This window comes from Streptomyces lycii (assembly GCF_009735685.1).
GTDB classification, from domain to species: Bacteria; Actinomycetota; Actinomycetes; order Streptomycetales; family Streptomycetaceae; genus Streptomyces; species Streptomyces lycii.
Genome location: NZ_WHPN01000420.1, coordinates 34,722 through 92,392 on the forward strand (window position 1 = coordinate 34,722; position 57,671 = coordinate 92,392).

The following is a 57,671-nucleotide window of genomic DNA, read 5'->3' on the forward strand; positions in this document are numbered from 1 at the left end:
GGCGGGACCGCGACCGAGAGGGGCCGCCGGGGCCGCTGCGTGTCCGGGGCGGTCAGGGGCCGGGCAGATCAGCCGCGGGACGGATTGCCCGCGGACCGTCGGCCCCCGGCCCGGCACCTGGGGCGCCCGGGCCCCATGCGTATCCGGCGGTCAAGGGCCGGGCGGGTCGCCCGCGGAACCGTCGGCCCCGGCCGGGTCGGGCTGCCGGCCGCCGGGGCCACCTCGCTGCCGGGCCGCCGGAGGCCTCCCGCTGCCCGGGGCGGCCCCGGTGATCAGGCCGTGGGACCCGTGCTCTGGTTTCCGCCCTCCTGCTGGGCGGCCTGCTGCTCCGCCACCGACTCGTGCACGTCCTTCATGTCGAGGCCGCGGGCCTGGCCGATGACGTCCTCCAGCGCGGCCTCCGGGAGCGCGCCGGGCTGGGCGAAGACCGCCACGTTCTCCCGAACGATCATGAGAGTGGGGATCGAACGGATGTCGAACGCCGCCGCCAGCTCGGGCTGTGCCTCCGTGTCGACCTTGGCGAACACCAGGTCGGAGTGGCGCTCGGCGGCCTGCTCGTACACCGGTGCGAACTGGCGGCAGGGGCCGCACCAGGAGGCCCAGAAATCGATCAGGACGAAGTCGTTGTCGGAGACGACCTCGTCGAAGTTCTCCTTGGTCAGCTCGACCGTGCTCATGTGTCCTACCTGCTTCCGAAGACGTCTGGGGCCGGTGTCCGCTTGCGGAAACCAGCAGGGAGCCTGTCCGTATTCCGATGTTTCATGTGGCCGACTTGGTGCCACGTTGGAAGGATTGCCGATGACGGTGGTACCCGACGCGGGAGAGGCCAAGCAGCGATGAGCGAGACGCCGTACGACGTGGTGGTGATCGGTGCCGGGCCGGTGGGTGAGAACGTCGCGGACCGGGCCCGGGCGGCCGGGCTGTCCGTGGCGGTGGTCGAGAGCGAGCTGGTCGGCGGCGAGTGCTCCTACTGGGCCTGCATGCCCAGCAAGGCCCTGCTGCGGCCGGTGTCCGCGCTCGCCGCCGCGCGGGCCGTCGCCGGGTCCCGGGAGGCGGTGACCGGCCCGCTCGACGCCGAGCACGTGCTGCACCGGCGGGACTCCTTCACCTCGCACTGGAAGGACGACGGGCAGGTCGAGTGGGTGGAGTCCATCGGCGCCGACCTGGTGCGCGGCCGGGGACGGCTCGACGGGCCGCGGCGGGTGGCCGTGGACACCCCGGGCGGGGAGACGCTCGTGCTCACCGCGCGGCACGCGGTGGTGGTCGCGACCGGCAGCCGGGCCAAGCTGCCCGGGCTGCCGGGTCTGGACCGGGCGCGGCCGTGGACCAGTCGGGAGGCCACCTCGGCGCAGGCGGTCCCGGAACGGCTCGCGGTGGTCGGCGGCGGTGTGGTCGCCGTCGAGATGGCCTGCGCCTGGCAGGCGCTCGGCTCGGCCGTGACGATGCTCGTACGCGGCGAGGGCCTCCTGGAGCGGATGGAGCCCTTCGTGGGCGAGCTGGTCGCCGAGGGGCTGGCGGACGCCGGGGTGGAGATCCGCACCGGGGTGTCGGTGACCGGCGTGCGGCGCCCGGCGCCCGACAGCACCGTCACGCTGGAGCTGGCCGGGGTCGGGGAGAGCGAGGCCGACGAGGTGCTGTTCGCCACCGGCCGGGCACCGCGCACCGACGATCTGGGGCTGGAGACGGTGGGCCTCACGCCCGGGTCCTGGCTGACCACCGACGACTCCTGCCGGGTGACGGACGTCGCGGACGGCTGGCTCTACGCGTGCGGGGACGCCAACGGGCGGGCGCTGCTGACCCACCAGGGCAAGTACCAGGCCAGGATCGCCGGAGCAGCGATCGCCGCCCGCGCGCAGGGCCGGCCGGTCCCGGAGGACGACCGCTGGGGCGCGTACGCGGCGACCGCGGACACCGCCGCCGTCACGCAGGTCGTGTTCAGCGAGCCGGAGGCCGCGTCGGCGGGGCTGACGCTGGCGGAGGCCGAGCACCGCGGGTACCGGGCGCGTGCCGTCGACACGGACCTCGGGTCGGTCGCCGGCGCGGCGCTGGTGGCGGACGGCTACCGGGGGCGCGCCCGGATGGTCGTCGACCTGGACCGGGAGGTGCTGCTCGGGGTGACCTTCGTCGGGCACGGGGTGGGGGAGCTGCTGCACGCGGCGACGATCGCGGTGGCCGGGGAGGTGCCGGTGGGACGGCTGTGGCACGCGGTCCCGGCGTACCCGACGATGAGCGAGGTCTGGCTGCGGCTGCTGGAGGCGTACCGGGACGGGGGCTGACCCCGGGACCCGGCCGGGGCCCGGGCCACGCGGCCGTGGACACCCGGGCCGCCGCCACGGGGCCGTGGACGCGCCGGTCGCGGCTACGAGGCCGTGGACACCCCGGACTGCTGGGCCGGCGGCGTGCCGGGCACCGGCTCCGTCGTGGACGCGGGCCCGGTCGCGGACCCGGAAGTCGCGGGCGCGGAAGTCGCGGGCGCGGAAGTCGCGGGCGCGGGGCTCGCGGGCGCGGCGGGCTCCGCCGCCCGCGTGAGCGGCTTCGCGTAGCAGCGGCTGTCCGCCTCGAAGCGGTAGAGGCCGAACTTCTCCGTCGGCTCGTAGCCCGAGGACGTGTAGAGCGCGATCGCCTCCGGCTGCCTGGTGCCGGTCTCCAGGACCACGCGCCTGCGGCCCGCGGCGCGGGCGCTGTCCTCCAGGGCGGCCAGGACCCGCCGGGCGAGGCCCCGGCCGCGCGCCTCCGGGACGACGTACATCCGCTTCAGCTCCGCGTCGCCGTCGCGGTTGCCCTCGCCGTTGCGCTCCTGCGCGCGCCAGCCGCCGGTGGCGACCGGCGTGCCGTCCTCGTCGTACACGAGCAGGTAGATCCCGTGCGGCGGGTCGAACTGGGCCGGGTCCATCTCGGTCATGTCCGGCTCGCCGTAGCGCTCGGCGTACTCCAGCTGGACGCGGTCGTTCAGCTTGCGGGCGTCGGGATGGTCGTAGCGCACGGTGCGGATCTGCATGGGCGTAATCGTACGGTTGTCCGCTCCTGGGCGCGGAGCCGTGTCCGGATGCCGGTATCGTGCCGGGATGCTCACCGTGACTTCCGTGAACGTGAACGGCCTGCGCGCCGCCGCCAAGAAGGGCTTCGTGGAGTGGCTGGCGGACACCGCCGCCGATGTGATCTGCCTCCAGGAGGTACGGGCCGAGCCCGGCCAGCTGCCGGAGGGGATCCGGGCGCCGGAGGGCTGGCACGCGGTGCACGCCCCGGCGGCGGCCAAGGGCCGGGCGGGCGTCTCGCTGTACTCCCGGCGGTCGCCCGACGCGGTACGGACCGGCTTCGGCTCGACCGCGTTCGACACCTCCGGCCGCTACATCGAGATCGACCTGCCGGGCGTCACGGTCGGCAGCCTCTATCTGCCGTCCGGCGAGGTGGGCACCGAGCGGCAGGAGGAGAAGGAACGCTTCATGGCGGAGTTCCTGCCGTATCTCGGGGAGCTGCGGGAGCGGGCCGCCGCGGACGGCCGCGAGGTGCTGGTCTGCGGTGACTGGAACATCGCCCACCAGGAGGCCGACCTGAAGAACTGGAAGGCCAACCGGAAGAACGCCGGGTTCCTGCCGGAGGAGCGCGAGTGGCTCTCCCGGGTGTTCGGGGAGGCGGGGTACGCGGACGTGGTGCGGCAACTGCACCCGGACGTGGCCGGGCCGTACTCGTGGTGGTCGTACCGCGGAAGGGCGTTCGACAACGACAGCGGGTGGCGGATCGACTACCACGTGGCGACGCGGGGGCTGGCGGCGCGTGCGGTCAAGGCGGTCGTCGAGCGCGCGCCCAGCCACGACCTGCGGTGGTCGGACCACGCCCCGGTGACGGTGGAGTACGCCACCGGCCCGTGAGCCGTCGCCGCGCGACCGTGCGCGCCTCCGCACGCCCGTAAATCCGTGAGCCGCCCGGCGTTTTCCCGGACGTAACCCTTCCGTTGTGCCTAGCCTGGGCGGATCCCCCTACGGTCGCGCGGAAGAGGTCGTCACGATGCCCCGGAAGAACCTCACTGCCAACAGGGCGGCGCTCGCCCACCGGGCCCGGTACGCCCTGCGTCATCCCGGCCGGGTGCCCCGGTTCCTGCTGCGGGCCGGCCGGGACGCCTGGCTGCGTTTCCGGTCTCCCGACCATGTCGCGTACTACCGCGCGGTGATGAAGTCCGACACCGCCGGGAGCCCGGAGGCGGCGGTCGGCAGCAGGAGCCATGACCGCTGGCTGGCGCTGGGCGCCATGCAGTTCGACTACCTGGCTTCGCACGGGCTGCGGCCCGAGCACCGGATGCTGGAGATCGGCTGCGGCAACCTGCGGGCGGGCTGGCGCTTCATCCAGCACCTCGACACCGGCCACTACTACGGCATCGACATCTCCCCGGACATCCTCTTCGCGGCACAGGACACCCTCGTCCGGCAGGGGTTGCAGGACAAGCGGCCGACGCTGACGCCGGTGCGCGACCTGACCTTCGCCTTCCTCCCGGACGGGTACTTCGACGTGGTGCACGCGCACAGCGTCTTCTCGCACTCCCCGCTGTCCGTGATCGACGAGTGCTTCGCCCATGTCGGCCGGGTGCTGTCGCCGGACGGCTGGTTCGACTTCACCTTCGGCCGTACGGAGGGCGAGGAACACCACGTGCTCCGCGAGGACTTCTACTACCGGACGGAGACCCTGGTCGCCCTCGCGGAGAAGCACGGGCTGTCGGCGCGCTTCATGGACGACTGGGAGAAGCTGCCGCACGGACAGTCGAAGATCCGGGTGACGCACGGGCCGGGACGGGCCGAGCGGCCGGGAACCGGCGCGCGGCCTGAGGCGGCGGGTACGGAGCCGGAGGCGGACGCGGGGCCGGAGGCGGGCGCGAAGCCGAAAGCCGTGAAAGCCGTGAAAGCCGCGAAAACTGCCAAGGCGACGAAGAGCGCGAAGGCTGCGAAGGCCGCGAAGGCCCCGGAGAGTTCGAAGACCGCGAAGGCCCGGGTGGCGGACTGAGGCCGGGAGGCGGCCCCGCTGCCGGAAGCTCCCGGCCGGTCCGGAGGGCTCCCGGCCGGTCCGGAGTCCTCCCGGTCAGTCCGGCGGCGGCCCCGGGTCCGGCAGCGAATCCGGGTCCTGCGGCGGCTCCGTGCCCGGCGGCCCTGAATCCGGCGGCGGCCCCGGGTCCGGGTTGCCGGCCGGGTGGCCCGGGTCCGGCCTGCGTTCCCTGCGCCAGTCCTCGATCTCGGCGCGGATGCGGCGTTCCATCGCCATCGACAGCTCCGCCTCCATGACGGTCTCGGCGACCGGTCGCAGCCGTTCGACGGTCCGGGTGATCCGGGCGAGTTCGCCGGGGCTCAGCGGTTCGGAGGGCTCGGAGGGCTCGGAGGGGTCGAGCACGCGGGACACGACGTGGGTGCGGAAGAGGCCGGTGAAGAGTTCGGCCAGGGCCTCCGCGTGGCCGCGGACCTCACGGGCGGCGGCGAGTACGGCGGCCAGCGGAACGCCCTCGTCGACCAGCGCGCCGGACGCCTCCAGCAGTCGCCGGCTGACGTGCACCACCTCGTCGCCGTCCAGCGCGACATAGCCGAGGTCGAGCGTGGCCTGGAGGTTCTCGGTGGTGACCTCGCCCTCGAAGTGGTCCGCCAGTTCCTCCGGGGTCAGCCGTACCGGGGTCTCCTCCGACCAGGGGACGATGGCGGACTCCAGGCCGAGCAGTTCCCCGACGTCCCGGCCGCTCTCGAAGGCGGTGAGGAGGTCGGCGATGCCGCCGAGGGTGTGCCCGCGTTCCAGCAGCGCGGCGATGGTGCGCAGCCGCGCCAGGTGGTGCTCGTCGTACCACGCGATGCGGCCCTCGCGGCGCGGTGGCGGCAGCAGCTTGCGCTCGCGGTAGAAGCGCAGGGTGCGCACGCTGATGCCGGCCTTGCCGGCCAGTTCCTCCACCCGGTATTCGCGCGCGCCGCCCTGGCCGGCGACGGCCCCGTCCCGGTCCGTCTCGTCGTTCCCCACACCGGAACCCTATGACCATCGCCCGCGGACGCCGTGGGTGCAACCGGCGGTAACTTCTTTTGGCCCACCCCCTACCCACCGGTACGCGACTGCTCTACTCTCCCAATCGTGCCAGTGATTGCTGGCATGGTCGCCGGTCCGGCAAGCCGGGCCGAAAAGTCGGCGGCCGAGGGCAACAGCAGTGCGGGAGGCGGGCATGGCGGAGCGGAAACGCGAGCACGTGCGGGTGGCGGTGATCGGATCCGGGTTCGGCGGACTGGGGGCCGCGGTCCGGCTGCGCCGCGCGGGGATCACCGACTTCACCGTGCTGGAACGGGCCGGCTCCGTCGGCGGCACCTGGCGCGACAACAGCTACCCCGGCTGCGCCTGTGACGTGCCGTCGCACCTCTACTCGTTCTCCTTCGCGCCCAACGCCGAATGGCCCCGGAACTTCTCCGGCCAGCCGCACATCCGCGCGTATCTGGAGCGGGTCACCGACACCTTCGGGCTGCGGCCGCACATCCGGTTCAACAGCGAGGTGCTCAGCGCCCGCTGGAACACCGAGGAGCTGCACTGGGAGATCGAGACCAGCGGCGGACCGCTCAGCGCCGACCTGGTCATCTCCGCGACCGGCCCGCTCTCGGACCCCAAGATCCCGGACATCCCCGGCCTCGGCACGTTCCCCGGCAAGGTCTTCCACTCGGCCCGCTGGGATCACGACTACGACCTCCGGGGCAAGCGCGTCGCCATGATCGGCACCGGCGCCTCCGCGATCCAGATCGTCCCCGCGATCCAGCCCGACGTGTCCCGGCTGACCCTGTTCCAGCGCACCCCGCCGTGGGTCATGCCCCGCATGGACCGGAAGATCAGCGGAGTCGAGCGCTGGCTGCACAGCAAGGTGCCGGCCACCCGCGCCCTGCGCCGCGGGCTGCTCTGGACGGTCCGCGAACTCCAGGTGCAGGCGTTCACCAAGCACCCGCAGGAACTCGGGCTGGTCGAGAAGCTGGCCAAGTCGCACATGCACCGCGCCGTCAAGGACAAGGCGCTGCGGGCCAAGCTCACCCCGGACTACCGGATCGGCTGCAAACGGATCCTGCTGTCCAACAGCTACTACCCCGCGCTGGCGCGGCCGAATGTCGACGTCGTCGCCTCCGGCCTGAAGGAGGTCCGCGGCTCCACCCTGGTCGCCTCGGACGGCACCGAGACCGAGGCCGACGCGATCGTCTTCGGCACCGGCTTCCACGTCACCGACATGCCGATCGCCGAGCGCGTCACAGGCGCGGCCGGCCACACCCTCGCCGAGGCGTGGAAGGACGGCATGGCCTCGCTGCGCGGCGCCAGCGCGGCCGGGTTCCCCAACTTCCTGACGATCATCGGGCCCAACACCGGCCTCGGCAACAGCTCGATGATCCTCATCATCGAGGCCCAGCTGAACTACGCGATCGACCATCTGCGGCAGATGGACACCCTGGGCGGCAAGGTCGCCCTGGACGCCCGGCCCGAGGCCGTCGACGCCTGGACCGGCAAGGTGCAGGAGCGGATGAAGCGCACCGTGTGGAACACCGGCGGCTGCGACAGCTGGTACCTCGACGACAGCGGCCGCAACACCACGGTCTGGCCCGGCACCACCGCCGAGTTCCGCAGGGCCACCCGGCGGGTCGACCTCGCCGAGTACGACGTGCTGCGCGCCCCCGCCCGCAGCGAACCGGAGCCCGCGGCCGCGGCCGTCTCCGGAACGGACAACCCCGGCAGCTCCGAGGAGGCAGTGGCATGACCCGTCCCGCCCGGCCGACCGATTCGCCCTACGCGCCCGCCGTCGCGGACCGCGAACTCACCGCGGTATCCGCCGACGGTTCCCGGCTGCACGTCGAACTGCACGGCCCCGAGGGGGCCCCCGCCGTCGTCCTCGTGCACGGCTGGACCTGCTCGACGCTCTTCTGGGCGCCGGTGATCCGTGAACTCCTGCCGGACCACCGGGTGGTCGTGTACGACCAGCGGGGCCACGGCCGCAGTCCGGCCCCGGGCCCCTCCGGCTACAGCACCACCGCGCTCGCCGACGACCTGGAGGCGGTGCTCGCGGCCACGCTTTCGCCGGGCGAGCGCGCGGTCGTCGCCGGACACTCGATGGGCGGCATGACCCTGATGGCGGCCGCCGGACGCCCGTTCCTGGCCGAGCGCGCCGCGGCCGTCCTGCTCGCCAACACCGGCAGCGCCCGGCTGGTGCCGGAGGCCGCCGTGGTGCCGCTGCGCCCCGGCCGGCTGCGGACCGCGCTGCAGGGCGCGCTGCTCGGCTCCACCCTGCCGCTCGGGCCGGTCACCGCGCTCTCCCGGGCCCTGCTCAAGTACGGGACGATGGGCCCGCGGGCGTCCCGGGAGCAGTCCGACGCGGTCGCCCGGGTCGTGCACGCCTGCCCGCGCAAGGTCCGCGGCCTCTGGGCGAAGAAGGTGCTCGCCGTGCTCGACGTCCACGCGAACCTCGCGCGGCTGACCGTGCCCGCGGCCGTCCTCACCGGCAGCGCCGACCGGCTCACCCCGCCGGTCCTCTCGCAGCGGATCGTGGAGGCCCTGCCCGTCCCGGCCGGTCTCACCTCGTTGCCCGGCCTCGGCCACATGACGCCGGTCGAGGCACCCGACAAGGTCGCCGGGGTGATCCGCGGCCTGGTCCGGGACCACCTCACCGGTACGGCCGCCGGCGAAGGAACACTGATCAAGGAGGAGTCGGCGTGAGCGGACGCAGGAACCTGGAGGGCCGGGTCGCGGTCGTCACCGGCGCGGCCCGGGGGGTGGGCGAGCTGCTCGCCCGCAAGCTGGCCGCCCGGGGCGCCAAGGTGGCGCTGCTCGGGCTGGAGCCGGACGAGCTGAAGCAGGCCTCGGAGCGGATACCGACCGAGTCCGGCCACTGGCACGTGGACGTCACCGACTTCGAGGCGATGGACCGGGCCGCCCGCGAGGTCAAGGAGCGGTTCGGCAAGGTCGACATCGTCGTCGCGAACGCCGGTGTGGCGACGGGCGGGCCGTTCACGGAGTCCGACGCGGTCTCCTGGAACCGGGTCGTGCAGGTCAATCTGATGGGCAGCGCCACCACCGCCCGGGCCTTCCTGCCGCTGCTGGAGGAGAGCCGCGGCTATCTGCTCCAGGTCGCCTCGCTCGCGGCGATCACCCCGGCGCCGATGATGTCGGCGTACTGCGCGTCGAAGTCGGGTGTCGAGGCGTTCGCCCACTGCCTGCGGGCCGAAGTGGGCTACAAGGGCGTCAAGGTCGGCGTCGGCTACCTCAGCTGGACCGACACGGACATGGTGCGCGGCGCGGACCAGGACGACGTGATGCGCGAGCTGCGCGCGCGGCTGCCGTGGCCGGCGAACCGCACCTACCCGCTCGAACCGGCCGTCGACCGCATGGTCGCGGGCATCGAGCGGCGCTCGGCGCACGTCTACGGGCAGTGGTGGCTGCGCGGCATGCAGTCGGTCCGCGGCGTGCTGCCGGCGGTCATCGGCACCGTCGGGCAGCGCGAGATGCGCCGTGCCGCACCGAAGATCGCGGCGCAGGGCGTGAGCCGGGGCCTGGTCGGCGCCGGTGGCGCCGCGGACCAGAAGTCCCGCGAGGAGCGCGGCGTCTGACGTTTCCCACAGTTCCGGGCGGGGTCGGGATCCGGCCGCCCGGGCACGCGCGAGGGCCCCGGAACGGGACAGTTCCGGGGCCCTCGGTGTTGCGGGTGCAGCTCAGGCCTGGAGGCCGGCGCTCAGGCCGCCCACGCCGACGACGCCGGCGTTCACGCCCGCGCCGGAGGCGTCCACGGCGATGCCGCCGACGGCGGCGTCGACACCGCTCAGGTCGGCGGAGAGACCGGCCGAGACGACGGCGTTCGCGGACACGCCGGCGGCGATGCCACCGGAGACGCCGTCCAGGTCGGCCTCGGTCAGTTCGGCGGTCTCTACGGAGAAGTCGTTGCGCATGGGGAGATCCATTCGTTCTGGGGACGTACACCTGTGTGCGTTACAGGTGCTGGCTGAAATGGAACACGACGGCGCAGCCGTCTCGCCACTCGCAGTAGTCGCCTTCGCAGGATCATCACATTATCGGGACGCTACCTGACGGTATGCAGCGGCTCATGCCGCCGGACCGGCCTCGGCGGGACCGTTTCCGGCCTTCCCGCCGCTCCGGGGCGGCAGTGGCGGACGGCGGCGGTCGGGGACGTCCGAGTAGTCCGGCGGGGTCGCCGCGGGCTGCTGCTCCAGCAGCTCCAGCGCCAGCCGCACCGCGTCGTCGAACTGCCGGCGCCGCCCCTCGGCCCAGTCCACCGGGGTGCGTTCCACCTCGAAGTCCGGTTCAACGCCGTGGTTCTCGACGCCCCAGCCGTACTCCTCGAACCAGGCGGCGTTCATCGGCACGGTGATGACCGTCCCGTCGCCGAGCCGGTGCCGGCCGGTCATCCCCACCACGCCTCCCCAGGTGCGCAGCCCCACGACCGGCCCCAGCCCGAGCAGTTTGAAGGCCGCGGTGATCATGTCGCCGTCGGAGGAGGTCATCTCGTCCGCCAGCGCGACGACCGGGCCGCGCGGCGCGGTCGAGGCGTACGAGACGGGCTCGGCGTTCCGGGTCAGGTCCCAGCCCAGGATGGTGCGGGTGAGCTTCTCCACGACCAGTTCGCTGATGTTGCCGCCCGCGTTGCCCCGTACGTCGACGACCAGCGCGGGCTTGGCCATCTCCATCCGCAGGTCCCGGTTGAACTGGGCCCAGCCGGAGCCGCCCATGTCCGGAATGTGCAGATAGCCGCAGCGGCCGCCGCTCAGCTCGTGCACGACCTCCCGGCGCTTGGCGACCCAGTCCTGGTAGCGCAGCGGCCGCTCGTCGACCAGCGGCACCACCGCCACCCGCCGCGACGGGCCCTCGCCGCCCTCGGCCGCGGGGGCGGCGCCCTCGGCGGACGGCGGGGTGAAGGTCAGCTCGACCGTGGTGCCGCCCGCGGCCGCCAGCAGCGGGAACGGCCCGGTCACCGGGTCCACGGCCCGCCCGTCGACATGGGTGAGCACCGAGCCGTCCGCGATGCCCGTCCCGGCGAGCGGCGACCGGGCCCGGGAGTCCGAGGACTCGCCCGGCAGGATGCGGCCGACGGCCCAGCCGCCGCTCCTGGTGCGGACGAAGTTGACGCCGAGCAGCCCGATCACCCGCTGGTAGTGCGGCGGCCCCTCGTTGCGGCGGGCGGCGGCCACGTACGCGTGCGAGGTGCCCAGCTCGCCCAGCACCTCCCGCAGCAGGTCGGCGAACTCGTCGGGGCTGGCGACCCGTTCGACCAGCGGCCGGTACTGCTCCAGCACCCCGTCCCAGTCGATGCCGCTCATGCCCGGGTCCCAGAAGTACGCCCGGACGATCCGGCCCGCCTCGTCGTACGCCTGCCGCCACTCGGCCTCCGGGTCCGCCTCGTGCATGATCCGCCGCAGGTCGAGCGGGACGGTGGTGTCCGCGTCCGGCAGGTCGTTCGACGGTACGGCGCGCAGGTCGCCCTCGTCGTTCAGGACCAGCCGGGTGCCGTCCCCGCTCACCGCGAACGAGTCCAGGTGCACCGCCAGCTCGGTGCGCTTGGCCTTGGCGATGTCGAAGTGCTCCAGCGTCGGCCGCCCGCTGGTGTCGGCGGGATTGGCGAAGGTCTCGCCGAGTGCCCCGGAGATCGGCCAGCGCAGCCACACCAGCCCGCCGCCCGCGACCGGGCGCAGCGAGGAGTACTTCGACGCGGCGACCGGGAAGGGCGTCACCCGGCTCTCCAGCCCCGCCGCCTCGACCAGCACCGAGCCGTCGCCGCCCAGCTCGTCCGGGTCCAGCCCGCCCGCCGCGGGCCGGCCCTCCGCCGACAGCGCGAACGGCGAGGGCGTCGTGGAGGACAGCGGCACCAGATACGGGCGGCAGCCGAGCGGGAACGACAGGTCGCCGGTGTGCACGTCGTACACCGGGTCGAAACCGCGCCAGGACAGGAAGGCCAGATAGCGGCCGTCGCGGGTGAAGACGGGCTGCTCGTCCTCGAAGCGGCCGTCCGTGACGTCCAGGACCAGCCGGTCGGTCAGCCGGGCCAGCTTGATCTGCCGCAGTGTGCGGCCGGTGCCCGGGTGGGACCAGGTGATCCAGTCGGAATCGGGGGAGAAGGCCAGGTCCCGTACCGGCCCGTTGTCCGAGCGGACCAGCTCCAGCACCTCGCCCGCGCCCTCCGGCAGCGCGTCCGCGATCAGCAGCCGGCCGTCGTGCGAGGCCACCGCGAGCAGTTCGCCGTCCGGGGAGGAGACCAGCTCGTGCACCCGCCCGAGCTTCCCGGCCGCGATGCGGCGCGGGTCGCGGCCGCCGCTGGCCCGGGGCAGATGGGCGATCTCGATCGCGTCCTCGCCCTCGGCGTCCGTGACGTACGCGACCTGGCCGGTCGGCCCGAGGATCTCCGGCAGCCGGATCCGTACGCCCGGGGTGTCGGTGATGGTGCGGGCCGGGCCGTCGCGGTGGGTGAGCCAGTAGAGGCTGCCGCGCACGCAGACGGCGCTCGCCCGGCCGGTGGTGTCCACCGACAGCCCGCCCACGTGCGCGGCGGCGGGCACCTGGTAGCGGCGCCGGCCGGCCCGGGTTCCGCCGAGCCGTACGTCCAGCCTGCGCGGTACGCCGGCCGGGCCGAGGTCGTCGACCAGCCAGATGTCGCCGGCGCACTGGTAGACGACGCGTTCGCCGTCGGTCGCCGCGTGCCGGGCGTAGAAGTCGGGGTGGTCGGTGTGCCGCCGCAGGTCGGAGCCGTCGGGCCGGCAGGAGTAGAGATTGCCGACGCCCTCGTGGTCGGAGAGGAACGCGATCCGGCCGCCGACGAACATCGGGCAGTCGAGATGGCCGTTCAGGTCCGGCAGCAGCCGCTCGCCGTGCAGATACATCCGCCCGGTGGCGCCGCCGCGGTAGCGCTTCCAGGCCGCGGGCTCGTGCGGCGGCTTGCCGGTGAGCAGCAGGGTCTTGTGCTCGCCGTCCGTGTCCGCGCAGGCGATGTTCGACACCGGCCCCCAGGGCAGCCGGCCGCCGGGGCCGCCGTCGAGGGGCACCTTGTAGGCCCAGGAGTAGTACGAGAACGGCTCGCCGTGCGAGGCCACGGCGAGGATGTGGCCGTCCGGGTTCCAGCCGCAGACCCTGGTGTCGGTGCTGCCCCAGTAGCTGAGCCGGCGGGCGGGGCCGCCCTCGGTGCGGACCAGGTGGATCTCCGGGTCCAGGCTGCGCCAGTTGGTGTAGGCGATGTGCCGGCCGTCGGGGGAGAAGCGGGGGTGACCGGTGCGGGTCCGGTCGACCGTCAGCCGCCAGGCCCGCTCCGGTTCCGTGCCGGCGGGGGCGAGAGGGGCCAGCCAGAGGTCGTCCTCGGCCGTGAAGCAGAGGAGATCGCCGTGCAGGTGCGGAAAGCGGAGATACGCGGCATCACTCACCTTTTCCATGGTTCGGGCGGTGCGGGTGTGTGGCAACTCGTGATGGCGGTGGTCCGGGCGGCTGCGGTGGTCCGGCGGCCGGGAGCCCGGTGATGTTCGCGCTCGTGGTGCCCCGCGGCGGGCGGCGGCCGGGTCCGGGGCGGCTCGGGCCCTGCCGCGGGGCGCGGGCTTCCGCGGCGGGCGCGGACGCGGCTCCCGCGCGGGGCGCACGACTGCGCGCGCCCCCGGGAGAGAACGGCGGGACGCACGCTCTTGCGAACCATTCGCAGGTACCTACTATCCTTGAGAGGTTCAGCCCGACCGGCGGCGCGGCGGATCGGCGACCGGAGCCCTCCCCGGGAGTTCCCGCGGCTGAGGGCGGCCGGGCACGCCGGGCCCGGCCGCCCTCAGCCCGGGCACCCCCTCGACCCCGCACACCCACCAGACCCACCAGACCCAGCAGACCCAGCAGCCCCAGCAGAGCGGAGCCCGCTATGCACGTCCCCGACGGGTTCATCGACACCCCCGTATCCGTGGCCGCCGGTGCCGTCGCCGCCGGTGCCGTCGCGGCGAGCCTGCGCGGTGCGCGGCGCGAACTGGACGACCGGACCGCGCCCCTCGCGGGACTCGTCGCGGCCTTCGTCTTCGCCGTGCAGATGCTGAACTTCCCCGTCGCCGCCGGCACCAGCGGACATCTCCTCGGCGGCGCGCTGGCGGCGATACTCGTCGGTCCCTGGACCGGTGTGCTGTGCATCTCCGTGGTGCTGCTCATGCAGGCCGTCCTCTTCGCCGACGGCGGGCTCACCGCACTCGGCGTCAACATCACGCTGATGGGCGTGGTGGGCGTGACCGTCGCCTACGCCGTCTTCCGCGGCCTGGTCCGGCTGCTGCCGCGGGCCCGCGGTTCGGTCACCGCCGCGTCCTTCCTGGCCGCCTTCGTGTCCGTACCGGCGGCCGCCGTCGCCTTCACCGGGATCTACGCCCTCGGCGGCACCGCCGACGTCTCGCTCGGCAAGGTCCTCACCGCCATGGTCGGCGTGCACACCCTGATCGGTGTCGGCGAGGGCGTCATCACGGCGCTCACGGTCGGTGCCGTCATCGCCGTACGCCCCGACCTGGTGTACGGCGCGCGCGGCCTGACACAGCCACTGCGGCTGTCCGCAGCGGCCGCGGCCGCCCCGGCGCGGCCGGGCGGAAACGGCAACCCGGGCGCCCCGGGCACCACCGGGGCTTCCGGCACCACCGGCACCACCGGCATCACCGGCGCCGCCGGGACTCCCGGCACCGGCGCCCGGAGCAGCAAGGAGACGAACGCCTGATGTCCTCCACCGCGCAGAGCCCCTCGGGGCGTACCGCGAGCGGCACCACCCGGCTGGTCTGGATCATCGGCGTCCTCGCCGCGCTCGTCCTCGCCGGTTTCGTCAGCCACTACGCCTCCGCCAGCCCCGACGGCCTGGAGAAGGTCGCCGCCGAGCACGGCATCGACGAGAAGGCCGAGGCGCACGCCGCCGAGGACTCCCCGCTGGCCGACTACCAGGTCAGGGACGTCGACAGCCCCCGGCTGTCCGGCGGACTCGCGGGCGTCGTCGGCGTCGGCGCGACCCTCGCGGCCGGCACCGGCGTCTTCTGGCTCGTCCGGCGTCGCGCCTCGGGCGGGCCGGACGGCTCCGGTGACGGCTCCGGTGACGGCTCCGGTGACGGCGGAGACGCGCGCTGACGATGGGCTCGGGCCACACCCACAAGCTCTACCGGCACGGCACCTCGCCCGTGCACGGGATGCCGCCGCACTGCAAGATCGCCGCCGTGTTCGGCTTCGTCCTCGTCGTGGTCTCCACGCCGCGCGAGGCGTTCTGGGCCTTCGGCGCGTACGCCCTGCTGCTCGCGGGCGTCGCGGCGGCCGCCCGGATCCCGCCCGGCTTCCTGCTGAAACGGCTGCTGGTCGAGGTGCCGTTCGTGGCGTTCGCGCTGCTGATGCCGTTCGTCGCCGAGGGCCCGCGCACCGAGGTGCTCGGCGTCCAGCTCTCCGTGTCGGGGCTGTGGGGCGCCTGGAACATCCTGGCGAAGGGCACCCTCGGCGTCGCGGCGTCCGTGCTGCTCGCGTCCACCACCGAGCTGCGGGCCCTGCTGCTCGGCCTCCAGCGGCTGAGGATGCCGCCGCTGCTCGTACAGATCGCCTCCTTCATGATCCGCTACGGGGACGTGATCGCCGACGAGATGCGCCGGATGCGGATCGCCCGTGCCTCGCGCGGCTTCGAGGCCCGCGGCATCCGGCACTGGGGCGTGCTCGGCAAGACCGCCGGCGCCCTCTTCATCCGCTCCTACGAACGCGGCGAGCGGGTGCATCTGGCGATGGTCAGCCGCGGCTACACCGGCACCATGCCCGACCTGCACACCGTCTCCGCGACCCGCGCCCAGTGGGCGCACGCCGCCGCCCTGCCCGCCGCGGCCCTCGCCGTGTGCCTGATCGGATGGACCCTGTGACCCCCGGAACCACCCCGCCCGCACCCTCCCTGGAGGTCGAGGGCCTCGCGTACGCCTATCCCGACGGCCACCAGGCGCTCTTCGGCGTCGACCTGACCGTCGCCCGCGGCGAGCGCGTCGCCCTGCTCGGCCCCAACGGGGCGGGCAAGACCACCCTCGTGCTGCATCTGAACGGCATCCTCGGCGCGGGCTCCGGCTCCTCCGCGGGCACCGTGCGCGTCGCCGGCCTGCCCGTCGGCAAGCGGCATCTGGCCGAGGTGCGGCGGCGGGTCGGCATCGTCTTCCAGGACCCCGACGACCAGCTGTTCATGCCCACCGTCCGGGAGGACGTCGCCTTCGGCCCCGCCGCCGCCGGGCTGCGCGGGGAGGAACTGGACGACACCGTCCGGCGCGCCCTGGAGCGGGTCGGCATGGCCGAGCACGCCGACCGCCCGCCGCACCATCTCTCCTTCGGGCAGCGTCGCCGCGTCGCCGTCGCCACCGTCCTCGCGATGGAGCCGGAGATCCTCGTACTCGACGAGCCGTCCTCCAACCTCGACCCGGCCTCCCGCCGGGAGCTGGCCGACGTCCTGCGTTCTCTGGACGTCACCGTTCTGATGGTCACCCACGACCTGCCGTACGCGCTGGAACTCTGCCCGCGTTCCGTGGTCCTCAGCGGCGGTGTGATCGCCGCCGACGGCCGCACCCAGGAGCTGCTGTGCGACACGGAGCTGATGCGCCGTCACCGGCTGGAGCTGCCCTTCGGGTTCGACCCGTCGTCGGTCACCGTGCCCGTCTGACGCCGCCCGGACCGGTCTCCCCGCCCGGCCCCGGTTACCGCGGCGGCGGGTGCACGAGGCACCATGGAAGGTCGGTGCACGAACGGGTGGCAGGAGAATCAGCGCAGTGGTGGACGTCCACGGGACGGTGGCGGACGGCTTCGAGCCGGTCCGGGACGCCTTCATCCGAAACTTCGCCGAGCGGGGCGAACGCGGCGCCGCCGTGTCCGTCCACCAGGGCGGCCGGCCCGTCGTCGACCTGTGGGCCGGCACCGCCGACCCGTACGGCACCGAGCCGTGGGCCGAGGACACCGTGCAGGTCCTGCGTTCCGCCGGCAAGGGTGTCGCGGCGGCCGTGCCGCTGATGCTGCACCAGCGCGGACAGCTCGACCTGGACGCCCCGGCGGGCACCTACTGGCCGGAGTTCAAGGCCGCGGGCAAGGAGCGGGTGCTCGTACGTCACCTGCTGAACCACCGTGCGGGTGTGCCCGTGCTGGACAGCCCGCTGACCCCGGACGAGGCGCTCGACGGCGTCTCCGGACCGGCGGCCGTCGCCGCCCAGGCCCCCGTGTGGGAGCCCGGCGCCGCGCACGGCTACCACGCGCAGACGTTCAGCTGGCTGCTGACCGAGCTGGTGCGCCGGGTCACCGGGCGCAGCCTCGGGCGCTGGATCGCCGAGGAGATCAGCGGGCCGCTCGGGCTCGACCTGTGGATCGGCCTGCCGCAGTCCCGGCAGCACCGGGCGGGCCGGATCGCCGATGTCGAGGCGCCCGCGCCGCCCGCCGCCGCGGGGCTGCGGGTGCGGCCCAGGCAGTCCGTCGCCGACGCCTACCGCGACCCGGAGTCCCTCACCCGGCGTGCCTTCACCGCGATCGACCCGCTGCCGGACGAGAACACCACCGCCTACCGGGCCGCCGAACTGCCCGCGTCGAACGGCACCGGCACGGCCCGCTCCCTGTCCCGCTTCTACGCCGCCCTGATCGGCACGGTGCCGGGCGCCCGCCGCCCGCTGTTCGTGCCCGCGACGCTCACCATGGCGCGTACGGAGGAGTCCGCGGGGCCGGACCGGGTCCTCGTCGTGCCGACCCGCTTCGGCCTCGGCCACATGCTGCACGGCCCGGCCTGCCCGCTGCTGGGCTCCGGCTCCTTCGGCCATCCGGGCCGGGGCGGCTCCCTGGGCTTCGCGGACCCGGAGTCGGGGCTGGCGTTCGGTTACGTCACGAACGGGCTCCAGCGCTCGGTCACGGCGGACCCCCGGGCGCAGGCGCTGATCCGCGCCCTACGGGGCTGCGCGAGCCGCTGAGCGGGCCGGGCCCTAATTCGCCGTGCCCAGGGGCTGAGGCATGCCCCGGGCACGCCGCCCGGCGCCCGGTGAGGGCGCGGGGGTGCGCTGGCGGGCGGGTGCGTTGGCCCGGGCGTGCGCTTGCCCGGGGATGCGCTTGCCTGGGGGTGCGCTTGCCTGGGGGTGCGCTTGCCCGGGGGTGCGTTGGCCTGGGGGTGCGCTGGCCCGAGCGTGCGCTGGCGCGGGGTGCGTTGGCCCGGGCCTGCGCTGGCGCGGGGTGTGCTGGCGCGCGGGTGCGTTGGCCCGGGGGTGCGTTTGCCTGGGGGTGCGCTGGCGCGGGGGTGCGCCGGCCCGGGGTGTGCTTCGGGCGCTCGGGCCATCCCGGGTGCCGGGGGCGGGCCCTCCGGGAGGGGGTCTTCCACCGCATATTTACGGCCGCCCGAACCGGTGGCTTCGACGGTCATCCTCTTTGCGCGGCCACACATACACGTAAGCGTGGAAGACCCCCTCCCTACGGACCCACCCCCTCCCGTATCGATGGCGGCTGCGGGCCGTCGTCGGGCGCGCCGCCCTGCTTTCGCTTTGCCGCGCTCGCGACCGTACCGGCACGTTCCGGGCGTATTCGACTCGTTCCGGCCGCGGGGACGCGGCGGGCTCCGGTGGGCCTCCGGGGTTGCGTCCCGGCCCGGCCGGGCACACAGGCCCCGACCCCATTCAGGGGTGATCAAGCGGTCGGGCGGACGGACGGAGGCGGACGGCGATGGGGCGGTTCGACGGATACGGCGTGCTGGTCACGGGCGCCGGGCGGGGCATCGGCGAGGTGGTGGCGCGCCGCCTCGCCGGCGAGGGCGCGCGGGTGCTGGTCACCGATCTCGACGCGGGCCGGGCGGAGGGCGCGGCGGCGCGGGTGCGCGCGGCGGTCCGGCCGGCCGACCCGGGCGGGGGACTCGATTCCGGGACCGGTACCGCCACCGGTCCCGGATCCGGGGTGGGGGGCGGACCGTCCATCGCTCCCGGACCCGCCACCGGGCTCGGGCAGGTCACCGCCCCCGGGACCACTACCGGGCCACGGCCCGCCGCGCCCGGGCCCGCCACCGGCCACGGCACGGGGACGGCCGAGGCCCACGTCTGCGACGTCGGCGACCAGGCGTCGGTGGACGCGGCGGTGGCGTACGCCGTCGCCCGGTTCGGCTCGCTGGACGTCCTCGTCAACAACGCCATGTCCTGCACCCCGGACACCCCGCTCATCGAGGACCAGCCCGAGGACGCCTGGCAGCGGGACCTGGACACGACGCTCACCGGCGCGTTCCGCTGTGTCCGCGCCGCCATGCCGCACCTGGCCGACGCCGGGGGCCGCGGCGCGGTGGTGAACATCGGCTCCGTCAACGGCCACCAGGACTTCGGGAATCACGCCTACAGCGCGGCCAAGGCCGGACTGGCGAGCCTGACCCGCACCCTGGCGGTGCAGTCCGCCGAGCGCGGTGTCCGGGTCAATCTGATCGCGCCCGGCACCGTCCGCACCCCGAACTGGGACGGCCGCGAGGACGCGCTGGAGCGCGCCGCGCGGGTGTATCCGCTGGGCCGGGTCGGGCGGCCGGAGGACATCGCGGCCGCCGTGGCGTTCCTGGCCTCCGCCGACGCCTCGTGGATCACGGGCGTGACCCTGCCGGTGGACGGCGGCCTGCTGATCAGCAACGCCGCGCTGCGCCAGGCCTTCCGGGGCGACTGACGGCGGCTCCCGAACCGCTACCGGGAGATGCCGTACGGAAGTACCGGGGCAGATGCGCAGGACGGGCGCGTGCGTACGGAAGTGCCGTACGGAAGTGCCGTACGGAAGTGCCGTGCGGAGGCGCCGTGCGGAGGTGCCGTGCGGAGGTGCCGTACGGAGGTGCCGTGCGGAGGCGCCGTGCGGAGGCGCCGTGCGGAGGCGGTGCGTGGCCCGGCGGTCCCGGCCTCCCGGCCCGGTCCTCCGGGCCCGCGCTCTCGGCCCGGTGCGTCGTCGGCCGGCGGACCGCGCCCCGGACACCGGCGATTCAGCCCGCGCGGAGCATCAGGGCGATCCCCGCCGCCATCAGCGTCGCCGCCGCGACGCGCGGGGCGCCGAACCGCTCCTTGAAGACCAGCGCGCCGATCGCCGCGCCCACGACGACCGAGGACTCCCGCAGGGCGGCGACCGGCGCCAGCGGTGCCCGGGTCTGGGCCCAGAGCACCAGGCCGTACGCGACGGTGGAGAGCGCACCGCCGAGCAGGCCGCGCACCACGAAGGGCCGGACTCCGGCGAGCAGTTCACCGCGCCGGGCCGCCAGGGCGTACAGCGGTATCGGCAGGCTCTGGAGCATCAGCAGCCAGGCGGTGTAGCCGAGCGCGGTGCCGGCGGCGCGCACCCCGAGGCCGTCCACGACCGTGTACGAGGCGATGGCCAGGCCGGTGCCCACGGCCGCCACGACCGCCGCCCGGCGCGGGCGGGCACCGGATCCGCGCGCGTCCCACAGGGCGAGGCCCATCAGCCCCGCGCCGGCCGCCGCCACGCCCGCAGTCTGCCGGGCGTCCGGGCGCTCTCCCACGAACACCAGGGCGAGCACGGTGACGACGAGTGGCGCGGTGCCGCGGGCGATCGGGTACACCTGCCCGAAGTCGCCCAGCTCGAACGACCGCATCAGCAGCAGCATGTAGAGCAGATGGATCAGCACCGAGGCGATCAGATACGGCCATGCGGCGGCGGCCGGGAGCGGCACGAACCAGACGAGCACCCCGACCACGGCCAGTTCCCCGGCGCCGACCAGGGTGAAGGCGAGCAACTGGTCCTTGATGCCGTGCGCGATGGCGTTCCAGCTCGCGTGCAGCACCGCCGCGGCCAGCACCGCGGCGGTGACCAGCGGCGTCACGCAGAGCTGTCCCGGACGTCGGCCAGGGTGCCGTCGGCGTACCGGATCAGTTCCCGGGGCGGGAGCGGGAAGACGGTGTGCGGAGTGCCGGCCGCCGCCCACACCTCGTCGTGCTCCAGCAGGCGCCGGTCGGCCAGCACCCGTGAGCGGACGGCGTGGCCGAAGGGCGGCACGCCACCGATCGCGTAACCCGTGGTGGCACGCACCAGGTCCGCGTCCGCCCGGCGGACCTTCTCGGCGCCCAGCTCGGCCCGTACCAGCTCGGTGTCGACGCGGGAGGCGCCGTCGACCAGGACCAGCACGGGCTGTCCGTCCGCCTCGAACATCAGCGACTTGACGATCTGGGAGAGCTGGCAGCCGATGGCTGCCGCCGCCTCCGCGGCGGTCCGGGTGGCGTCCGGGAAGCGCCGTACGCGGGCTTCCAGTCCCAGTTCACTGAGGGCTGCGGCGAAACGGGGGTGCGCGGTGTCCGGTGTCGTCATGGCCCGACCGTAACGGTTGGTGTAGGGGCCACGCGACGGGGTTCCGGGAGGTGCACCGCCCTGCTCGCCTTACCCAGGGGGCAGAGTTCGCCCTTCTTGACTCCGCGTATCAATGCTTTCAGGGAGGAGGGTGTGGTCGCCACCGTGACGGCCGGTGCGTCACTTTCCCGAATCGCTACTGTGTGTCCGGCTGAGCAAACCTCGATGCAGTGGTTCCCGTCGGCACCGCCGGAAAAGGAAGACTTCTGCCAGTTTATTATCTCTGGCATAACCGGACCTTTCAGGTGTCCAGCACTACTTTGTTCATGAAGTCTCGTGATCGTGCAGGGTTGACTGAGTGCTTCTTGATTTCTTGATAAAGATGGCGGTGCTTGTTCAGGTGATCTTCGTCCACCAGAAGCACCCCGCCGTGGGCGGCATCCAAGTGTACTGAGTCCAACTGTGGTACCTGTGCGCCGATGTGCAGCATCGAGTAGCCTGCGTTCGAGAACCCGTCGGTGTCGAAAGGTACTACTCGTACGCAGACGCGTTCTCGTTCCGAAGCTTCGATGAGTTTCCGAAGCTGGGCGCGGGCAATTCTCCTGTCTGCGGCGCGAATGCGCAGGGCTGATTCATGGATCACCACTTCGAACGTGAGGTGCGAGGATCGGTCCAGCACCTGCTGCCGCCGCATCCTGAATGCAACGCGTGTGTCGATGTCCTGCTGCGACTGACCGGGCGATACCTGGCTGAAAAGCGCTCGTGCGTGGTCTTCCGTCTGAAGCAGCCCAGGGATTTGTGTGATCTCAACGCTGTGCAGGGACATCGCATGATGCTCCGGCTCCGCGATGTCGAGATTCCCTTGAGGCAGCACACCTCGATGGTCTTCCCACCAGCCCCTCTGCCGGCCGCGCGTCATCGCTGCAAGCGCCTCGATGAAGTCCGGTTCCGTGCACCCGTAGTAGAGCCTTGCCCACCGCTGGGATCATCACCCCGTACGTCCGGACCTCTTCGGCGCCGTCTCGAAGGTGGTCTGGTGCGAGATCGGTCGCGCGGCTGCCCCCTGCACGTGACCGGAAGACCACCACACGGATCGCGCCGCTGTGTCTCACCTCGTCGAGAGGTGGAACACAGCGGTCCCGTCAGCGTGGGGCCGCAAGCGCCATGGATCAGCCGTCAGGTCAGGACTCGCCGCAGCTGAAGGCGCCGTCGGCGGCAACCAGCGCACAGCATCGCAGCGACCGGAACGGCCGCAGCGGCCGGCGGAGGCACGCGAAGGAAAAGGAAGGGGTCAGCCCGCCGAGCCCAGGATCTTGGCGACGACCGGGCCCGCCGAGGAGCCGCCGTGGCCGCCCTGCGGCACGACGGCCGCCGCCGCTACGTCGCCGCGGTACGCGGTGAACCAGCCGTTCGGCTTCTTCTGGCCGTCGACCTCCGCCGAGCCCGTCTTGCCGCCGATGTCCCCGCCGAGCCCGGCCATCGCCTCCGCTGCGGTGCCCGAGGTGGCCGTCAGCCGCATCAGGCCGCGCAACTGCTCGGCCGTGCCGCCGGACATGGTGCGCGGGGCCTTCGCGAGCTTCCGGTCGTCGACCGACGCGGGGACCAGCACCGGCTGCCGGAAGACGCCGGACTTCACGGTCGCCGACACCGACGCCATGGTCAGCGGATTCATCCGGACGCCGCCCTGGCCGATCAGCGACGCGGCCTTCGGGGCGTCCTTCTGCACGGGCACGGCGCCGTCGAACGTCGTCACGCCCGTCTGCCAGTTCAGCCCGATGCCGAAGACGTCCCGGGCCTGCTTCGTCAGGGCGTCGTCGGCGAGCTTCTCGGCCTGGGTGATGAAGGCGGTGTTGCAGGAGCGGGCGAAGCTCTGCGAGAAGGTGCCGTTCTTGATCTCGAACTTGTCGAGGTTCTGGAACTTCCAGCCCCCGTACTCGGCGTACTTGGGGCAGGGGTGCGCCTTCTCCGGCGACGCCAGGCCCTTTTCCAGCAGCAGCGAGGTGCTCACGACCTTCATCGTCGACCCCGGGGCCAGCGAGCCCTGGAGCGCGATGTTGTAGCCGTCGGCCGGGGTGTTGGCGATCGCCAGGATCTCCCCGGTGCTGGGCTGGACCGCGACGGCCGCCGCCTTGGGATGTCCGGCCACGGCCTTCTCGGCCGCCGCCTGGAGCCCGGCGTCGAGCGTCGTCTCCAGCTCGCCCGGCACGCCCTCGGCCAGCTCCTTCAGCGTCTTGTCGGGCTCCTTGTCGCCCTCCTCGCGCTGCACGAACACCTCGACGGCCGGCTTGCCGCCCGCCTTGTCGCCGTACCGCTCCCGCAGCGCGGCCAGGATGTTCGCGAGCTGCGGGTGGTCCTCCTTGGTCAGCTCCCGGCCGTCCCGGTCGACCGCCTTGATCGGCGGGGCCTTCGACTCGCCGGTGACCAGGGTGTCGCCCTCGCCCAGCTCGGGGTGGACGACGGAGGGCTGCCACTCGACGAGCGGCTTGCCGGTGGTCTTGTCGCGGACGACGGTCAGCGCCGATTCGTACGCCAGCGTGGAACTCAGCGGTGCCGTGCGCCCCTCGCTCTCGTACGCGATGTCGGCGGTCACGGCGAACGGCACCTTCGCGCCGGACGGAGTGCCCGGCTTCAGGGCGACCTTCGCGACGTGCGCGTCCTTCCGGTAGCCCGTCAGGGCGGCGGCGGCGGCCGTGCTGTCGTCGGTGAGCGCGGCGGCCTTGCGCGGCTCGCCCGCCGCCCAGGCCGCGAGGAAGTCCCGCGCGGTGTCACGGACCTCCGCCGCGCTGGGCGGGCCCGTCTTCACCTCTTCGTCCTGGGCACCGGCCGAGGCCGTCGACGCGCTGCCGGCGGGTTCGGACACGAAGTCGTAGACGCCGTAACCGGCGACGCCGACCACCGCGGTGAACACACCACCGATGACAGCCGTCCTGGTGCCACTGCGCATCGAAGAAACCCCCACAGCCCCTCGGATCAGTCGCTCCCGCCCGGTACAAGGGGGCGACGCGGCGCACTCTACGGCATGCGGGTGACAGGTCCGCCGGGTGCCACAAGCGGTGCCACAAGCGGCGTCACGAGCGGTGTCACGAGCGGCGTGACGAGCAGTGCCACAGGCGGTGGCCGAGCGGTGCCACCCACGTGCCCGGGCGTGCCGGTCGCGGGCTGCACGCCGTGCCCGGGTGCCGGTCGCGGTGCCCGGGCGGTTGCCGCGGGCGGTGTTCGGGCCGCCGGCGCCGGCGTGGGCCGCGCCCGCCGCCCCGCGGCGCTTCACGGAAGCTTCACGGTCGCTCTCGTACGCGCCACATGCCGCCCCGGTTGGCTCCCGGGTCATGGAGGGCCTTCGCATCACACGGAATCTCGCGGTCGCCGGCTTCGCCGGTTCACTGGCCGGCGCCGCCGCCCTGCACATCGGCTGGGCGCACCGGGTCGACACCGTCCGGCACACCTTCAGCGACTACGCGCTGAGCGACGGTGCCGGCCCGGTCTTCACCGGCACCGTCGCCTGCCTCACGGCCGGATCGACGGTCCTGCTCGCCGGAATCGTACGGTCCGGGCTGCCGGTCGGTGCCCCGGCGAGGGCCCTGCTGGGCGCCTGGTGCGGCGGGCTGGCGCTCACCGCGGTCTGCCGGACCGACCCGCCGGACGGTGCCCCCACGGTGCGCGGCCTGGTGCACCGGTACGCGGCGGGCGCCGCCCTCGCCGCGCTCCCGGCCGCCGGGCTGCTGATCGCCGGGCGCCTCGACGGACTGCCCGGCCGGCGGGCGACGGCGAGATCGCTGCGCCGCACGTCCTGGGCCGGAACGGCCGCCGGGCTCGGCTTCCTCTGCGCGCACCTGTGCACCACCGCCCCGGACACCCCGGCGAGGCGCTCGGTCAGCCGCTGCCTGGGCCTGGCCGAGCGGGTCACCCTCGGCCTGGAGACGGGCCTGCTGTTCCTGCTGGCTGGTGTGCTCCGCACGGACGGGACAGGCACATGATCTGGTGCGCCGTCGTCCTGGCCGTCCTGAACTCCTGCTGTTTCGCGGCCGGTACGCGCCTTCAGCACGGCGGGTCCGCGGAACCGGAGCCGCTCCTGCGGGCGATGCGGCGGCCCCGCTGGCTGGCCGGTCTCGCGCTGATCGCGCTGGGCGGGGCCTGCCAGCTCGCGGCCATGCAACTGGCCCCGCTGACCGTGGTCCAGCCGGTGGGCGTGCTCGGCATCGTGATCGGCGTGGTGTGGGGCCTCCGGGCAGGCGGGGTCCGGCCGGGGTGGCGTACCGGCTGCGGGCTGGCGGCGATCCTCGTCGGGGCGGGGACGTTCGCGGTGCTGGCCGCGCTGCACACCGTGCCCGCCCCGGTCACCACGGACGCGCAGATCCGGGCCGGCGCGGCGGTCTGCGCGGCGGCGGTGGTCTGCCGCCTGGCCGGTGGCGTGCTCGGCGGCCGGGCCCGGTGCCTGGTCCTGGGGGTGGGCGGGGGCGCCGCGTACGGCTACGCCTCGGTGCTGGCCCGGGCCGCCACGGAGCGGTACGCGGAGCACGGTGTGAGCGCGGGCCTGCTCGGCACGCTCTCCGCTCTGGCGGCGACGGTCCTCATCGGCTTCTGGCTCGTGCAACGCGCCTACGCCGACGGCCCGCCGGAGACCACGGTGGCGAGCATCACCGTCACGGACCCGATGGTCTCGGTCGCCATCGGCATCGGCCTGCTCGGCGAGGCCCCGGACCTGACCGTTTCGACCGCGGGCTGGGGGCTGGCCTGCGCGGCCCTGGCGGCCGCCGGAGTCGTCGGCCTCGCGCGGGACGTCCCCGCCGGCCGCTCGGGGAACCGCCTGGCCGGACCGGGACCGCCCTCTCCCGGCATGCCGGACCCCGCGCCGCCGGCCCCGCGGCCTCCCGCCGCTGCCCCGCACCCCGCCCGTTCTCCTTCCTCCTCTCCCTTCTCCTCGTCCCCTTCTCCCGATCCGTCGCCGTCGCCGTCGCCATCTCCAACCCCATCACCATCACCACCCCCCTCGCCGTCACCCGTCCTCTTTCCCTTCCCCTCTCCCTCTCCCTTTCCGGGTCCCCTTCCGCACGACAGGAGCACCTCATGGCCACCGGTCCCCGGCAGCGCATCGTCATCGGCGCGGACACGTATCCCCCCGACGTCAACGGAGCCGCCAACTTCGCCCATCGCCTGGCCGACGGTCTCGCCCGCCGGGGCCACGACGTCCATGTGGTCGCTCCCCACCCGGGCGCCGGTCCGGAGCGCGTCACGGCCGGCGGTGTGACGGTGCACCGGCTCCGCTCGCACCGCACCCCGTTCCATCCCACCTTCCGGGTCTGCCTGCCCCCGCAGATTCGCGGCTCCGCCGCCCGGCTGCTGGACCGCATCGCGCCCGACGCGGTCCATGTGCAGTCGCACTTCGCGGTGGGCCGGACCCTGGTCGGAGCCGCACGCCGCAGAGGTGTTCCCGTGGTGGCGACCAATCACTTCATGCCGGAGAACCTCATCGGCTACGCCCCGCTGCCGGACCGCTTCGCCGCGGCCGCGTGCAAGCCGGCCTGGCGCGATCTGGTACGGGTCTTCCGGCACGCCCAGGTCGTCACCGCCCCCACGCCCCGCGCCGCACGACTGCTGCCCGAGCACGGTCTGGGCCGCACCCCGCTGGCGGTGTCCTGCGGACTGGACCTGGACCGGTTCGCACAGCCCGCGGCGGAGCGGACGGACGAACGGCTGCGCGTGCTGTTCGTGGGCCGGCTGGACGCCGAGAAGAACGTGCAGGACATCCTGCGCGCCCTGCCGCGGCTCCCCGCCGGGCTCCCGGTCACGGCCGAGATCGTGGGCGACGGGTCCCGCCGCGGCGAACTGGAGGACCTGGCCCGCGCACTCGGTGTCGCGGACCGTGTCACCTTCCACGGCCTGGTGGCGGACCAGGAGGTGCTGGACGCCTACGCCCGCTGCGACGTGTTCTGCATGCCCGGCACCGCGGAGCTGCAGAGCCTGGTCACCATGGAGGCCATGGCGGCCGGCAAACCCGTCGTCGCCGCCGACGCGATGGCCCTGCCGCACCTGGTGCACCCCGGACGCAACGGGCTGCTCTATCCGCCCGGCGACATCCCGGCCCTGGCCGCGGCCCTCGCCTCGGTCCTCGGTGACGCCGGCATGCGGACCCGCATGGGGGAGGCCGCCCGCGGGATCGTGGCGCGGCACGACATCGGGCACACTCTTGACACCTTCGAAACCCTCTACCGGGAGGCCGCCGAGGCGGCCCGCCGCCTTCCGAAGCCCCGTGACAGGAGAGAGCCCCGTGACAGGAGGGTCCGTGGCAGCGAGAGTCCCGAGTACGCGGCGCATTCTGGTCGTTGACGACGAGCCGAAGATCCGGATGACGCTGCGCGGCTATCTGGAGGCGGACGGCTTCGAGGTGCTGGAGGCGCCGGACGGCCCGTCGGCTCTCGCCGCGGTCGCCCGGGAACGGCCCGACCTGGTGGTGCTCGACGTCATGCTGCCCGGCCTCGACGGGTTCGAGGTGCTGCGCCGGATCCGGGCGGCCGGCCAGGTGCCCGTCATCCTGCTCACCGCCCGGGCGGAGGAGGTGGACCGGGTCATCGGGTTCACCGCGGGCAGCGACGACTACGTCACCAAGCCGTTCAGCCCGCGTGAACTCGCGCTGCGGGCCCGGGCCGTGCTGCGGCGCGCCGAGGGCGCCGAGCAGGCCGAGGAGGACCCGGCGTTGCGGTTCGACGGTCTGGTCGTCGATCCGGACACCCGCACGGTCGTCGCCGACGGCGACCGGGCGGTGGAACTGTCGGCGCTCGACTTCGACCTGCTGCTGGCCATGGCCCGCGCGCCGGGCCGGGTGTTCACGCGCCGGGGGCTGATCGAGCACGTGTGGGGCCGGGACTTCTTCGGCGACGAGCGCGTGGTGGACGTGCACATCCGTACGCTGCGGCGCGCGCTCGGGGACGACGCGAACGCGCCCCGGTTCGTCGGCACGGTACGCGCCATCGGCTACCGCTTCCTCGCCCGTCCCGCCGCCGGGCCCGCCGGGACCCGCCGGCCGTGAAGGCTGTGAGGCCCGCGAAACCCGCCGAGCGCGGTGAGGCAGCGAAGGCCGTGAAGGCGGCCGGCCCCGCTGGGGCCGCGAAGCCCGTTGAGGCAGCGAAGGCCAACGAGGCCCGCCGGGCCCGTTGAGCCGGAGAAGGCGTGGAGGCGGAGACCGTGTGGGCCGTGGACATGATGAGGGCTGTGAGGGCTGTGAGGGCTGTGAGGGCTGTGAAGGTCGCGAGGGCTGTGAGGGCTGCGAGGGCCGTGAAGGTCGCGAGGGCCGTGAAGGCCGTGAAGGCCGTGAAGAACGCGGGAGCGCCGAAGAGCGCGACCGGGCCGCGGAACGGGACGCTCCAGCGGGCTCTGGCCGCCCTCGTCCCCACCCCGGCCCGCCGTCTGTCGAGCCGCCTGGTGCGGCGGCTGCCGCCGCTGCCGCTGACGCTGCGCCTGGCGCTGTCCCACATGACCGTCCTCGTCGTGGCGTTCATCGCGATGAACCTCGCCAGCGACCGCTTCGCCGACGGTTACGGGCCCGGCGCCATGGCACCCCCCGGCCTCCCGTCGTTGCCCGAGGCCGGGTCGCTGACCGAGGCCGCGTCGCAGGCCCAGGTCGCGTGGCTGACCGAGGCCGTGTGGGCGGCCCGGGGCGGCGGGGACGCCGAACTCGACCAACTCTTCTGGGCCGCGCTGGTCGTCGGTCTGGCCGCGGCGCTGGTCCTGTCGCTGATCTTCTCGCGGTTTCTGCTGCGGCCCCTGCGGCAGGTCCGCGCCGCGACCCACCGACTCGCCGACGGGCACTACGACGAGGTGCTCGACGTCCCCCGCGAGCCGGGACTCGCCGCCCTGGTGGAGGACGTCAACCGGCTCGCGACCGCCCTCGCCGACGTCGAACGCCGCCGCGCCCGGCTGGTCTCGGAGATCGCCCACGAGATGCGCACCCCGATCACCACGCTCAGCGGCCAGATCGAGGGCATGGCCGACGGCATCTTCACCGCCGACGACGCCATGTTCGCCTCCCTCACCGACGACCTCGCCCGGATGCGGCGCCTCACGGACGACCTGTCCAGCCTGTCCCGCGTGGAGGAGGGCGCCTTCACCCTGCGCCGGACGCCCACCGACGTGTCCGCCCTGGCGGAGAGCACCGCGGAGCGGCTGCGCCCCCAGTTCGACGACGGCCGGGTCGCGCTCACCGTGGCCCCGGGCCCGCCGGTCACGGCCCTGCTCGACCCGGACCGCGTCGCCCAGGTCCTGGTCAACCTCCTGGGCAACGCGCTGGCCGCCAGCGATCCGGGCGACCGGGTCTCGGTGACCGTGCGCTCCGGCCACGACCCGGTGCCGTACGCCGAGTTCGCCGTCCGGGACGAGGGGATCGGCATCGCCGAGCAGGACCTGGAGCGGGTCTTCACCCGCTTCGAACGGGTCGAGCATCCCGGACGCGCGGCCCCCGCGGGCGGCAGCGGCATCGGTCTGACCATCGCCCGCGGCATCGTCCGCGCCCACGGCGGCGACATCACGGCCACCTCCGCCGGGCCGGGCCGGGGCGCGGTCTTCACCGTCCGGCTGCCCCTGCGGCCGGGCACCGGTTCCGCCGGGACCGCCGCCGGGACCGCCGGCACCGTGACCGGCGGTTGACGGGGGCGCCGGGCCGGTCCCGGGCGGCGCCCCCGTCCCGGCTAGACCCAGGTGTCCAGCCACATCCGGTCCTGCCAGTCCCCGATCGGGACCGGCTGCCCGGTGTAGAGCGGGAAGAAGTAGACGAAGCTCCAGACGACCAGCAGTACGAGCACCCCGGCCGCGACCGCGCCCACCACCCGCCGCCGCTCCGAGGCCCCCGGCGGCCCGAGCAGCGCGCCGGTCGTCATGGCCACCGCGAGGCAGAGGAACGGCACGAACACCACCGCGTAGAAGAGGAAGATCGTCCGCTCCTGGTACAGGAACCAGGGCAGCCAGCCCGCGACGACCCCGCACAGGATCGCGCCCGCGCGCCAGTCCCGGCGGAAGCCCCAGCGGTAGACCATGTACAGCAGCGCGAACGCCGCCGCCCACCACAGCACCGGCGTGCCGAGCGCCAGCACCTCGCGCGCGCACTTGTCGGCGGTGTCCGCCGGGCAGCCGTCCTTGCCGGGCTCCGGCGACTCGTAGAAGTAGGAGACGGGGCGGCCCAGCACGATCCAGGACCACGGGTTCGACTCGTAGGTGTGCGGCGAGGTCAGGCCGACGTGGAAGTTGTAGACCTCCGTCTGGTAGTGCCACAGGCTGCGCAGCGACTCCGGCACCCAGGTCATGTCGAACCGCGGCAGCGGCAGCTTCCAGCCGGTCAGCGGCACCGGCAGCGAGTCCGGCGAGACGCCCGCGCGGCCCTGCGCCCAGTCCCGGAAGTAGCCGCCGCGGGTGACGAACCAGCCGGCCCAGGAGGCGACGTACGTCAGCACCGCGACCGGCACGACCGACACGAACGCGGGCAGCGCGTCCCGGCGCAGCATCGAGCGGTACGGCCGCCGGGCCCCGGCCGTGCGGCGCGCCCCGGCGTCCCACAACACGGTCAGCAGCCCGAACGCGACCAGCACGTACAGACCGTTCCACTTCGTCGCGAAGGCCAGCCCGAGGCACAGCCCGGCCGCCAGCCGCCACGGCCGCGCCCCCAGCCGCAGCCGGTCACCGACCGCCGCGTCCGGCCGTACGCCGCCGTCGTCGGTCACCGGCAGCGCGGCCGCCAGCCGGGCCCGCGCCCGGTCCCGGTCGACCAGCAGACAGCCGAAGGCCGCCAGCACCCAGAACATCACGACCAGGTCCAGCAGCGCGGTGCGGCTCATCACGAAGTGCAGCCCGTCCACGGCGAGCAGCCCGCCCGCCAGGCAGCCGAGCGCGGTGGACCGGAACAGCCGCCGCCCGATGCGGCACACCAGCAGCACGGACAGCGTGCCGAGCACCGCGGGCATGAACCGCCAGCCGAACGGCGTCAGCCCGAACATCCACTCGCCGAGGGCGATCGTCCACTTGCCGACCGGCGGGTGCACCACATAGCTGTGCTCCGGGCTCAGCGGAATCCGCGGCGGGTCCTGGAGGATCTGCTCGTTGGCGTTCTTCGGCCAGCTGCCCTCGTAGCCGTACTGGAGCAGCGACCAGGCGTCCTTGGCGTAGTACGTCTCGTCGAATATCACCGCTTCCGGGCTGCCGAGCTGCCAGAAGCGGAGCAGCCCCGCGAGCAGCGCGACCAGCAGCGGTCCCACCCAGGCCGACCAGCGCACGAACCGTTCCGCGGTGAGCGGGTCCAGTCCGAGCATGGTCCACACCCTCGTGCCCGCGGCGCGGTAGGGGGGCACCAGCCGGTCGCGGACGGTCGTCCGGGGCCGGCCGACGTGCCCGAAACGGCGCAGCCGCAGCTGCCAGCTGGTCGTCCCGGCCTCCTGGGCGGTGGCGCCGGAGGGCTGCTCGCGGAGCTGCTGTGCCTGCGGGGGCCCTGTCGCGGTGTCACTGGTCACCGCGCCATCGTAGGGAACGCGGCCGGGCGACTCGCGGGCCGCCGCCGTGCGAGCCGGGCCGGCGGTGCGCCGGCCCGGCCGCGGCCGGCCGCAACCGCCTTCCCCGCGACGACGGGTGCTCGGTTGTCGGCCACTTTGCTCGACGAGTCTTGGCCAATCCTTGGCTGAACATTGAATTAGCTGGTGGGGGCGGGTATTCGTGTCCTTCGGGCGGGTCTGATCGCGGGGTCTGATCGCGGGGTCTGATTGCGGGGGTACGGGCGATGACTGTCGGATTCACGCTGCTCGGTCCGGTCGAGGCGGTCGCCGACGGACGGCAGCTCGACCTCGGCCACGCCCGGCAGCGCTCCGTACTGGCGGTGCTGCTCGCCGAGGCGAACCGTGCCGTGCCGACCGGGGAACTCGCCGACCGGGTCTGGGGAAACCGGTCGCCGCAGCGCCACCGCAACACGCTGCACAGCTATCTCTCCCGGATCCGGCAGGCCCTGGAGGCCGCCCGGGACGCGGGCGGCGACGCGACCCTGGAGCGGCAGCCGGGCGGCTACTGCCTCACCGTCGATCCGGACTCCGTGGACCTGCACCGCTTCACCGCCCTGCTCGCGCGGGCCCGGGCGAGCGGAACGGACGAGGAGGCGGCCGCCCTCTTCGAGCAGGCCCTCGGCCTGTGGCGCGGCGAGGCCCTGGCCGGCCTGGACACCCCCTGGTTCGGAGCGCTCCGCGACACCCTGCACCAGCAGCGGTCCGCCGCCGCACTCGACCGCAACGACGCCCTGCTGCGCTGCGGCCGGCACGGCCCGCTGCTGCCCGTTCTCACCGCCGACGCGCGCGCCGACCCGCTGGACGAGCGTCTCGCCGGACAGCTGATGCTGGCGCTCCACCGCTGCGGCCGCCCGGCGGACGCCCTCGCGTACTACCGGGAACTGCGGTCGCGGCTGCGCGCCGAACTCGGCATGGACCCCAGCGCGCCGCTGCGGGAACTGCACCAGCAGATCCTGACCGCGGACCCCGGCCTGACCCTCGTACCCGGCCCGCGCACCGCTGCCGGCACCGGGGCCGGAGCGGGACCGGGCACCGCGGCCGGCACGCCGCCGCCCCGCCAGCTCCCGGCGCCGCCGCCGCTGTTCACCGGGCGCGACGGTGAACTCGCCGCGCTCACCGCCGCCCTCGCCCCCGGCGGCGACGGGGCCGCGGCGGACGCCCTCGCGATCGGGGTGATCGGCGGCATCGGCGGGGTCGGCAAGACCTGGCTGGCCGTGCGCTGGGCCCACGACCATCTCGACCGGTTCCCCGACGGACAGCTGTACGTGAACCTCCGGGGCTTCGACCCGTCCGCCCCGCCCGTGCCGCCGGCCTCCGCCATCCGGCAGCTGCTCGACGCCCTGGACGTGCGCCCCGCCTCGGTCCCGCCGGACCCCGAGGCGCTCGCCGGGTACTACCGCGGCCTCCTCGCCGACCGGCGCATGCTGATCCTGCTGGACAACGCGCGCGACGCCGAGCAGGTCCGCCCCCTGCTGCCCGGCGGCACCGGCTGCACCGTGCTCGTCACCAGCCGGAACCGGCTCGGCTCGCTCGTCACCACGCACGGCGCCCGCACGCTCCCGCTCGGCTCCCTCCCCGCTCCCGAGGCCCGCGCGCTGCTCACCCGGCACCTCGGGCCGCAGCGGATCGCCGCCGAGCCCGACGCGGTGTCCGCGCTGCTGGAGCACTGCTCCGGCCTGCCGCTCGCGCTGGGTGTCGTGGCCGCCCGGGCCGCCGCGCACCCCGGTTTCCCGCTCGCCGGGCTGGCGGGTGAGCTGCGCGAGTCCGCCGACCGCCTCGACGCCCTCGGGGACGCCGACCTGACAGCCGATCTTCGTGCCGTCTTCTCCTCCTCGTACCACGCCCTCGGCGAGGAGGCGGCCCGGCTCTACGGGCTGCTGGGCCTGGTGCCGGGACCCGACTGCGGGCTGCACGCGGCGGCCTCGCTCGCCGCGACCACCCCCGCCCGCGCCCGCGTGCACCTGCGGGAACTCGAAGCCGCCCATCTGGTCGAGCAGCACGCGCCCGGCCGGTACCGGATGCACGACCTCGTACGCCTGCACGCCGCCGAACGCGGAAACCCGGAGGGGCCGGACGACGCCCGCGACGCGGCCGTACGGCGCCTGGTCGACTTCCATCTGCACACCGGCCTGGCGGCGAACCGGTTGCTGGACGGCGTGCACACGCCGTTCGCGCCGGAGCCCGCCCCGCCCGCCCCCGGCTGCGTGCCCGCGCCGCTGCCGGACACGGCGGCGGCCCTGGCCTGGCTCGAGACCGAGCATCCCGGCATCCGGGGGGCCCAGCTGCTGGCCCTGGAACAGGGCCGGTACGCCCCCGTCTGGCAGCTGGCCTGGACGCTGATCCCCTTTCACTGGGGCGGCGGCCGGTTCCGGGAACACCTCGACGTCTGGCGCACCGGTCTGACCGCCGCCGAACGCGCGGGTGACCCGCTCGCCGAGGCCCTGGCGCACTGGCGGCTCGGGCAGGCGTGCTCCCATCTCGGGCGCGGCCCCGACGCCTTCCGCCATCTGCGCCGCGCGCTCACGCTGTGCGAGCGGTCCGCCGACACCGCGGGCCGGGCCCATGTGCACCGCACCCTCGGCTGGGTCAGCGAGCAGCAGGGCGACGAGCAGGGGGCGCTCGCCCACGCCCTCCGCGCCCTGCGGCTCTACCGGCGGCTCGGCAACACCGGGTGGCTGGCGGGCCAGCTCAACGCCGTGGGCTGGTGCCACGCCCAGCTGGGCCGGTACGAGGAGGCGCTGACCCACTGCGAGGAAGCCCTCGCCCTGTTCCGCAAGGCGGACGGGGACGCGGGTACCGCCTCGACCCTGGACAGCCTCGGCTACATCGCGCACCGCCTGGGCCGGCCCGCCGACGCCGTCGGCCACTACCGGGAGGCCCTCGCCCTCTTCCGGAACACCGGGAACGTCTACGACGAGGCCGACACCCTGGCCCGCCTCGGGGACGCGCTGGAGGCACTGGGCCGGCACGCCGAGGCCCGCGCGGCGCGCGAGGAGGCCGTCGGCCTCTACCGGGCCCAGCGGCGGTCGGAGGAGGCCCGGCGGACGGCGGAGCGGCTGGGTGACCGGCGGGCGGCCGGGCCGGAGCGGGAGCCGGAGCGGGAGCCGGAGCGGGAGCCGGAGCCGGGGCCTGAGCGGCAGCCGGAGCAGGAGCGGCAGCCCGAGCAGGAGCGGCAGCCGGAGGCCGGGCAGCGCTGAACCTGTCACCGGGCCCTGCGAGGATGGCCGGGTGACAGGAACGCTCGTACTGGCAGGAACACCCATCGGCGACACCGCGGACGCGCCGCCGCGGCTGGCCCAGGAGCTGGCGGGCGCCGACGTGGTGGCCGCCGAGGACACCCGGCGGCTGCGGCGGCTCACCCAGGCGCTGGGGGTGCGGCCGGGCGGGCGGATCGTGTCGTACTTCGAGGGCAACGAGGCGGCGCGCACCCCCGAACTGGTGGAGGAGCTGGCGGGCGGGGCGCGGGTGCTGCTGGTGACGGACGCCGGGATGCCGTCCGTGTCGGACCCCGGCTACCGGCTGGTCGCGGCGGCCGTGGAGCGGGGTGTGCGGGTCACCGCCGTGCCGGGACCGTCCGCCGTGCTGACCGCGCTCGCGCTGTCCGGGCTGCCCGTGGACCGGTTCTGCTTCGAGGGCTTCCTGCCGCGCAAGGCCGGTGAACGGCTGGGCCGGCTGCGGGAGGCCGCCGGCGAGCGGCGCACCCTGGTCTACTTCGAGGCGCCGCACCGGCTCGACGCCACGCTCGGGGCCATGGCGGAGGTCTTCGGCCCACAGCGGCGCGCCGCGGTCTGCCGGGAGCTGACCAAGACGTACGAGGAAGTGCGCCGCGGCCCCCTGGCGGAGCTAGCGGAGTGGGCCGCGGAGGGCGTACGGGGTGAGATCACCGTGGTCGTCGAGGGCGCCCCGGAACCGGGCCCGCAGGAGCTGGGCCCGGCCGAACTGGTCCGCCGGGTCCGGATTCGCGAGGAGGCGGGGGAGCGGCGCAAGGAGGCGATCGCGGCGGTCGCGGCCGAGGCGGGGCTGCCGAAGCGTGAGGTGTTCGACGCGGTGGTCGACGCCAAGAACGCCGAGAAGGCAGGGAACGCAGGGAACGCCGGGAAGGCAGGGAAGGCCAAGAACGCCGAGTAGGCCGGGAACGCCGGGAACGCCGAGGCCGGGAAGGCCGACGAGCCGAGCGGGCCGAGGCGGGCTGAGCGGGAGCGGCTGAGCAGGGGAGCGGGAGCGGCTGAGCAGGGGAGCGGGAGCGCGGGCGAGCAGGGGGGAGCGGGCCGGGTGGGGGCGGGGGCCGGTCGGTCCGGAACGCCGGGCGGGACGAGAAGAAGAGTGACGGAAACGTCCGGCCGAAATTCAGGGCGGGTCAGGGCAATTCGGGCTCCGGATGGAGAATTTCGGGAGCAGGATGTCAGTCGCGCGTGCTGTGATGGTGGCGGGCCCGGGCGAATCGGCCCTCCCCGGTGTTCCCGTACCGGATCGTCACCGCAAGATCTCCTGACGGTGAGCGGCGCGACGGCGGCCTGATCTCTTCAGCTCCTGTGAGGTGTGCTCGACCATGAACAACCCCGTGCGCGGCGGGACCGCGGACCCCGGCGTCGATTCCGGTGCGCCGCCCCCGCAGGCCAACGTCCTGATAGGCGTGCTGGTCGTCTCGGCCTTCGTGATGATCCTCAACGAGACGATCCTGAGCGTCGCCCTGCGCGACCTCACCGTCGACCTCGGGGTCTCGACCACGACGACCCAGTGGCTGACCAGCGGCTTCCTGCTGACCATGGCCGTCGTCATACCCATCACCGGCTTTCTGCTCGAACGATTCACCGCGCGCCAGGTCTTCCTCGCCTCGCTGACGCTGTTCAGCACCGGCACACTCGTCAGCGCCCTCGCGCCCGGGTTCGCCGTGCTGCTGGCCGGCCGGGTGGTGCAGGCGTGCGGCACGGCGGTGATGCTGCCGCTGCTGATGACCTCGGTGATGCGCCTCGTACCGCCCCGCAAGCGCGGCGCGACGATGGGGACGATCAGCATCGTCATCGCGGTCGCCCCCGCCGTGGGACCGACCGTGGGCGGCGCCGTGCTGGCCTCGCTCGGCTGGCGCTGGATGTTCTGGATCGTGCTGCCGCTGGCCGTGGCCGCCCTCGCGGTGGGCGCCGTCCGGATGCGCCTGGACAGCGAGACCCGGAAGGTGCCGCTGGACGTGCCCTCGGTGCTGCTGTCCGCCGTCGGCTTCGGCGGTGTCCTCTACGGCCTGGCCTCCGTCGGCGAGTCCGGCGGGGAGCACGCGGTGCCCCCGTGGGTGCCGGTGCTGATCGGTCTGGCCGCGCTGGCCGTGTTCGTCGCGCGGCAGCTCCGGCTGCAGCGCCGGGACCTCGCGCTGCTCGATCTGCGCCCGTTCAAGGTCCGCGCCTTCACCGTCGCCCTGATCCTGTCCGCGCTGCTCTTCATGTGTCTGCTGGGCGTCGGGTCGATCATGCTGCCGCTGTACCTCCAGACGGTGCTGGACACCAGCACGTTCGTCAGCGGCCTGGCCGTCCTTCCCGGCGGGCTGCTGCTGGGTCTGCTCGGCCGGCCCGTTGGCCGGCTGTTCGACCGCTTCGGGGCCCGCCCGCTGGTCGTGCCCGGCGCGCTCTCCATGGCGGTCTCGCTCTGGCTGATGGCGCTCCTCGGCGAGGACTCGCCGCTGGCCGCCGTGATCGCCATCCACGTGCTGCTCATGGCGGGCCTCGGGCTGATGATGACGCCGCTGATGACGGAGTCCCTCGGCTCGCTGCCCGAGCATCTCCACTCCCACGGCAGCGCGATCCTCGCCACCCTCCAGCAGGTCTCCGGGGCGTTCGGCACGGCCGTGTTCGTCACCGTCGCCTCGCTCGGCACCTCCGCGCCGTCGGGCGCGCCGGACGCCGGGGGCCTGCGGGCCGCGTTCGTCGTCGCCGGAGTCATCGGCCTGCTCGCCTTCCTCGCCTCGCTCTTCGTCCGCCGCTCTCCGGGCCCCGGCCGGGAGGTCACCCCGCCGGTGGCGGCCCCGGACGACGCCGGAGCCGAGCGGGAGCCCTCCGGGACGGCTTCGGGAATCTGACGGGACCGGACCGCGGCGGGCCGCGCCGCCGCGGCCCGCGTCCGGACGGACGCCCGGAACGGAGCCTTCCGGCGAACGGGACCGCGGGCCGCCGAAGGTCTATCGTGAAAGGAAGCCCTCCCTGTGGCAGGGCCGTTCCGCCGCGGGGAGCTTGTCCGCTGGACAAGAGGAGCCGGCATGAGTGAATACGCAGGCACTTCGCGCGGCGTCCCCCCGCGACCCGCGCCCGCACCGCCGCCGTCCGCAGAGCCACCGCCGTCCGGCCGGCCGCCACCCGGGCAGTCACCACCCGGTTCGTCTCCGTCCGGACCGCCCGGAGCGTCGGCATCGTCTCCGTCCGGACCGCCGGGAGCGTCCCGGTCCGGGGCCCCGGCGGGGACCGCGGCCGATTCCGCGCCCGAGGTCGTGCACGAGGCGTACTCCTTCGCGTGCATGCGGTGCGGCCACGGTTGGGAGGAGTCGTACGACATCGCGCACCACCGCGACGGCTCCGGCCGCCCGTACGTCGTCTACTACGCGCACGGCCGCCGCGTCCCGTCCCCGCTGACCCGGCCCAGCTGCACCCTGTGCGGGGGCTCGGTGGTCCGCATCATGCGCTCGGGCCGGGTGGAATCCGCGCGCGGCGGTTCGCTGTTCGAGCAGGCCGTGCCGATGGCCGGGCCGCTGTTCGTACCGGAGCCGCCCGGGCAGGGCCCCGTGCCGCCGTCGCCCCTGTCCGGTGCGATGAGCGAGCAGAGCGAGCGGCGGCCCCCGCGGACACGGGGAGCCGGGGCCGCGCCGCCGGGCGGCGAAGCGGCGGGAGAGAGTGGCCGGCACCGGAATTTCGCCGACCTGCTGCACGTCTTCCAGCGCGGACGCCACTGACAGGGGCCGCGGACGCGGCTGAAACCGGAGCGCGCGGACCCGGTCGAAACCGGAGCGCGCGGACGCGGCTGACGGGAGCGCGCGGACGCGGCTCGCCGGAACGCGGGAACGCGGGAACGTCCGGGCGAACGCGGGCACGGTGCTGATGCGCGACCGAGCGAAGGGCGTGGACGGGCCGGCCGGGTTGGCCCGGGGCGGCCTCGGACGTCGGGTGCTGTCCCCGGAGTTCCTGTGCCGTCCTCCATGGAGCCGTGCCAGTCGGGGTGGTCCGGGGCCAGGTCGAGCACGGTGGCGGAGTGCGCGCGCAGGCTCGGCGCCCCCCGGAGTTCCTGTGCCGCCACCGGGATTCCGGCGATCCCGAGACCCCGGACCGGCTCCGAGCCCGGACCGGCTCCGAGGTCGGACCGGCTCCGAGGTCCCGGGCCTGCCCTGAGACCGGGCGACCGCGAGAGCCCGGGCGACTGCGAGAGGAGCGAGCCGACCGCGAGAGCCCGGACTGACCGCGAGAGCCCGGACCGGTCGCGAGGGACCCAGCCGACCGCGAGAGCCCGGACCGGTCGCGAGAACCCGGGTCGCCCGGAGAGCCACGTGGGAGCGCCCGGGCCCCGGTCCGGTTCCGTGCCGGCTGCCCGTAAAATCGCGGGTATGGCGGCAGCGAGTTCAGGCACAGGTGGCAAGTCCAAGCGCGACGACAAGTCCGTACCGCCGCCGCTGCCCGAGCCGCTGCGAGTGCCGGCCGCGGACTCGCACACGCATCTCGACATGCAGTCCGGCACCGTCGGGGAAGCGGTGGAGAAGGCCGCTTCGGTGGGCGTCACCACCCTGGTCCAGGTCGGCTGCGATGTCGCGGGTTCCCGTTGGGCGGCCGAGACGGCCGCCGAGCACGACGCGATCCTGGCGACGGTCGCCCTGCACCCCAACGAGGCCCCGCGGATCGTCCTCGGAGATCCCGACGGCTGGTCCCGGCAGGGCCCGCGCGAGCCAGGCGGCGGGGCCGCGCTCGACGCGGCGCTGGCCGAGATCGACGCGCTCGCCGCGCTGCCGCAGGTCAGGGGCGTCGGTGAGACCGGCCTCGACCACTTCCGCACCGGTCCCGAGGGCATGGCCGCGCAGCAGCTGTCCTTCCGCCGCCACATCGACATCGCCAAGCGGCACGGCAAGGCACTCGTCATCCACGACCGGGAGGCGCACGAGGACGTGCTGCGCATCCTGGACGAGGAGGGCGCGCCGGACACGGTCGTCTTCCACTGCTTCTCCGGCGACGCGGAGATGGCCAAGATCTGCGCGGACCAGGGCTATCTGATGTCCTTCGCCGGCAACGTCACCTTCAAGAACGCGCAGCCGCTGCGCGACGCGCTCGCCGTCGCGCCGCCGGAACTGCTGCTGGTCGAGACCGACGCGCCCTTCCTGACCCCGGCGCCGTACCGCGGACGGCCCAACGCGCCCTATCTGATTCCGGTCACCTTGCGGGCCATGGCCGAGGTCAAGGGGATGGACGAAGACGCGCTGGTCGCGGCGGTCGCGGCGAACACCGAGCGGGCCTTCGGCCGCTGACCGGGCACCGCCCGCACCCCCCAGTTCCCAATACGCAGCGTATTCATGTGATTTGGGAGAGTGACGGTCCTCCGCTACAGTCCGCCGCGACCGCCGGACCAGTGGAGCGTCGTGAGCACATACCAGGGAAGCCACCGCGCTGAGCGCCGAGGCGGGCCCCCGCGCGCCGCCGGACCCGAGACCGAACCGGATCCCCGGCCGGATCCCGATCTCTCCGCGTGGCCCGCGACCCGCGCGACGGGCGCGCCACGCGTGCCGGCCGGCCGGCACGCCCGCCCGGTGCCTCCGTCCCCGCCGCCGCCTTCGCCCCCGCTCCCGAGATCCGCCGACGACCGGAACCGTCCCGGCGGCGGGTCGTCGTACGGCGGTGGGGCCTGCGGCGCCGACGCGTCGCCGGGCGGTGCGTTGCCGGGTGGTGCGTTGCCGGGTGGTGCGTCGTACGGCGGTGGGGCGTACGGCAGTTCCGGGTACGGCCGTGGGGTGAACGGCGGTCCCGTGTACGGCAGCCCGGCGTACGGCGGTCCGGCTTACGGCGGTCCGGCTTACGGGGACGGGCCGTACGGCGGCCCGGGCTGCGCGACTCCGTCGCACGGGAGTTCACCACAGGATGCCCCGGCGCGCGGCCGCTTCACGGACGCCGCCCCGGCCGCCCCCGGCCGGACGGCGAACGGCGGCGTCCCGAGCACGGGCCCGGCGAACGCTTCGGCGAGCACCGGTCCGGCGAACACGGGACGGGTGAGCACCGGTCCGGTGAGCACCGGTCCTGCGAACAGAGGGCCGGAGTGCGGTGCCGCCGGACGCGGAGCTTCCGCGGGCGGCGCTCCGGGACCGGCCGCGTTCGCCCGGAGCACGCCCGCCCCCGGCACGCCCGTCCCCGGCCGTTTCGGCCCGCCGCCCGACCGGAGCGGTCCCGCCGGCCCGGGGTACGGTCCCCCGCCCACGGTCCGCGTCCCCCCGTACGGAACCGCCGAGCCCCCGCCGCGCGCCTTCCCCCGGCCGCCGGAGCGGCCCGGACCGGCCGGCGGCCACCACCGGTCCGGCGGTCCGGGCGGTACCGGCGCGACCGGTGGTACCGGCGCCGCCGGTACCACCGACACCGGCGTGACCGGCGCGACCCGCGGTACCGGCGCGGCGACCGGCTTCGGTGCCCGGCCCGATGGCGGCCGCCCCGCTCCGGACCCCGGTGCCCGCCCCGGCAACCCCCGGCCCGCCACCGGCTTCGGCCCTCCGGCCCCGGGCTTCGCCCCTCCCGCCCCCGGCTTCGGCCCCCCGGCCGACCGCTTCGGTCACCCGGCCGCCGACGGCTTCGGTCCCGCCGACCGCTTCGGTCACCCGGCCGACGGCTTCGGGGCCGCGCCCCGCCTTCCGGACCCGCCGTCCCGCCGGACCCCGGCCGCGCCGCCCACTCCGTACACCCACCCGCCGTACGACCCGTCCAGCGCCCGCACCGAGCCGCAGGTCCCGCTGCCCCGGCAGTACCCGGCGGCCGTCCAGGCCGACACCCTCGCCTACACCGTCGCGGGTCTGCCCCTCGCCCCGTCCGCCCCCGCCGCCCCGCCCGGGCCGGAACGGGGCGGCCGCGCCGCCGCCCGGCACGCCGCACGCCGCAAGCGCGGCATGCCCGGGCCCGCCGACCTGCGGCGGTTGCTGCCGCGCGCGCTCGTGCTCGCGTTCCTGGCCGGCGGCACCTGCGCCTTCGTCAGCGACGACAAGGAGGTGCGGCTGCGGGTCGACGGCGAGCCGCGCACCCTGCACACGTACGCCGACGACGTGGACGAACTGCTCGACGACGAGGGGCTGCGCCTCGGCCCGCACGACGTCGTCGACCCCGTGCCCGGCGGAAGCCTGACCCACGGCGACGAGATCACCGTCCGGCACGGGCGCCCCCTCGCGCTCACCCTCGACGGGAGGAGCCGCCGCGCGTGGGTCACCGAGAACACCGTCGAGGGCGTGCTGCGCGAACTCGGGGTGCGCACCGACGGCGCGTATCTGTCGCTGCCGCCCCGCACCCCGGTCCCGCGCGGCGGGCTCGCGCTGGAGGTGCGCACCGAACGCGCCGTGACGTTCCTGTCCGACGGCCGCGAGCGCACCGTCCGCACCAACGCCGCCACCGTGCGCGAGGCGGTCGAGGCGGCGGGCATCGTGCTGCGCGGCCTGGACACCACGTCCGTCGACCCGGAGAGCTTCCCCCGGGACGGCCAGACGGTCACCGTCATGCGGATCACCGGCAGCCGGGAGACCCGCGAGGAGCCCGTTCCGTACCGCACGGTCGAGCGGGAGGACCCCGGGCTGTTCCGCGGCACCGAGGTGATCGACCGGTACGGCAAGCCGGGCGTGAAGCGCGTCACCTACGCCGTGCGCACCGTCAACGGCGTGCGGCAGAAGCCGAAGGCCGTGCGCACCGAGACCGTCCGGGAGCCGGTCACCCACGTGGTCCGCACCGGCACCCGGCCGCTGCCCGCCCGCGTGCCCGGCGCGGAGGGCCTGAACTGGACGGCGATGGCCCGCTGCGAGTCCGGCGGCCGGCCGGACGCGGTCGACGTTTCCGGCCGGCTCGGCGGGCTCTACCAGCTCAGCACCGGCACCTGGCACCGGCTCGGCGGCACCGGCCGCCCGCAGCACGCGTCCGCCGCCGAGCAGACCTACCGCGCCAAGAAGCTGTACGTGCGACGGGGGGCGGCACCCTGGCCGGAATGCGGCCGTAAGCTTCACGAGTGAGCACGAGCAGCCCCCCTCCCGACGAGCCCGGCCCCCTGCTGGGCCCCGCCGACGTCCGCGAACTCGCCGCAGCCCTGGGCGTACGCCCCACCAAGCAGCGCGGCCAGAACTTCGTCATCGACGCCAACACGGTGCGCCGGATCGTCCGCACCGCCCAGGTGCGCCCGGACGACACGGTCGTCGAGATCGGGCCGGGGCTCGGCTCGCTCACCCTCGGGCTGCTGGAGGCGGCCGCCCGTGTCGTCGCCGTCGAGATCGACGACGTGCTCGCCGGGGCGCTCCCCGCGACGGTCGCCGCCCGCGTCCCGGACCGCGCCGACCGGTTCGCGCTGGTGCACTCCGACGCGATGCGGATCACCGAACTCCCCGGCCCGCCGCCGACCGCGCTGGTCGCCAACCTGCCGTACAACGTCGCCGTACCGGTGCTGCTGCACATGCTGGAGCGCTTCCCGAGCGTCGAACGGGTCCTCGTCATGGTCCAGTCGGAGGTCGCCGACCGGCTCGCGGCGGCGCCGGGCTCCAAGGTGTACGGGGTGCCGTCGGTGAAGGCCGCCTGGTACGCGCGGGTCAAGCGCGCCGGGGCCATCGGCCGGAACGTCTTCTGGCCCGCGCCCAACGTCGACTCCGGGCTGGTGTCGCTGGTCCGCCGGGCGGAGCCGCTGCCGACGAAGGCGACCCGCGAAGAGGTGTTCGCCGTCGTCGACGCGGCGTTCGCCCAGCGGCGCAAGACGCTGCGCGCGGCGCTCGCGGGCTGGGCGGGCTCCGCCGCGGCTGCCGGTGCCGCGCTGACCGCGGCGGGCATCTCCCCGCAGGCGCGCGGCGAATCGTTGACCGTGGAGCAGTTCGCGGCGATCGCCGAGCACAAGCCCGTACGCGCCGCGACGCCCGGTGGCGCGGCCGGCGGCAGCCCCGGCGGCAGCTCCGGAACGCCGCCGTCCGCCGGCACGGCGGCCGATGACACCCCCGGACCGCCTCCGACCGCCGGCACGGCCGGCGACAGTCCGGCGACAGCGGCCGCCGGTGAGGCCGGTGACCGTCCCGAAGCGACACGGCCCGGCGGCGCGGCCGGTGACCGTCCCGAACCGCCGCAGGAGAACGCCCCGTGACCGTGTCCGCCGCCCCCGCCGTCACCGTCCGCGTGCCCGCCAAGGTCAACGCCCAGCTCGCCGTCGGCGGGCTGCGCCCCGACGGCTTTCACGACCTGGCCAACGTCTTCCTCGCCGTCGGCCTGTACGACGAGGTCACCGCCGCCCCGGCCGACGAGCTGACCCTCACGGTCAGCGGCCCGGACGCCGCGCAGGTGCCGCTGGACCGCGGCAACCTCGCGGCCCGCGCCGCCGAGGCGCTCGCAGCCCGGCACGGTGTCGAACCGGACGTCCGGCTGCACATCGCCAAGGACATCCCCGTCGCCGGCGGCATGGCGGGCGGCAGCGCCGACGCCGCCGGGGCCCTGCTGGCCTGCGACGCCCTGTGGGGCACCGGCGCGAGCCGCGCCGAACTCCTCGGCATCTGCGCGGAACTGGGCAGCGACGTGCCGTTCAGCCTGGTCGGCGGCGCCGCGCTGGGCCGGGGCCGGGGCGAACGGCTCACCCCGCTCGACGTCGGCGGCACCTTCCACTGGGTGTTCGCCGTCGCCGACGGCGGCCTGTCCACCCCGGCCGTCTACCGCGAGTGCGACCGGCTGCGGGAGGTGTCCGGCGGCGGCGCGACCACGGCGGACGTCCCCGACCCCGAACCGTCCGCCGCGCTCCTCGACGCCCTGGCCGCCGGGGACACCGACGCGCTCGCCGCCGCCCTGACGGCGGGCGGGTCCAGCAACGACCTCCAGGCCGCGGCCGTCTCGCTGCGGCCCTCGCTGGCGGACACGCTGGCCGCGGGCACCGGGGCCGGCGCCCTCGCCGCCGTCGTCTCCGGATCCGGGCCGACCTGCGCCTTCCTGGCCCGCGACGCGGCGTCCGCCGACGCGCTCGCCACCGCCCTGACCGCGTCCGGAACCTGCCGCAGCGCCCGCCCGGCCACGGCTCCGGCAGCGGGCGCGACGATCCTCCCGGCGGAACGGGGCGTGACCGCGCACTGACCGGCGCCACGGGGCGCCCGGCGGCCGGGAGCCGCCGGGCGGTGCGTACGGCCCTGCCCCGCACGGGCCGGTGCCCCGGGGCCGCGCGCCCGCGATCTGAGTACCGCTACGGATACCGGTGAGTAGCCGGTGCCCGTAGCGTCGTGCGGCATGGAGATCACCGAGAACGGGGACCCGGGCCGCCGGCCGCGGGGCGGGCGGAACGCCGCGGACCGGGCGGGACTGGCCGCGCTCGCCCTCCTGGTGCTGGGCACCGGGGCCTTCGTCGGGCTGCTCGGGCCGCTGCTCGCGATCGCCTGTTCGTCCTGCCAGGACGGCGTCCGCAGCCCCCTGGTGTTCGGCGAGGCGATCGTCGTCATCGCGCGGGCCGTGCTGCCGCTCGCGGTGCTGGGCACCCTGGTGGCGATCTTCCATCCCCGGGGCGGCGCCCGGGCGGGCGGCACCGGACTGCTGGTGCTGGTCCTCATCTTCGTACTGATGCTGTTCCTGGGCCGCTTCGGCGGCTGACCCGCGCGGACGGTGCACCCCGCGGTGGCGACTACCCTGGGCACCGATCGACATCGAGTGCCGCCCGGCGGCACGGAAGCGGGAGCGGAATGGCCACGAACCTCGTCAATCTGGAAGCCGTCGGAAAGGTGTACGGCACCCGTGCACTGCTCGACGGTGTCTCCCTCGGCGTCAGCGAGGGCGACCGGATCGGCGTCGTCGGCCGCAACGGTGACGGCAAGACCACCCTCGTCCGGATCCTCGCCAAGCTGGAGGAGGCCGACGACGGCCGGGTCACCCACGCCGGCGGGCTGCGGCTGGGCGTGCTCACCCAGCACGACTCGCTGGACCCCGCGGCCACCGTCCGGCACGAGGTGATCGGCGACCTCGCCGACCACGAGTGGGCGGGCGACGCCCGGATCCGCGACATCCTCACCGGTCTCTTCGGCGGCCTCGACCTGCCGGGCTTCCCGCAGGGTCTGGACACCGTGATCGGCCCGCTGTCCGGCGGAGAGCGGCGCCGGATCGCGCTCGCGCAGCTGCTCATCGCCGAGCAGGACGTGATCGTCCTCGACGAGCCGACGAACCACCTCGACGTCGAGGGCATCTCCTGGCTCGCCGGACACCTCCGCGCCCGCCGCTCCGCGCTCGTCGTCGTCACCCACGACCGCTGGTTCCTCGACCAGGTCGCCACCCGCATGTGGGACGTGCAGCGCGGCGCCGTGCACGAGTACGAGGGCGGCTACTCCGACTACGTCTTCGCGCGGGCCGAGCGTGAGCGCATCGCCGCCACCGAGGAGACCAAGCGGCAGAACCTGATGCGCAAGGAGCTGGCCTGGCTGCGGCGCGGCGCCCCGGCCCGCACCAGTAAGCCCCGCTTCCGGATCGAGGCGGCGAACGAGCTGATCGCCGACGTCCCGCCGCCCCGGGACACCGCCGAGCTGATGAAGTTCGCGAACTCCCGGCTGGGCAAGACGGTCTTCGACCTGGAGGACGTCACCGTCCGGGCCGGTTCCAAGGAACTGCTGAAGCACCTCACCTGGCAGCTCGGCCCCGGCGACCGCGTCGGGCTGGTCGGCGTCAACGGCGCCGGGAAGACCTCCCTGCTGCGGGCGATGGCGGACGCCGCGTACAGCGACGGCGAACGGCAGCCCGCGGCCGGGCGGGTCAAGGTCGGCCGGACGGTGAAGCTGGCGTACCTCTCCCAGGAGGTCGCCGAACTCGAACCCACCTGGCGGGTCCTGGAGGCCGTGGAGCACGTCCGGCAGCGGGTCGACCTCGGCAAGGGCCGGGAGATGACCGCCTCGCAGCTGTGCGAGAAGTTCGGCTTCACCAAGGAGAAGCAGTGGACCCCGGTCGGTGACCTGTCCGGCGGCGAGCGCCGCAGGCTGCAGATCCTGCGGCTGCTGATGGACGAGCCCAACGTCCTCTTCCTCGACGAGCCGACCAACGACCTCGACATCGAGACCCTGACGCAGCTCGAGGACCTCCTCGACGGCTGGCCGGGCTCGCTCGTCGTGATCAGCCACGACCGCTACTTCCTGGAGCGGACCACCGACCGCGTCCTCGCGCTGCTCGGCGACGCCACCCTGCGGATGATGCCGCGCGGCATCGACGAGTATCTGGAGCGCCGCCGGCGGGTCGCCGAGGCCCAGGCGTCCGCGCCCGCGGCCGTCGCCTCCGCCGCTTCCGGCAAGCAGAAGCCGGCGGGTTCCACGGCGGGCGGCAAGGACGCGCGCGCCGCGAAGAAGGAACTCCAGCGGATCGAGCGGCGGTTGGACCGGATCAGCGAGCAGGAGGCGAAACTGCACGCCGGAATCGCCGAGAACGCCACGGATTTCGAGAAGGTGGCGAAGCTCGACACGGAGCTGCGGGAACTGGCCGCCGAGCGGGACGATCTGGAAATGCGCTGGCTGGAACTGGCCGAGGACGCCTGACCGCGCGGGCAGGCCACGGGCGCGTCACGGGCAGGTCTCAGCTGTTCGATAGCAGTGCGACCGATTCCCTGCGGGGTCCGGCCCGGGTGATAGAAAGAACTCCGCTCGCCCTGCCGTCGGCGGGCGGGTCGTGTCCGATTCACTCCGATCTCAAGGGATTTCCGGGGGATCGCGGGGGAGACAGATCGGGCCATGTGCCCGCGTGAAGAGGAATGCCGATGTCACAGCCGCCCCAGCCGCCCAACCAGCCTCCCGGCTCCGCCGGAGGCGACGACCCGCAGCAGGGCGGCGCGCCCGGGCAGGGATCCGCCCCCGGTTTCGGAGCCCCGCAGCAGCCGTCGCTGGACAAGTCCCCGCAGGGCGACGGGCAACAGCCGGGCGGCCACCCCGGGCAGCTGCCGGGTCAGGCCCCGCCGCCCCCGGCGCAGCCCCCGCAGATGCCCCCGCCCCCGCCCGCCGGCGGCTTCGGTGCCCCGGCCGACCCTCCGCCCGGCGGCTTCGGCGCGCCCACCCCGCCGCCCGGCGACGCCCAGCAGCCGGGATACGGCTATCCGGGCCCGCAGCCCGGTTACGGCTACCCGAGCCCGGACCAGCAGCAGCCCGGTACCCAGCCTCCCGGTTACGGCTATCCCGGTCAGCAGCAGCCGTACGGCCAGCAGCCCTACGGCCAGCAGCAGTACGGCATGTACCCGCCCACCGGCCCGATGCCCGCCCCGGGCGCCCGGCCCGGCGGCCAGGCCGCCAAGCAGCGCATGATGATCGTCATCAGCGCGGTGGTGGCGGTGCTGCTCATCGTGGGCGGCGGCATCTGGTTCGCGAGCAGCGGTGACGACGACAAGAAGGACGAGGCCGGGAACTCCTCCGGCGGCTCGGGCGGTGGCGACAAGGGCGACGCCAAGGGCGGCAGCGGCGGCAACAAGCCGGAGAACGTCAACGGCAAGCTGCTGTACACGGTCCCGAAGCCGGAACTGACGGACGTCACCACGCTGGACGGCCTGTGGGTCACCGACCAGACCTTCGCCAAGGGCTCGAAGGACTCCGTCCTCGGCCTGGACAAGGACACCGGCAAGGAGAAGTGGAAGATCGAGCTGGACGGCCAGCTCTGCTGGTCCTCGAAGCACGCCACCGAGGACGGCAAGGCCGCGGTGGTCTTCCAGGAGGCCAAGATCGGCAAGGACGGCCGGTACCAGCCGTGCAGCCAGGTGGCCCTGCTCGACCTCAACGCGGGCAAGAAGGTCTGGCAGAAGTCCGTCAAGGTCGGTGACGAGTACGTCAAGTTCGACGAGGTGACCATCGGCCGGGGCGTGGTCGCGGCCGGCGGTCTCGACGGCGGTGCCGCCTGGAAGGTCGACGGCGGCAAGGAACTGTGGAAGCCGGACCAGACCTCCGAGTGCGAGGACGCGGGATACGCCGGCGGCGAGGCCCTGGTGGCCGTCCGCAGGTGCGGTTCCTACGACTCCCCGTCGTACGAGATCCAGAAGCTCGACCCGGCCTCCGGGAAGCCGCTGTTCTCGTACGAGGCGCCGGACGGCCTCGAGGGAGTGAGCATCGTGTCCACCAATCCGGTGGTCATCGCCATCCGGGCCGGCGACATCCGGGTCTCGGACTTCATCGCGCTCGACGACAAGGGCAAGATGCGGAGCCGTATCCCGGCCGAGAAGGACAAGTACACGATGGACTGCGACCTCGCGGTCGAGGCCTGCAAGATGATCGCGGTCGGCAACGACTCGCTGTACCTGCCGACGGCGGAGCACGAGAGCCAGTCCGAGGACTACGGCCGGACCAACGAGATCGTCGCCATCGACCTCGCCACCGGCAAGCCCAAGGGCCAGGCCGAGGCGGGTGGCCGGCAGGTGATGGCGCCGCTCCAGATGGACGGCGACAACATCATCGCCTACCAGGAGTCGACGTTCGACCAGGGCGGCCGGGTCGTCAGCATCGACCCGAAGACGTTCAAGCACACGGTCCATCTCAAGAACCCCTCCTCGCAGGTCGACCTGGAGTCCAACTACCGGCTGTCGCTGAGCGTCGAGGCGGTGTACGCCGACGGGCGGCTCTACATGGGCAAGACCATGCTCTCCGAGCGGGATTCGAGCAGCGACCAGAAGGAGCACCTCGCGGTCGTCTTCGGCGCGGAGTGAGCTGAGGGCGGCACAGGCTTTCCCGAAAGGGCCCGGCGGATCTGTCCGCCGGGCCCTTCCCGGTTGCCCGCCGGTGCGTTTCGGCGCGGGCACGGATGCCCCGGCGGACGGACCCGGCCGGTTTCGGTCCCGAATGGCCGGTAATTCGGCATTCCGGCGGCCTTCTCCACAGGAGAGGGCGCGAGACGGCGGGTGAGCGTGTAGCTTCCGGGGGCAAGGGGCCCGGGGGCTTCCGGGGACTGGGGGAGCTCATGGGCGTACGGCTCATCGTCGTGGACGACCACCGACTGCTGGCGGAGGCACTGGCCTCGGCCCTGAAACTGCGCGGGCACCGTGTGATCGCGGCCGCCGCGCCGAGCGGCGGGGCGGCCGAACTCGTGGTCAACCGGGCACCGGAGGTGTGTCTGCTGGGCACCGCGGCGCCCGCGGAGCCGGGCACCTTCGACCCGGTGTTGCGCATCAAGCGGGACCGTCCGCAGGTGGCGGTCGTCGTGCTCGGGCCGGTGCCGAGCCCGCGCGGCATCGCGGCGGCGTTCGCCGCGGGCGCCTCCGGTTACGTACGGCACGACGAGCGCATCGAAGGGGTGGAACGGGCCATGGTGAAGGCCCGTGCCGGTGAGGCGGCGGTGGCGCCGCAGCTGCTCCAGGGCGCGTTCGCGGAACTGCTCAACCCGGTGGCGCAGCCCGACGACGAGGCGACCCGGCTGCTGCGGATGCTCACGCCCCGGGAGATCGAGGTGCTGGTGCGGGTCGCGGAGGGCGAGGACACCCGGGTGATCGCGGCGGGCATGGGCATAGCGCCGAGCACGGCCCGCACCCATGTGCAGCGGGTGCTGATGAAGCTCGGCGTGGGGTCCCGGCTGGAGGCGGCGGCGCTGGCGGCGCGCACCGGACTGCTCGACCGCGCGGCACATGCCGCGCGGGCGGAGCGGGAGCCGGAGGACGCGGGCCGCGGCGCGGTGCCCCTCGCGCGGAACGGCGCGGCGCCGGACACGGGATGACCCGCGTCCGGACACCGCGCGGCGCTCCGGTGCCCCGGCGCTCCGCCGGGCAGGACCCGCCCGGTCCGGCGGGACGGGCCCCGGGCCGGGACCCGTCGTCCCGTCCGCCCCGGGTCAGCCCCGGCCGCTCGTCCCCGGCTCGCCGGCCGGGTCCTCGCCCGGGCCGTCCGGGTCCGCGGGCAGCGGCGGTGTCGGGACGGCCGTCGGGCGCAGTTTGAGCCAGACCAGGAAGAAGACGCCGAGGGCCAGCATGCCCAGGCCGGTCCACAGGTTGATGTTGATGTCCTGGGCCTTCTTCAGGTCGGCTTCGGTGGCGGTCAGCCCGGCGATCGTCACGATCACGCCGTAGACGACGAACAGGCCGCCGATGATGCGGCGTACGTCGAAGAGCCGGGCCGCGGTGGCGGACTCCCGCTCCAGCTCCTCCACCTGGCTCTGGTAGTCACTCTCGTGCTGGTGGTCACTCATGCTGCGGACTTCTTTCCGGTCAGAAGGAGAACGGGATGTAGCAGACGGCCGCGAGGACGATGGCGCCCCAGCCGAGCAGGGCCGGCTTGCGGTACCACGCGTCGTCGCCCTCCGCCGGGAGTTCCTCCATGCCCGGGGACGTCGTGCCGTAGACGAGGCCGGCCAGCGCCGCGGCGGGCTTGGGCTTGGTGACCATGGTGACGACGAGCATCACGACGCCGCCGACCACGAAGGCGACGATCGAGGACACGAAGTTGGCGCCCTGGTCGCTCGGGATGTCCAGCACCCCGCCCTTGTAGAACCAGAAGTAGTTGATCATCGCGGCGACGGTGCCCGTCAGCAGGCCCCAGAAACCGGCGGCCGGTGTGGTCCGCTTCCAGAACATGCCGATGATGAACACCGCGAACAGCGGGACGTTGAAAAACGAGAACAGCGTCTGCAGGTAGTTCATGATGTTGCTGAAGCTGGCGGCGATGAAGGCCGTGCCCATGCCGATCAGCACACCGACCGCGGTGATCACCCGGCCCACCTGGAGGTAGTGCCGGTCGGAGCGGCCCTTCTTCAGGTACGCGGCCCAGATGTCGTTGGTGAAGACGGTGTTGAAGGACGAGACGTTGGCGGCCATACCGGCCATGAAGGCGGCGAGCAGACCGGTCACGGCGACGCCCAGCACACCGTTCGGCAACAGGTCGCGCATCAGCACCGGGATCGCGTCGTTGTACTGGAGCCCGCCCTCGGTCCTGCCCAGCGTCGGCTCCATCACCAGCGCGATCAGCCCGGGCACGACGACGACCATCGGGATGAGGATCTTCGGGAAGGCGGCGATGAGCGGGGTGCGCTTGGCGGCGGAGGCGTTCTTCGCGGACAGGGCGCGCTGCACCTCGGCGAAGTTGGTGGTCCAGTAGCCGAAGCTCATCACGAAGCCGAGGCCGAGGACGATGGTCAGCCAGTTGGCGCCGAGCGGGTTGGCCGAGCCGATGCCGGTGCCCTCCCAGGCGGAGAGGAAGGCCCCGCCCTTGCTCTCGGTGAGCGAGTCGGTGAGTCCGTCCCAGCCGCCGACCCGCTTCAGGCCCACGACCGTGAGCGGGATGAGGGCGGCGAGGATCACGAAGAACTGGAGCACCTCGTTGTAGATCGCCGAGGAGAGACCGCCGAGCGTGATGTACGCGAGCACGAAGAGGCCAGCGACGACGATGGCCACCCACTGCGGCCAGCCGAGGAGCGCCTCCAGCACGATGGCCATCGCGTACAGGTTGACGCCCGCGATCAGCACGGCGGAGACCGCGAAGATGACCGCGCTCAGCAGGTGCGAGGACGGCCCGAAGCGGTGCAGCAGGAACTCCGGGACGGAGCGGACCTTCGATCCGTAGTAGAACGGCATCATCACCAGGCCGAGGAAGACCATGGCCGGGATGGCGCCCACCCAGTACCAGTGCACGGTGTACATGCCGTACTGGGCGCCGTTGGCCGCCATGCCCAGGATCTCGGTGGCACCGAGGTTGGCCGCGACGAAGGCGAGGCCGGTGATCCACGCGGGGAGGGAGCGGCCGGAGAGGAAGAAGTCGAGGCTGGTCTTCACGCTGCGCCGGGCGGCGAAGCCGATCCCGAGCACGACGACGAAGTAGATCGCCAGGATGGAGTAGTCGAGCCAGTTGGTGGGGAGCCGTAGCCCTTCGGCCAGGTAATGCATGGATCACTCTCTTCCGGCGGGCTGGGGGTGGGGCCCCGCGGCGCGCGGTCGGTGCTCTGCAGTTGTCGGTACAGTGCGATTGTTGTCTTGTGGTAAAGCTTGTTGGATTATGTTTAGTGCAGGTTTCGGGCGCAAGCAGCCCGGGCGAAGAACGCCAAGGAGTTCTGGTGAAGAAGACCGCGACCCGTCTCGCGGACGGCCGCGAACTGCTCTATTACGACGCGCGGGACGACACCGTGCGCGACGCGGTGGACCGGCGGCCGCTCGACGCGGTCAACACGGCCTCGGAGATCAGGCGCGACCCGCTGCTCGGTGACGCGGTGGCCGTCGCCTCGCACCGGCAGGGCCGCACCTACCACCCGCCGGCCGACGAATGCCCGCTCTGCCCGTCCCGGGACGGCAGGCTCAGCGAGATCCCGGACGCCGACTACGACGTGGTGGTCTTCGAGAACCGCTTCCCCTCGCTCGCCGGGGACACCGGACGCTGCGAGGTCGTCTGCTTCACCTCCGACCACGACGCCTCCTTCGCGGATCTCACCGAAGCTCAGGCGCGGCTCGTCCTCGACGCCTGGACCGACCGGACGGCCGAGCTGTCCCGGCTCCCCGCCGTCCGGCAGGTCTTCTGCTTCGAGAACCGGGGCAAGGACATCGGCGTCACCCTGGGCCATCCGCACGGCCAGATCTACGCGTACCCCTTCGCGACGCCGCGTACCGAACTGATGCTCCGTTCGCTGGCGGGCCATCAGGAGCGGTCCGGGCGCAACCTCTTCGACGACGTGCTCGCGGACGAGCGGGCGGACGGCAGCCGGATCGTGCTGGCGGGCGAGCACTGGACGGCCTTCGTGCCGTACGCCGCCCACTGGCCCTACGAGGTCCACCTCTACCCGAACCACCGGGTGCCCGACCTGCCCGCCCTCGGCGAGGCGGCCCGCGCGGAGTTCCCCCGGGTCTACCTCGAACTGCTGCGGCGCTTCGACCGGGTCTTCGGGACCGGCGAGCCGCCCACCCCGTACATCTCGGGCTGGCACCAGGCGCCCGTCGCGGGCTGGGAGGGCTGGGACCGGCTCCCGGTGGACCGTGACGCCTTCGCCCTCCACCTCGAGCTTTTCACCATCCGCCGCACTTCCGGCAAGCTGAAGTTCCTCGCGGGTTCCGAATCCGGCATGAACGTGTTCATCAACGATGTGCCGCCGGAGACCGCGGCGGACCGACTGCGAGAGGTTGCGAGCGCGTGAGCGAGAAGAAGTATCTGGTCACCGGAGGCGCCGGCTATGTGGGCAGCGTCGTCGCCGCCCACCTGCTGGAGGCCGGACACCGGGTCACCGTGCTCGACGACCTGTCCACCGGGCACCGCGAGGGCGTCCCGGCCGGTGCCGAGTTCGCGCGGGGCCGCATCCAGGACCTGACGGCGGAGCAGCCCCCCGTGACGCTCGACGGCTCCTACGACGGGGTGCTGCACTTCGCGGCGTTCTCCCAGGTCGGCGAGTCCGTCACGGATCCCGAGAAGTACTGGCGCAACAACGTCGGCGGCACCGTGGAGCTGCTGACCGCCATGCGCGCCGCGGGCATCGGCAAGCTCGTCTTCTCCTCCACCGCCGCCACCTACGGCGAGCCGGAGTCGGTCCCGATCACCGAGTCCGACACCACCGCGCCCACCAGTCCGTACGGCGCCACCAAGCTGGCCGTCGACCACATGATCGCCGGCGCGTGCGCCGCACACGGCCTCGCCGCCACCTCGCTGCGCTACTTCAACGTCGCCGGCGCCTACCGCGCGGCCGACGGCGTCACCTACGGCGAGCGGCACGACCCGGAGTCCCACCTCATCCCGCTCGTCCTCCAGGTCGCCCAGGGCCGACGCGACGCCATTTCCGTCTACGGCGACGACTACCCGACCCCCGACGGCACCTGCGTCCGCGACTACATCCACGTCGCCGACCTCGCCGAGGCCCACCTCCTCGCCCTCGGCGCCGCGACCCCCGGCGAGCACCTGGTCTGCAACCTCGGCAACGGCAACGGCTTCTCCGTCCGCGAGGTCGTCGAGACCGTCCGCCGCGTCACCGGCCACCCGGTCCCCGAGGTCGCGGCCCCGCGCCGGGGCGGCGACCCCGCCGTGCTCGTCGCGTCCGCCGACCGCGCCCGGGACCGCCTCGGCTGGAAGCCCCGCCGCGCCGATCTGGCCGGCATCGTCGCCGACGCCTGGGCGTTCTGCACCGGCCGCGACGCGGACGGCGCCGGGCACACATCCGCCGGTGGCCCCGGACACGGCACCGGGCACGACTCCGGGAACGGCACCGCATGACAGGAGAAGCAGGCGTGACCGAGCAGCTCGAGCCCGCCTTCCGGGACCTCTACGGCACCGGGCCGGAGGGGGTGTGGGCCGCGCCCGGCCGGGTCAATCTGATCGGCGAGCACACCGACTACAACGACGGCTTCGTGCTGCCGCTGGCCCTCCCGCACACCGCCCGCGCGGCCGTCGCCCGCCGGGACGACGGCGTGCTGCGGCTGCACTCCGCCGACGTCGGGGGCGGCGTCACCGAGCTGCGGCTCGACGAGCTGGAGCCCGGCGGCGTCCAGGGCTGGGAGGCGTACCCGGCCGGGGTCGTCTGGGCGCTGCTCGACGCCGGTCACCCGGTCACCGGGCTGGACCTGCATTTGGCGTCCACCGTCCCCACCGGCGCCGGGCTCTCCTCGTCCGCCGCGCTGGAAATCGTCACCGCGCTGGCCGTGAACGACCTGTACGACCTCGGCCTCCAGCGGTGGCGGCTGGCCCGGCTCGCGCAGCGCGCGGAGAACGTCTTCGTCGGCGTGCCCTGCGGGATCATGGACCAGACGGCGTCCGCCTGCTGTACCGAGGGCCACGCCCTGCATCTCGACACCCGGGACCTCGGGCAGCGCCAGGTCCCGTTCGACCTCGCCGCCGAGGGGCTGCGGCTGCTGGTCGTCGACACCCGCGTCAAGCACCAGCTGGGCGACGGGGCGTACGCGAACCGGCGCTCGGCCTGCGAGAAGGGCGCCGCCCTGCTGGACGTGCCCGCGCTGCGCGACATTCCGTACGAGGAACTGGCCGGGGCCCTCGCCCGGCTGGACGACCCGGTCCTGCGTCGCCGGGTGCGGCACGTCGTCACCGAGAACCACCGGGTCGAGGAGGTCATCGGCCGGCTGGAAGCGGGTGACCCGCGCGCCATCGGCCCGCTGCTGACCGCGGGGCACGTCTCGCTCCGTGACGACTTCGAGGTCTCCTGCCCCGAGCTGGACCTGGTGGTGGCGTCGGCGGAGGACGCCGGTGCGCTGGGCGCCCGGATGACGGGCGGCGGATTCGGCGGTTCGGCGGTCGTGCTCGTGGAGGAGGACGGGGCCGAGGAGGTCGGCAGGGCCGTCACGGCGGCCTTCGCGGCCCGGGGGCACCGCGCGCCGCGCGTGTTCACGGCCGTACCGGCGGCGGGGGCGCGCCGGCTGGCGTAGGGACTGGTTCCGCGGGGGTCCGCGGGTTCTGCGGTGCGACGGGGCCGGTCCCAGGGATCCGCCGGGCCGGTCCCATGGATCCTCGGGGCGGCCCACGGACCCGCCGGTGTGCCTGTCCGGGCCCGCGGATCCGCGGGGCGGTTCCACGGATCCGCTGGGGCGGGTCCCGCGGATCAGCCGGGGCGCCTGGCCGCGCCCCGCGGATCCGCGGGGCGCGGCACCGCGTACGCTCCGGCGGGCTCCGGCGGGGCCCGGTGGGCTCCGGCGGGGCCCGGTGGGCTCCGGCGGGCGCGCGGTCCGTGGCCGGGGGCCTGCCCGCGCTCTCTCCTCCGCCCGCCGCTGCCCGCGCCCGGGTTCCTGCCCGATAGGGCTCTTCCTGCCGGTTTCCCCGCCGGCCCCCGGCGGTTCCCCCGGTTGCCGGGGGTTCTCTCCGGAGCCTTGCAACTGCACGGAGCGCACACCGATCCGCCGCCCTCGGAGATCCACACCCTGCCCCCGGCGGCTTCCGAGCGCGGCGCGACCGGCCCGGATGTGGCCGCCGCGACGGACCCTGTTGATTTCTGTCGCTGGATGCAACAGCAAACACAGCAAGAACAGCGAAGGCACGTTCGGGCCCGAACACTTTCGCCAATCCACTTCCCAGGCCGGTCCTTCGCCGTACGCTGATGCACAGCACCGGTGGGGGCCGGTGTTCATTTCAGGGGGCGAGACAGTCGGGTACGGCGCCCGGGGCGGGGTGACATCGCGGCACGGCGGCGGCCGGTCGCGGGACCTCCGCACCGTCAGGGCGGGGGGATCCGCCTCGGGCGTCGTGCCCGCTCTGCCCGTGTCGAGGCATGGGAGTCGCTGTGACACGTATCCGGGTGCTGGTGGTGGACGATCACCGCATCTTCGCCGAGTCGCTGGCCGCTGCGCTCGCCGCCGAACCGGATGTGGACGTGGCGGCGGCCGGCAGCGGGCCCGCCGCGCTGCGTTCGATGGAACGGGCCGCGGCCGAGGGCCGGCGTTTCGACGTGATGCTCGTCGACGCCGACCTCGGCGGTGCCGCCGGGGGAGCGGCCGGCGGTGGCGCCGGTCCGGGCGCCCCGGTGCCGCCGGCGCCCGGAGTGCCCTCCGGCGCTGCCCGCGGCGGTGCCCGCGACCCGGCCGCCGAGGTCGCCCTGGACGGCATGGCCCTGGTCACCCGGGTGCGGGACGCCCGGCAGGGGGTCCGTACGGTCGTGCTGGCCGAGCGGGACGATCCGCGCCGGGCGGCCGCCGCGCTCCAGGCAGGCGCGTTCGGCTGGGTCGCCAAGGACTGCTCGCTGTCCCGGCTGCTGTCCGTGATCCGCGGAGTGCTGCGCGACGAGACCCATCTGCCGCCGGCGCTGCTGACCGGGGTGCTGCGGGAGCTGACGGCGGCCCGCAAGCACCGTACGGAGAGCGAGCGGCTCGTGGAGTCGCTGACGC

The 57,671-nt window shown here is 74.2% G+C and carries 41 protein-coding genes and 4 pseudogenes (1 of these 45 only partly in view); 32 read left to right on the forward strand and 13 right to left on the reverse strand.

Annotation, left to right across the window (positions count from 1 at the left end; translation table 11 throughout):
- Positions 1-272: 272 nt before the first annotated feature.
- A complete protein-coding gene (trxA, locus tag GCU69_RS30115) occupies positions 273-677 on the reverse strand; it encodes a thioredoxin (protein WP_098752338.1) in 405 nt (134 codons plus the stop codon).
- A 159-nt stretch (positions 678-836) separates the two neighbouring features.
- Here trxA and GCU69_RS30120 point away from each other — a divergent pair, with 159 nt between their 5' ends.
- A complete protein-coding gene (locus GCU69_RS30120) occupies positions 837-2,276 on the forward strand; it encodes a dihydrolipoyl dehydrogenase family protein (protein ID WP_156207779.1) in 1,440 nt (479 codons plus the stop codon).
- 230 nt (positions 2,277-2,506) lie between these two features.
- Here the strand turns inward: GCU69_RS30120 and GCU69_RS30125 are convergent.
- Positions 2,507-2,998 (reverse strand): annotated as a pseudogene (locus GCU69_RS30125) (GNAT family N-acetyltransferase); the annotation flags it as partial.
- Between the two features lie 67 nt (positions 2,999-3,065).
- Here GCU69_RS30125 and GCU69_RS30130 point away from each other — a divergent pair.
- Both GCU69_RS30130 and GCU69_RS30135 read left to right on the forward strand, forming a co-directional pair.
- On the forward strand, positions 3,066-3,869 hold the full coding sequence (locus GCU69_RS30130) for an exodeoxyribonuclease III (protein ID WP_156207781.1): 804 nt from the start codon (positions 3,066-3,068) through the stop codon (positions 3,867-3,869).
- Between the two features lie 136 nt (positions 3,870-4,005).
- Positions 4,006-4,776, forward strand: a pseudogene (locus tag GCU69_RS30135) (class I SAM-dependent methyltransferase); the annotation flags it as partial.
- A 291-nt stretch (positions 4,777-5,067) separates the two neighbouring features.
- Here the strand turns inward: GCU69_RS30135 and GCU69_RS30140 are convergent.
- Complete coding sequence (locus tag GCU69_RS30140; protein ID WP_235978795.1) at positions 5,068-5,982, reverse strand: MerR family transcriptional regulator; 915 nt, start codon at positions 5,980-5,982, stop codon at positions 5,068-5,070.
- A 196-nt stretch (positions 5,983-6,178) separates the two neighbouring features.
- Between GCU69_RS30140 and GCU69_RS30145 the strand changes: the two genes are divergently transcribed.
- Genes GCU69_RS30145 through GCU69_RS30155 form a run of 3 tightly spaced genes read left to right on the forward strand, consistent with a single transcriptional unit; the run spans position 6,179 to position 9,578 of the window.
- The gene (locus tag GCU69_RS30145) at positions 6,179-7,735 is read left to right on the forward strand and encodes a flavin-containing monooxygenase (protein WP_098752323.1); all 1,557 of its coding nucleotides are present in this window, start codon (positions 6,179-6,181) and stop codon (positions 7,733-7,735) included.
- Complete coding sequence (locus tag GCU69_RS30150) at positions 7,732-8,688, forward strand: alpha/beta fold hydrolase (protein ID WP_098752322.1); 957 nt, start codon at positions 7,732-7,734, stop codon at positions 8,686-8,688. The genes GCU69_RS30145 and GCU69_RS30150 overlap by 4 nt, the downstream gene beginning before the upstream one ends.
- Positions 8,685-9,578, forward strand: coding sequence for an SDR family oxidoreductase (locus GCU69_RS30155; RefSeq protein WP_098752321.1), 894 nt, complete (start codon positions 8,685-8,687; stop codon positions 9,576-9,578). Before GCU69_RS30150 ends, GCU69_RS30155 begins: the two co-directional genes overlap by 4 nt.
- A 102-nt stretch (positions 9,579-9,680) precedes the next feature.
- Here GCU69_RS30155 and GCU69_RS30160 read toward each other — a convergent pair whose 3' ends face one another.
- Positions 9,681-9,914, reverse strand: coding sequence for a type A2 lantipeptide (locus GCU69_RS30160; protein WP_098752320.1), 234 nt, complete (start codon positions 9,912-9,914; stop codon positions 9,681-9,683).
- Positions 9,915-10,067: 153 nt separating this feature from the next.
- Positions 10,068-13,397: a S41 family peptidase gene (locus GCU69_RS30165; RefSeq protein WP_156207782.1), complete on the reverse strand. Its 3,330-nt coding sequence runs from the start codon at positions 13,395-13,397 to the stop codon at positions 10,068-10,070.
- A 464-nt stretch (positions 13,398-13,861) separates the two neighbouring features.
- Here GCU69_RS30165 and GCU69_RS30170 point away from each other — a divergent pair.
- From GCU69_RS30170 to GCU69_RS30195, 5 genes and pseudogenes are all read left to right on the forward strand, one after another.
- Positions 13,862-15,084 (forward strand): annotated as a pseudogene (locus GCU69_RS30170) (energy-coupling factor ABC transporter permease).
- A gap of 2 nt (positions 15,085-15,086) precedes the next feature.
- Positions 15,087-15,848: a cobalt ECF transporter T component CbiQ gene (cbiQ, locus tag GCU69_RS30175; RefSeq protein WP_156207783.1), complete on the forward strand. Its 762-nt coding sequence runs from the start codon at positions 15,087-15,089 to the stop codon at positions 15,846-15,848.
- Positions 15,836-16,627, forward strand: coding sequence for an energy-coupling factor ABC transporter ATP-binding protein (locus GCU69_RS30180; protein WP_156207784.1), 792 nt, complete (start codon positions 15,836-15,838; stop codon positions 16,625-16,627). The genes cbiQ and GCU69_RS30180 overlap by 13 nt, the downstream gene beginning before the upstream one ends.
- Before the next feature lie 109 nt (positions 16,628-16,736).
- Positions 16,737-17,909, forward strand: a complete 1,173-nt coding sequence (locus tag GCU69_RS30185) for a serine hydrolase domain-containing protein (RefSeq protein ID WP_098752351.1) — start codon at positions 16,737-16,739, stop codon at positions 17,907-17,909.
- A 739-nt stretch (positions 17,910-18,648) separates the two neighbouring features.
- Complete coding sequence (locus GCU69_RS30195; protein ID WP_235978797.1) at positions 18,649-19,617, forward strand: SDR family NAD(P)-dependent oxidoreductase; 969 nt, start codon at positions 18,649-18,651, stop codon at positions 19,615-19,617.
- 304 nt (positions 19,618-19,921) lie between these two features.
- Here the strand turns inward: GCU69_RS30195 and GCU69_RS30200 are convergent, their stop codons facing one another.
- The 5 genes from GCU69_RS30200 to GCU69_RS30220 all read right to left on the reverse strand — a co-directional run bounded on the left by GCU69_RS30200 (position 19,922) and on the right by GCU69_RS30220 (position 24,178).
- Complete coding sequence (locus tag GCU69_RS30200) at positions 19,922-20,773, reverse strand: DMT family transporter (protein ID WP_098755129.1); 852 nt, start codon at positions 20,771-20,773, stop codon at positions 19,922-19,924.
- Positions 20,770-21,255, reverse strand: coding sequence for a YbaK/EbsC family protein (locus GCU69_RS30205; protein ID WP_098755128.1), 486 nt, complete (start codon positions 21,253-21,255; stop codon positions 20,770-20,772). Before GCU69_RS30205 ends, GCU69_RS30200 begins: the two co-directional genes overlap by 4 nt.
- The gene (locus tag GCU69_RS30210) at positions 21,252-21,524 is read right to left on the reverse strand and encodes a DUF397 domain-containing protein (protein ID WP_156207785.1); all 273 of its coding nucleotides are present in this window, start codon (positions 21,522-21,524) and stop codon (positions 21,252-21,254) included. Before GCU69_RS30210 ends, GCU69_RS30205 begins: the two co-directional genes overlap by 4 nt.
- Positions 21,525-21,535: 11 nt before the next feature.
- Positions 21,536-22,108, reverse strand: a complete 573-nt coding sequence (locus GCU69_RS30215) for a DUF5753 domain-containing protein (RefSeq protein WP_156207786.1) — start codon at positions 22,106-22,108, stop codon at positions 21,536-21,538.
- 417 nt (positions 22,109-22,525) lie between these two features.
- Positions 22,526-24,178, reverse strand: a complete 1,653-nt coding sequence (locus tag GCU69_RS30220) for a penicillin-binding transpeptidase domain-containing protein (RefSeq protein ID WP_156207787.1) — start codon at positions 24,176-24,178, stop codon at positions 22,526-22,528.
- Positions 24,179-24,560: 382 nt separating this feature from the next.
- Between GCU69_RS30220 and GCU69_RS30225 the strand changes: the two genes are divergently transcribed.
- The 5 genes from GCU69_RS30225 (at position 24,561) to GCU69_RS30240 (ending at position 29,871) form a co-directional block, all read left to right on the forward strand.
- Entirely contained in the window at positions 24,561-25,208 is a 648-nt protein-coding gene (locus tag GCU69_RS30225; RefSeq protein ID WP_098755126.1) for a DUF998 domain-containing protein, read from the forward strand.
- Positions 25,205-26,479: a DMT family transporter gene (locus tag GCU69_RS34205; protein WP_235978798.1), complete on the forward strand. Its 1,275-nt coding sequence runs from the start codon at positions 25,205-25,207 to the stop codon at positions 26,477-26,479. Before GCU69_RS30225 ends, GCU69_RS34205 begins: the two co-directional genes overlap by 4 nt.
- A complete protein-coding gene (locus tag GCU69_RS30230; RefSeq protein ID WP_235978804.1) occupies positions 26,386-27,558 on the forward strand; it encodes a glycosyltransferase in 1,173 nt (390 codons plus the stop codon). The genes GCU69_RS34205 and GCU69_RS30230 overlap by 94 nt, the downstream gene beginning before the upstream one ends.
- A complete protein-coding gene (locus tag GCU69_RS30235; protein WP_235978799.1) occupies positions 27,515-28,258 on the forward strand; it encodes a response regulator transcription factor in 744 nt (247 codons plus the stop codon). Before GCU69_RS30230 ends, GCU69_RS30235 begins: the two co-directional genes overlap by 44 nt.
- A 227-nt stretch (positions 28,259-28,485) precedes the next feature.
- Positions 28,486-29,871: a sensor histidine kinase gene (locus tag GCU69_RS30240; protein WP_235978800.1), complete on the forward strand. Its 1,386-nt coding sequence runs from the start codon at positions 28,486-28,488 to the stop codon at positions 29,869-29,871.
- A 41-nt stretch (positions 29,872-29,912) separates the two neighbouring features.
- Here GCU69_RS30240 and GCU69_RS30245 read toward each other — a convergent pair whose 3' ends face one another.
- Complete coding sequence (locus GCU69_RS30245; RefSeq protein WP_408055862.1) at positions 29,913-31,622, reverse strand: dolichyl-phosphate-mannose--protein mannosyltransferase; 1,710 nt, start codon at positions 31,620-31,622, stop codon at positions 29,913-29,915.
- 362 nt (positions 31,623-31,984) lie between these two features.
- On the opposite strand from GCU69_RS30245, the gene GCU69_RS30250 reads away from it, so the two are divergent.
- From GCU69_RS30250 to GCU69_RS30305, 12 genes and pseudogenes are all read left to right on the forward strand, one after another.
- A complete protein-coding gene (locus tag GCU69_RS30250) occupies positions 31,985-34,957 on the forward strand; it encodes an AfsR/SARP family transcriptional regulator (RefSeq protein ID WP_156207789.1) in 2,973 nt (990 codons plus the stop codon).
- Positions 34,958-34,988: 31 nt separating this feature from the next.
- Entirely contained in the window at positions 34,989-35,888 is a 900-nt protein-coding gene (gene rsmI, locus GCU69_RS30255; RefSeq protein ID WP_156207790.1) for a 16S rRNA (cytidine(1402)-2'-O)-methyltransferase, read from the forward strand.
- 421 nt (positions 35,889-36,309) lie between these two features.
- Positions 36,310-37,824, forward strand: a complete 1,515-nt coding sequence (locus GCU69_RS30260) for a DHA2 family efflux MFS transporter permease subunit (RefSeq protein WP_098752314.1) — start codon at positions 36,310-36,312, stop codon at positions 37,822-37,824.
- 432 nt (positions 37,825-38,256) lie between these two features.
- On the forward strand, positions 38,257-38,688 hold the full coding sequence (locus GCU69_RS30265; protein WP_235978801.1) for a hypothetical protein: 432 nt from the start codon (positions 38,257-38,259) through the stop codon (positions 38,686-38,688).
- 645 nt (positions 38,689-39,333) lie between these two features.
- On the forward strand, positions 39,334-40,242 hold the full coding sequence (locus tag GCU69_RS30270) for a TatD family hydrolase (protein WP_098752312.1): 909 nt from the start codon (positions 39,334-39,336) through the stop codon (positions 40,240-40,242).
- A gap of 1,101 nt (positions 40,243-41,343) precedes the next feature.
- On the forward strand, positions 41,344-42,960 hold the full coding sequence (locus GCU69_RS30275) for a ubiquitin-like domain-containing protein (RefSeq protein ID WP_328630025.1): 1,617 nt from the start codon (positions 41,344-41,346) through the stop codon (positions 42,958-42,960).
- Positions 42,957-43,838 (forward strand): annotated as a pseudogene (gene rsmA / locus GCU69_RS30280) (16S rRNA (adenine(1518)-N(6)/adenine(1519)-N(6))-dimethyltransferase RsmA); the annotation flags it as partial. The gene GCU69_RS30275 and the pseudogene rsmA, both read left to right, overlap by 4 nt.
- Before the next feature lie 230 nt (positions 43,839-44,068).
- On the forward strand, positions 44,069-45,037 hold the full coding sequence (locus GCU69_RS30285) for a 4-(cytidine 5'-diphospho)-2-C-methyl-D-erythritol kinase (RefSeq protein ID WP_156207807.1): 969 nt from the start codon (positions 44,069-44,071) through the stop codon (positions 45,035-45,037).
- A gap of 150 nt (positions 45,038-45,187) precedes the next feature.
- Positions 45,188-45,544, forward strand: coding sequence for a hypothetical protein (locus tag GCU69_RS30290; RefSeq protein WP_098752309.1), 357 nt, complete (start codon positions 45,188-45,190; stop codon positions 45,542-45,544).
- An 89-nt stretch (positions 45,545-45,633) separates the two neighbouring features.
- Positions 45,634-47,460: an ABC-F family ATP-binding cassette domain-containing protein gene (locus tag GCU69_RS30295; RefSeq protein WP_156207792.1), complete on the forward strand. Its 1,827-nt coding sequence runs from the start codon at positions 45,634-45,636 to the stop codon at positions 47,458-47,460.
- A 218-nt stretch (positions 47,461-47,678) separates the two neighbouring features.
- Positions 47,679-49,601: an outer membrane protein assembly factor BamB family protein gene (locus GCU69_RS30300; protein ID WP_156207793.1), complete on the forward strand. Its 1,923-nt coding sequence runs from the start codon at positions 47,679-47,681 to the stop codon at positions 49,599-49,601.
- A 251-nt stretch (positions 49,602-49,852) separates the two neighbouring features.
- On the forward strand, positions 49,853-50,602 hold the full coding sequence (locus GCU69_RS30305; protein ID WP_170315976.1) for a helix-turn-helix transcriptional regulator: 750 nt from the start codon (positions 49,853-49,855) through the stop codon (positions 50,600-50,602).
- A 114-nt stretch (positions 50,603-50,716) separates the two neighbouring features.
- Here the strand turns inward: GCU69_RS30305 and GCU69_RS30310 are convergent, their stop codons facing one another.
- Positions 50,717-51,070 (reverse strand): hypothetical protein, encoded by a 354-nt coding sequence (locus GCU69_RS30310; protein ID WP_098752306.1) that lies wholly within the window; start codon positions 51,068-51,070, stop codon positions 50,717-50,719.
- Between the two features lie 19 nt (positions 51,071-51,089).
- Positions 51,090-52,760: a sodium:solute symporter family protein gene (locus tag GCU69_RS30315; RefSeq protein WP_098752305.1), complete on the reverse strand. Its 1,671-nt coding sequence runs from the start codon at positions 52,758-52,760 to the stop codon at positions 51,090-51,092.
- 167 nt (positions 52,761-52,927) lie between these two features.
- Between GCU69_RS30315 and galT the strand changes: the two genes are divergently transcribed.
- The 4 genes from galT to GCU69_RS30335 all read left to right on the forward strand — a co-directional run.
- Positions 52,928-53,995, forward strand: a complete 1,068-nt coding sequence (galT, locus tag GCU69_RS30320; protein ID WP_098752304.1) for a galactose-1-phosphate uridylyltransferase — start codon at positions 52,928-52,930, stop codon at positions 53,993-53,995.
- Positions 53,992-55,059, forward strand: coding sequence for a UDP-glucose 4-epimerase GalE (gene galE / locus GCU69_RS30325; protein WP_156207794.1), 1,068 nt, complete (start codon positions 53,992-53,994; stop codon positions 55,057-55,059). Before galT ends, galE begins: the two co-directional genes overlap by 4 nt.
- Positions 55,056-56,222 (forward strand): galactokinase, encoded by a 1,167-nt coding sequence (gene galK, locus GCU69_RS30330; RefSeq protein ID WP_098752302.1) that lies wholly within the window; start codon positions 55,056-55,058, stop codon positions 56,220-56,222. Before galE ends, galK begins: the two co-directional genes overlap by 4 nt.
- An 836-nt stretch (positions 56,223-57,058) precedes the next feature.
- Positions 57,059-57,671 carry the 5' portion of a response regulator transcription factor gene (locus GCU69_RS30335; protein WP_156207795.1) on the forward strand. The gene runs 215 nt beyond the window's last position, so 613 of the gene's 828 nt are visible here — the first part of the coding sequence; it begins with the start codon at positions 57,059-57,061; the stop codon falls past the right edge of the window.

Bases quoted from the DNA above. Each gene is read 5' to 3' on its own strand.
- trxA (WP_098752338.1), bottom strand. From the start codon at position 677: ATGAGCACGGTCGAGCTGACCAAGGAGAACTTCGACGAGGTCGTCTCC.
- GCU69_RS30120 (WP_156207779.1), top strand. From the start codon at position 837: ATGAGCGAGACGCCGTACGACGTGGTGGTGATCGGTGCCGGGCCGGTG.
- GCU69_RS30130 (WP_156207781.1), top strand. From the start codon at position 3,066: ATGCTCACCGTGACTTCCGTGAACGTGAACGGCCTGCGCGCCGCCGCC.
- GCU69_RS30145 (WP_098752323.1), top strand. From the start codon at position 6,179: ATGGCGGAGCGGAAACGCGAGCACGTGCGGGTGGCGGTGATCGGATCC.
- GCU69_RS30150 (WP_098752322.1), top strand. From the start codon at position 7,732: ATGACCCGTCCCGCCCGGCCGACCGATTCGCCCTACGCGCCCGCCGTC.
- GCU69_RS30160 (WP_098752320.1), bottom strand. From the start codon at position 9,914: ATGCGCAACGACTTCTCCGTAGAGACCGCCGAACTGACCGAGGCCGAC.
- GCU69_RS30165 (WP_156207782.1), bottom strand. From the start codon at position 13,397: ATGGAAAAGGTGAGTGATGCCGCGTATCTCCGCTTTCCGCACCTGCAC.
- cbiQ (WP_156207783.1), top strand. From the start codon at position 15,087: ATGGGCTCGGGCCACACCCACAAGCTCTACCGGCACGGCACCTCGCCC.
- GCU69_RS30180 (WP_156207784.1), top strand. From the start codon at position 15,836: ATGGACCCTGTGACCCCCGGAACCACCCCGCCCGCACCCTCCCTGGAG.
- GCU69_RS30195 (WP_235978797.1), top strand. From the start codon at position 18,649: ATGGGGCGGTTCGACGGATACGGCGTGCTGGTCACGGGCGCCGGGCGG.
- GCU69_RS30205 (WP_098755128.1), bottom strand. From the start codon at position 21,255: ATGACGACACCGGACACCGCGCACCCCCGTTTCGCCGCAGCCCTCAGT.
- GCU69_RS30210 (WP_156207785.1), bottom strand. From the start codon at position 21,524: ATGCCAGAGATAATAAACTGGCAGAAGTCTTCCTTTTCCGGCGGTGCC.
- GCU69_RS30220 (WP_156207787.1), bottom strand. From the start codon at position 24,178: ATGCGCAGTGGCACCAGGACGGCTGTCATCGGTGGTGTGTTCACCGCG.
- GCU69_RS30225 (WP_098755126.1), top strand. From the start codon at position 24,561: ATGGAGGGCCTTCGCATCACACGGAATCTCGCGGTCGCCGGCTTCGCC.
- GCU69_RS34205 (WP_235978798.1), top strand. From the start codon at position 25,205: ATGATCTGGTGCGCCGTCGTCCTGGCCGTCCTGAACTCCTGCTGTTTC.
- GCU69_RS30250 (WP_156207789.1), top strand. From the start codon at position 31,985: ATGACTGTCGGATTCACGCTGCTCGGTCCGGTCGAGGCGGTCGCCGAC.
- GCU69_RS30260 (WP_098752314.1), top strand. From the start codon at position 36,310: ATGAACAACCCCGTGCGCGGCGGGACCGCGGACCCCGGCGTCGATTCC.
- GCU69_RS30265 (WP_235978801.1), top strand. From the start codon at position 38,257: ATGCGGTGCGGCCACGGTTGGGAGGAGTCGTACGACATCGCGCACCAC.
- GCU69_RS30270 (WP_098752312.1), top strand. From the start codon at position 39,334: ATGGCGGCAGCGAGTTCAGGCACAGGTGGCAAGTCCAAGCGCGACGAC.
- GCU69_RS30290 (WP_098752309.1), top strand. From the start codon at position 45,188: ATGGAGATCACCGAGAACGGGGACCCGGGCCGCCGGCCGCGGGGCGGG.
- GCU69_RS30295 (WP_156207792.1), top strand. From the start codon at position 45,634: ATGGCCACGAACCTCGTCAATCTGGAAGCCGTCGGAAAGGTGTACGGC.
- GCU69_RS30300 (WP_156207793.1), top strand. From the start codon at position 47,679: ATGTCACAGCCGCCCCAGCCGCCCAACCAGCCTCCCGGCTCCGCCGGA.
- GCU69_RS30305 (WP_170315976.1), top strand. From the start codon at position 49,853: ATGGGCGTACGGCTCATCGTCGTGGACGACCACCGACTGCTGGCGGAG.
- GCU69_RS30310 (WP_098752306.1), bottom strand. From the start codon at position 51,070: ATGAGTGACCACCAGCACGAGAGTGACTACCAGAGCCAGGTGGAGGAG.
- GCU69_RS30315 (WP_098752305.1), bottom strand. From the start codon at position 52,760: ATGCATTACCTGGCCGAAGGGCTACGGCTCCCCACCAACTGGCTCGAC.
- galK (WP_098752302.1), top strand. From the start codon at position 55,056: ATGACAGGAGAAGCAGGCGTGACCGAGCAGCTCGAGCCCGCCTTCCGG.